The following is a 57,671-nucleotide window of genomic DNA, read 5'->3' as shown; positions in this document are numbered from 1 at the left end:
GAATGGAAAAATATAGAACGGAAAAGTATAATTTATTTTTTAAAATAAACATAAATATGTAATGGCTAAGTATTATTTTAAGCTTTGGGACTTAATTTACAGCAACTTAAACCAAAAAACAATAACTACCTATCTAAAAATAAAAAAAATCAATTAATTTAGAATTATTATATATAAAATACTAAAAGAAACAACGCATTGGAAGCACTAATTGGTGAAGAAATAATACAAATCATCTCCTCCTTTTCCTTTTGGCCTAGCTGAAGAAAAGTAACCCGATTTTAAGTCGTCATTAAGCATAAAGCTATAATCATCATACTTTGAGTTTATAGGTTCTTCTAATAACTGTGCTTCACCAAAAGTACCATCTTCAAGAAATTCACTTTTATAAATATCCATCTTCCCTTTTCCTTCTGGTCTATTCGATGAAAAATATAGCGCATTATCTTTTCCTATAAACGGAAAAAGTTCTTTTTTTCTAGTGTTTACTTTTGAACCTAAATTTTCTGGTTTTCCAAATACATTATTTTCATTAATAGTAACTCTAAAAATATCTGTACCACCAAGAGTACCGCGCATAGTAGACACAAAATACATGTACTTTCCATCGGGACTAACGGCAGGATGACCATAAGAAGATCTTGGATTACAAAAAGATGGTACTTTAAAATTTGTCCACCCAATACCTTCTACATATTCACCTATTTCAATTCGTAATTTAGAAGCTTTTTGGGATAAATTAGCGTTTCTTGTTGTATTATAAACATTGGTAGTAATCGCAATGTATTTTTTATCTGTAGTATAAAAAGCGGACGCTGACATATTAAAAGCAGAACGATTGAACTTACTTGGCAAGGGAACAACATTAATAATTTCTCCTTCCCCATCTATTTCACCTTGATATAAAGTTACTAATGGTGTATCATTAAGGAATTCTTGTTTCCCTCTTTTGTTTAATAGATTAGATGTAAAAACAATTTTGTTATCTTCTAAATAAGAAACTCCAAAGTGATTGTTTTCATCATTAACTTCTAAATTAACAATTTTAATTGTATCGTTTTGTGCAACCCCTTTAATAGTAATGCATGAAAGCACTATAAAACAAACCCAAAATGTATTTCTCATAAATAATTAGTACAATAGTAAATAACTTAATAACTACTTCGCCATTTTTTAGTGTCTTCAAAAACATGCTCTAAAATTGCTTTATCCTCTTCTGTAAAGTCAATATCTCTTCTAGACATAACTACAGAAGCCACTTCAAAAGCTTTTTTAGTTAAGTATGTTGTAAAACCGCTATTTCCTCCCCAGGAAAAACTTGGCACAAAATTTCTTGGAAAACCGCTTCCAAATATATTAGCGCAAACTCCAACAACTGTGCCAGTATTAAACATGGTATTAATACCACATTTACTGTGATCTCCCATCATGAGCCCGCAAAACTGCAAACCAGTTCTTGCAAAACCTTCCGTTTCATAACTCCAGAGTCTAACTTCTGCGTAATTATTTTTTAAATTAGAATTGTTTGTATCTGCTCCTAAATTACACCATTCGCCTAAAACAGAGTTTCCTAAAAAGCCATCATGTCCTTTATTAGAATAGCCAAAAAGCACAGAATTATTAACCTCACCACCAACTTTACTATGTGGTCCTACTGTTGTTGGACCATAAATTTTGGCACCCATTTTAACGGTTGCATGGTTGCATAATGCAAAAGGGCCACGAATAATACTTCCTTCCATAATTTCTGCATCTTCTCCAATATAAATTGGACCAGAACTAGCGTTTAAAGTTGCAAATTCCAGCTTTGCTCCTGCTTCTATAAAAATATTTTCTGCACCAATTATATTATTAGAACTCGGTATTGGTTGTGACTTTCTCCCTTTGGTTAAAAACTCAAAGTCTTCTTGAATTGCTTCTCCGTTTTTAGAGAATATATCCCAAGTATTTTCGATTTTTAATATTTCTTGATTATACTCAATAGCATCGTAAGTACTTAAATCTATATCTTCTTGGGCTTCTTTAATGAAAAAAGCAATCACTTCTTCGTCATTAAAAATGGCTTGATTTTCTTCTAAAGCTTTAATCATTTCCACCAATTCATAATCTGGAAGATAAGAAGCGTTAATCATTACATTTTCTTCCATTTCAACCATTGGATATTTTTCAGATAAATAATCTTCCGTAATTGTAGTGGTTGTTGAACCTAAATGCTTTTCCCATTTTTCTCTAATCGTTAAAATACCTACACGAATATCTGCAACTGGACGCGTATATGTAAATGGAAGTAACTGATTACGAGAAGGACCATCAAAAAGAATGTAATTCATTTTTCTAAAATTTAAGTATAAATCAAAAGTAGTTTAAATATTAAAAACAAAAAAGCCTTTCAATATTTTGAAAGGCTTTAATAAAATATCTATAAGCTAAATTATTTTTTGAACTTAGCGTATTTAGTTTTGAACTTATCAATACGTCCAGCTGTATCTATTAATTTAGATTTACCTGTGTAAAACGGGTGAGATGTTCTTGAAATTTCCATTTTTACTAATGGATATTCAACACCATCAACTTCTAAAGTTTCTGACGTATTTGCAGTAGATTTAGTTAAAAACACATCTTCATTTGACATATCTTTAAACGCTACTAATCTATAATTTTCTGGATGTATACCTTTTCTCATCGCTAAATGCTTTAATTTCTTACTAATTTTGAGGTGCAAATTTAAGAATTTTTTACTAATGCACAATACTTTTTACGAAAATTATTCAATTAAATTATTAAAACCTAAAAAAAAGCCATTTCAAAGGAATAAGATTACGTCTTTCTATTATACAAATATTGCTTAATTTTATTAAGATTCCCACTTTCGTGGGAATAAAATGTAACGTTTTGTTATATTTGTTTACTAACAATTCTATAAACTAAAAAACCAAAAAATAATTATGGAATCACAAAATGTATCAGTTGGCAGTTTTGCTAAGAATTACGGATTAGTATTAGGTCTAATATTAATTCTAATTTCTGTTTTAATGTATGTAACAGGTTTACAACTTAAAGGGGAACAATGGCCAATGTATATCTATTATATAATATTTCCTACGGTAATTATTTATGCCATTAACCAATACAAAAAAAGTAATGCTAATCTTTTGAGTTTAGGATCAGCTATTAAAATAGGTTTATTAATCGCCGTTATTAGCGCAATAGTATTTGCGGTTTACGGATTAATTTTCAATTACATTATAGATCCAGAATTTCAAGGTTTAGCTATGGAAGCAACTAGAGACAAACTTTTAGAGAATCCTAATTTAACGGAAGAACTAGTAGATCAACAAATGGTAATGATTAAAAAATTCTCTAATCCATTATTAGGAAGTGCTTTTTGGATTGCTTTAAGTGCTTTTTTTGGTCTAATATATTCTCTTATTGGCGGATTAGTAATGAAAAAAGAAGCATAATACATGAATATATCAGTAGTCATACCACTACTTAACGAACAAGAGTCTTTAACAGAGTTACATGATTGGATTGCAAAAGTTATGCATTCCAATCATTTTTCTTATGAAATCATTTTTATTGATGATGGTAGTACCGATAGTTCTTGGGAAATTATTTCGCAACTATCCCAAAAAGACACCAATGTAAAAGGCATTAGATTCTTAAAAAACTTTGGAAAAAGCCAAGCATTACATGCTGGTTTTGAAAAAGCTAAAGGAAACGTTGTGATTACAATGGATGCAGATTTACAAGACAATCCCGATGAAATACCAGAACTCTATAACATGATTGTTAAAGACGGTTTCGATTTGGTTTCTGGTTGGAAAAAGAAACGATACGACTCTGTTATTTCTAAAAACCTACCATCCAAATTATTTAATTGGGCGGCTCGTAAAACTTCTGGTGTTTCACTTCATGATTTTAATTGCGGTTTAAAAGCCTATCATAATGATGTGGTAAAAAACATAGATGTAAATGGTGAAATGCATCGTTACATTCCGGTACTTTCTAAAAATGCTGGTTTTACTAAAATTGGTGAAAAAGTAGTACAACATCAAGCAAGAAAATATGGGGAAACAAAATTTGGTATGGACCGATTTATACATGGTTTTCTAGATTTAATTACCATTTGGTTTTTATCTAGATTTGGAAAAAGACCAATGCATCTCTTTGGTGCTTTAGGGTTTATAATGTTTGCTATTGGTTTTGGCTTCGCTATATATTTAGGTGTAGACAAACTCTTTTTAAATCCAACAGGAAGACTAATAACCCAACGTCCGCAATTTTATATCTCTTTAGTTACCATGATTATTGGTACACAATTTTTTGTGGCAGGTTTTTTAGGTGAAATTATTTTAAGAACAAAAGAAGGCAAAAAACGATATTTAGTTAAAGAGGAAATTAATTTGGCTACTATTTAATCTTTACCCTTTTAGTATTTCCGTATTTTTGCATAATAATGATACATATAATATGATACACATTGAACCAGAATTATTGAACAGAGTAAACAAATGGTTAACTCCTGCTTTTGATGGCGAAACCCAAGCATATATAAAAGACCTAATTGCTACCAACCCAAAAGAACTAAAAGAATCTTTTTATAAAGATTTAGAATTTGGTACTGGCGGCATGCGCGGTGTTATGGGAATTGGTACGAACAGAATTAATAAATTTACACTTGGTAGAAATACACAAGGTATAAGCAACTACTTACACCAAGCATTCCCTGGTGAAAAACTAAAAGTTGCCATCGCTTTTGATTGTAGACACAACAGTAAATCCTTAGCAAAAATAGTAGCAAATGTATTTTCTGCAAATGATATAGAAGTATTTTTATTTGAAGACTTACGCCCTACTCCAGAACTTTCTTTTGCTTTAAAACATTTAAACTGTCATAGCGGAATTGTTTTAACCGCATCTCATAATCCGCCAGAATACAATGGCTACAAAGTATATTGGCAAGATGGCGGACAACTAGTTCCGCCACAGGATTCAGAAATTATAAACGAAATTAATAATCTAGACTATGCGGAAATTAAATTTGAAGCAAACGAAGATTTAATACAATATATAGGTAAAGAAGTCGATGACGTTTTTATTGATGCATCGATTAAAAACGGAAGCTTTAATACTTCCGCGAAAGCGAAAGAAGATTTAAACATTGTATTTACATCCTTACACGGAACATCGATTACCATTTTTCCGGAAACACTAGAAAGAGCTGGTTATAAAAATGTACATATTGTTGAAGAACAACGCGTTCCTAATGGCGATTTTCCAACCGTAAAATCTCCAAATCCGGAAGAACCTGAAGCTTTAAAAATGGCTTTAGAATTAGCAGATAAAACAAATGCAGATATTGTAATTGGTACAGATCCCGATGCAGATAGACTTGGTGTTGCGGTTAGAGATTTAGATGGAAAGATGCTTATTCTAAACGGGAATCAAACCATGGTATTGATGACCGATTTTCTATTAAAACAATGGAAAAACAACAATAAATTAAAAGGAAACGAATTTGTTGCAACTACTATTGTTTCTACACCAATGATTGCAGCTTTAGCAAAAAGCTATACTACAGATTGTAAAATTGTATTAACAGGCTTTAAGTGGATTGCTAAATTAATAAAAGACTATGCTAACCTAGATTTTATTGGTGGTGGCGAAGAAAGCTTTGGTTTTATGGTTGGTGATTTTGTAAGAGATAAAGACGCCAATACATCTTCACTATTGGCTATTGAAATAGCTGCACAAGCAAAAGCAAACGGAAGCACTTTATATAAAGAACTAATAAAACTTTATGTAGCGCATGGTTTATATAAAGAACATTTAATTTCTATCACTAAAAAAGGAATAGAAGGCGCGCAAGAAATCAAACAAATGATGATTGATGCCAGAGAAAATCCTTTAAAAGAAGTAAATGGTTCTAAAGTTACCAAGATTGAAGATTATCAATTATCTATAACGAAAGATGTCATTTCTGGAAAAGAAACTGCTATTACTATCCCTAAATCGAATGTGCTTATTTATTACACAGCAGATGGAAGTAAAATAGCTTTAAGACCAAGTGGAACAGAACCTAAAATCAAATTCTATATAAGTGTAAATACGACTCTAGAAAATGCTTCGGATTTTATTTCAAAACAAAATGAATTAGCTTCAAAAATTGATGCTATACTAAAAGACTTGAAGCTTAATTAATGGATTATATAAAAAAAATTGCTCCATTTATAATTCCGTATAAAAAATACGGATACCTAAACATTTTCTTTAATGTGCTTTATGCTTTATTTAGCACATTAGCTATGGTATCCTTAATGCCAATGATAAATGTATTGTTTGGTGAAACTAAAAAACTATACATAAAACCGGTTTATAAAGGCATAAGAGAATTAAAATCTTTTGGAGAAGATTACTTAAATTATTTTGTAACCATAACAAACCAAAACGAAGGTGCTCAACGTACCTTATTATACATGATTATTTTAATCATTAGTTTGTTTTTACTTAAAAATATATTCAATTATCTCGCGCTTTTTTTCATTACATTTCTAAGAAACGGTGTTTTAAAAGATTTAAGAGATTCTATTTATAATAAAGTGCTAACACTGCCTATTTCCTATTATTCTGAAAAGAAAAAAGGGGATATCATTGCGCGTATTTCTGGAGATGTAAACGAAGTTAAAAACTCTTTATTGGCAGTTTTAGAACTCATTATAAAAGAACCATTAACTATTGTTTTTGCTATTGTAACCATGTTTACAATTTCTATGAAACTAACTATTTTTGTTTTCCTATTTATACCAGTTGCAGGATTTATAATATCTAGAATTGGAAAAAGTTTAAAGAAAAAATCAGGAAGAGTACAACAAGAACAAGGCGTCTTTTTATCTACTTTAGAAGAAACATTAAGCGGACTTAAAGTAATAAAAGGCTTTAATGCGGAAGAACGCTTTAATAACAGATTTCAAGAATCCACTAACCGATTTTATCACTTTTCAAATACTTTGCTAAACCGCCAAAATTTAGCTTCACCTACCAGTGAATTCTTAGGTATTGCTACTATTGCAGCTTTATTATGGTACGGAGGAAGCATGGTATTAATCGATAAAAGTCTTTCTGGAGGTGCATTTATCACTTATATGGCTTTGGCCTATCAAATATTAACTCCTGCTAAAGCAATTAGTAAAGCTAGTTATAAAGTAAAAGCAGGTAATGCTGCTGCAGATCGTGTCTTAGAAATTATTGAAACACCTTCTGTTCTTGAAGATAAACCAAATGCAAAAACAATAGAAAATTTTAATTCGGAAATTGTAATTAATAATATTTCATTTAAATACGAAGACGATTTAGTCCTTAAAAACTTTACCGTAAACGTTCCTAAAGGAAAAACAGTAGCGCTTGTTGGTCAATCTGGATCTGGTAAATCTACCATTGCCAATCTTGTTACACGTTTTTATGATGTAAATGAAGGTAGTATTTCTATTGATGGAGAAGATATAAGAAACCTTACTAAAAAATCTTTACGAAGCTTAATAGGTTTAGTAACACAAGATTCTATTCTATTTAATGAAACCGTAAAGAATAACATATTAATAGGAGATCCAAACGCTACAGACGAAGAAGTTATTGATGCTTTAAAAATTGCTAATGCTTGGGAGTTTGTTAAAGACCTACCAAAAGGAATAGAGACCAATATTGGTGATTCTGGAGGGAAGCTTTCTGGCGGACAAAAACAACGTTTAAGTATTGCTCGTGCTGTTTTAAAGAATCCTCCTATTATGATTTTAGATGAAGCAACTTCTGCTTTAGACACAGAAAGCGAACGCTTAGTGCAAGTAGCTCTAGAAAACATGATGAAAAATAGAACCTCTATTGTAATTGCACATAGACTTTCTACTATTCAAAATGCCGATCAAATTCTAGTCATGCAAAAAGGGGAAATTGCAGAACAAGGTACGCACAGAGAGCTTATAGATAAAAACGGTGTATATAGAAAACTAGTAGAAATGCAAAGTTTCGAATAGATTATTAAATCTCAAAAAAAATAAAATAAAAAAGCTAGAAGAAATTCTAGCTTTTTTTTGTTTATGTTAGACTTGGGGCGACTAACATTAAGTAGGTTTGTTGGCGTAAATATATATTAAATAAACATACCAACCAAAAAAAATATGCATTTCGTCATGCGAAAAATGCATTTAATCGTGTTTAATAACAATAAAACACTGATTAACAACTGATTACATCACGATAAAAAATAATCATTTTTATAACTTAAATAAAAACAAGATTCTTTTTTAAACTATTTGTAAATTAATCAGTCTAAAAAGTATAAACCAAATAGATTCTGTGTTAAACGAAACCGTTTTTTTACAACAACTAAAGTCTAAAAACTCTAAAGAGCAAGCTTTTAAAGAGTTGGTAACACAATATAAAGAACGTTTATATTGGCACATTCGTCATATAGTAAAATCGCATGATGACACCGATGATGTACTCCAAAACACATTTATAAAGGTTTTTAAAAACATTGATAATTTTAAAGGAAATAGTAAAATTTACTCTTGGATGTATAGAATAGCAACTAACGAAGCTATTACACATATAAATAAAAATGCAAAACGATTACATATAACGAATCAAGAAACCCAGGATCTAGCCATTAACAATTTACAATCGGATGTCTACTTTGAAGGCAATGAAATTCAATTAAAACTACAAGAAGCTATTGCAACGCTTCCTGAAAAACAACAATTGGTTTTTAATATGAAATATTTTCAAAATATTAAATACAAAGACATGTCAGAAATACTAGAAACTAGTGAAGGAGCGCTAAAAGCATCCTATCATATCGCAACAAAGAAAATTGAAGACTATTTAACTAAAGAATAATTAAATTAAACCTTTTCTAAAAAAAAGAGTCTAAAACTTAAGATGAAAACAAATTTAAACAACATAAAAGATTCAGGATTCCAAGTACCAAAAGATTATTTGGACAACTTTGAAGCGTCTATTACAAGTCATGTAAACTTAAAAGAAAAAGTTTCAGACCCTGGTTTTACTGTCCCTAAAGATTACTTTGAAAATATAGAAAACGATATTTTAACAAAGGTTAGCACAAAAAAATCGGTAAAAGTAATTCCGTTATTTAACAAAAGAAACCTAATTTACATATCAGGTATAGCTGCAGCTATCTTCGTGTTGTTTAATCTACCTACCTTAAACAAAGAAGTAACCTACGCTTCCCTATCTACCGAAACAGTAGAAGATTTTGTTCTTAATGAAGATTATAGCGCTAATGATTTAGCGACTTTATTTAACGACATAGAGCTTTTAGAGGGAGACGGTTTTAATAGTATTAGCTTTACAGAGGAAGCGATGCAAGATTATCTAAACAATAATTTAGAACTAAACGATTTATATACAGAATAAAACAATACCAATGAAAAAATCAATTATAACATTATTTATATTATTTCTTTCTGTTACCGCTTTTTCACAAAATGACAGACAAGAAAAAGAAGATAAAATTAAAGCGCTAAAAGTGGCTTATATTACAGAAAACCTAAATCTATCTACTTCTGAAGCTGAAAAGTTTTGGCCAGTTTATAATGGGTACGAAGCCCAACAACAAAGTGTAAGAAGCGAATATCACGATAAAAAAAGAGATATTAATTTAGAAACCTTAACCGAAACAGAAGCACAAAAACTATTAGATGAATTGGATGCTTTAAACGCAAAACGCAATAACGCATACGAAAACTATAAGTTAGCATTAAAAAAAGTGCTTTCTGCAAAACAAATTTTACTCCTTAAAAACACGGAAGACAACTTTAAACGAAAAATGTTTAATGAGTACAAAAAAAGAAAAGAATCTAAACACTAGGTTGGAAAGCTTAATATAGAAAAACAGCCATTGTCATATACAATGGCTGTTTTTGTTTTAAATCAAACCCTATTACTTTGCTACTTTTTGTAATAAAACTATTTAAAAGTCAATTTACTAATTCTTCCTGCCCCTGCTGCATAAGCGGTACTGTCATTTAAAAAACGGAGTGTATAAAAGCCCTCATCACTCAAATGTTTCCAAGTATTTCCTGCATCGCTACTATAATCAATTCCTTTAAAACCAATGGCTACTAGAGCTTTAGCATCACTATTAGGTACATATTGTACACAGCTTCTATAACCCGGACTTTGGTTTTGCGCAACCAACTGCCAAGTTTTACCGCCATCTTGTGTACGTATTTTATTTGCAGAACTATCGGCAGCTTTGGTATAATCACCACCTATTGCAAATCCATTCTTTTCATCGTAAAAATCTACAGAATACATTCCCGTAGTTTCTAAACCCTGAACTATTGGAGTTTCAAAAACCTCCCAAGTTTTTCCTTTGTCAGGTGAGAATAAAATTCTACTTGCCTTTCCTCCTGTTGCTATCCACGTTTTGTCACCTACAATTGCAATATTAGTATCACTCGCAGCAAAAGCGGCTTCTCCTTCTTGTGCTTTTGGTAAATTAGCGCAAGAGATTTTATTCCAAGTATCTCCTCCATCACGAGTTATTATAATACTCATGCAATCGTCTGTTGGATCACCAATAGCAATACCTTCTTGGTCATTCCAGAAATCTAAAGCATCATAAAATGCTTTTTCGTGATTTTCTCTATATACTATTTTTAAAGAATCTGCATCTATTTTATACAAAAGCGCTGGTGAAGCAATACTTAAAACAAATCCTGCATTATTTGTAACTGCTAGTGATCTAAAATTAGGTGTAATACTATCTTCTTTTAGCTGAAACGTTAATCTAGCTTCTTCATCTGTATCATTCTTAGCGATACCTCCTATTTTTCCGTTAGACGTAGCAAAAGAACCAAAGCCATTAAAATCAATCTCTAAGGCTCGAACATTTAACAGAGAATCTGCTAACAAGGTTTTTATTTCCACTGTTTTATAATCTCTAACTTTAAATGGAACTTCTTTCTTTCCGCAGGAAAACAAAAAACAAAGAACAACTACTAGAGGCATACTATTTTTCATAAATTTTAAATTTCTATAAAAATAGAAAAGCTTTATGACATAATCATAAAGCCTCTCTTGCTATTAATCAAAACTAATCAAATCCTTTAGGGACTAAGATTCTAAATTACTTCTAATTACGTATAATTTTTAAAACGGTACTAGCATTAATATGAACCATATACATTCCTTTTGAAAAATCTGAGAAATCTATTACAATATTATTGGTGTTCGTTTGCTTGTTTTCCAGCAATAACTGTCCTTGAATATTATAAACCTTAATCGTTTCAATTAAATAAGAACTATTAGCTATAGTTACTGTATTACTTGTAGGATTTGGATAATACTTTAAATGATTACTAAAATCTACTTCGTCTATAGATAGAGATTCGTTATTTGCTGCATATGTTGGTAACTGAATTGCAAAATCACCTGTTCCGTTTGGTACTCTTGCGTAGCCCATGTCATCGGTTTGTGCTCCAAAAGTAATGTTCTCTATTAGGATACCATTTGCATAGGATAATATGGCACTTTCCCCACCTGATGAAAACTTTACATCGGCATGCAAACCAGTTTGATCATCATCTTTATCACACCATACAATTAAGTAACTATCTGGTGCTATTGTTAATCCGGAAGGAAATGGCCAAACCAGTAAATCATCTGCATCATCCGATAAATATAAATTATCTAAACTTAATGTTTCATCACTATTATTGTACAATTCTAACCAATCATCATATTCTCCATCTTGATCCATAACTGTTGTTTCATTAGATGCCATAATTTCATTAATCACAAGATCTCCAGGTGTTAATGTTAGATACGTAGCTTCAATAGTATAAAATTCATATTCTGCTCTAGCAGGAGAAAAGGCGCCAATATTATTGTTTTCTGCATAGATATAATATTGCATATAATTGGTATCCACAGTAACATCTATACTATAAGCATCCGCTCCTTCCGTAATCATTAACTCTTTTGTAAACGGAAGCGTTTCATCTGTTCTATATCCAATATATACATCATTAACATCTGTAACATTGGCAGTTATAGATATTACATCTCCAATTAATGGTGTCGTTTCAGATGGAGTCACATTACTAATAACAGGTTGCGAATTAGTAAAGTCTGTTTGCGCTAACAAATATGTACTTCTGGAAGCCATTAAATTTGTTAATCCAGGAGCTGTGTTTCCACCAACCGTATAATCTGTATTTAAATTGCCCGTAAATTGTGCATCCGTGTAAAACTTATTAGTATCTGCTGTTACTGCACTAGATATAATTGCTTGATAATCGTTTGCTAATGTTAAGTAGTTTGAATTACTTATATTTTCTGTTAAAATAGTTTTATAATGTGCTAAATACATTCTTTTATATTTAGGAACCTCCATTAGTTTAGAAAACAAAGGAAAAGCAGTATCGTCATCATGTAATAAATGATCTAACTGTGCTTTCTCTGTAGTAGAATTTAAACTTCCACCTGGTCCGCCTGGTCCACCTGGCCAACTACTACTTTCTCCTGTCATACTAAAAACACCGAAAGACATATTTAAATCCCACATTACAGCATTAAATTGGCTATTATCATCTTTATATAAATAATAATTTTGTTTAAACTGTCCGATATAACTATCTAAATTAACTAAAACATTATCTAGAGCAAGCATCCAAATAGCCATATCTACATCTAAAACATTTTCAATATTAGCGATATCACTATCTAATATATTTGTTAATTCAATAAGCTCATCCCAATCTGCAGCAGCAATCGTTGGGTCTGTATCATCATCCGATTTAATTTCATAAGCATCCTCATAACTAGTAGAATTAGTCCCTAAATATTCTAAACTAGGCAAAGTTGTAGTTTGCGGTCCTGCTCCATCGGGAGGACTACAGCTAAAAAAGGCATTATCCTTAGAGTAAAAATGTTTATTTATAAATGTTTTAGTAATAGCTTCCGTATTGGTATATAAGCCAATTAAAGTTCCATTTACATACACATTTGCATAGTTCGCTTGTGGCGCATCCATGTATTGATTTACAATATTATAAGCAATTGTTTCTCTAACAAAAGAAGGGTCAAACATCACATTTGCCAATTTTATATCTTTATATCCTTGGTAATCTTGATCCACATACGTATCTAATTCTATATGAAATGGATTTTTAGTTTGATTAGCACTATAAGAGCTATTCCCCTTATATTTCACACCTACTTGATTAAAAATAGTCCCATTAATGGTAACAGATGTAGCCTCTGTATAGTTATTATCTCCTGCTTTTTCGGCATCCAATAATGCATCCCAATTGCTTTCTGCAAATTCTATTTCTATGGTTTGAATCGTGTTTATATCGTACAAATCTTGCGAGTACGATGTCATAAAAACGAATAAAAAGATAGTTAGAGTAATTAGTTGTTTCATTTATTTATATTTTAGTTACCCTACTTTAGATGCTTAATCGTTAAAAAACTTGCGCAACATTCTAAAATATTTTCATAAAATTACAATCATAGGGAATCCCACTAAAAATTAACACCTATTAATGATCAAGAAATAATTATAATAATTTCTAAAATCATACCTTTGCACGTTTCAAACTTTTAAAAAGTTCGAACGGAATAAATACTTATTTCCGTTTTTGAACAACGAATACGAATATATGAGATTACACAGAAATTTATGCTTTGCTACTGTTGACGGTTTATTGCAAATCTTTAACGAAGGCATGTATGCAGATAAAGTAGTACAACAATTATTAAAACGAGATAAACGTTGGGGAAGTCGCGACAGAGGTTTTGTTGCAGAAACCACTTACGATATTGTACGTTGGAAACGTTTATATGCTGAAATAGCAGAAGTTAAAGAACCTTTTTCTCGTGATGATGTTTGGCGTTTAGTTGCTGTTTGGGCAACCTTAAAAGGAATAAAGCTTCCAGATTGGAAATATTTTGAAAACACGCCGACAAGAAAAATTAAAGGTCGTTTTGATGAACTTTCCAACATAAGAAAAATTGGTGCTTCTGTACCAGATTGGATGGACGAAATTGCTTCTAAAGAATTAGGAGAAAACGTTTGGACTAAAGAAATATCAGCCTTAAACCTACAAGCTGACGTGATTTTACGTGTCAACACACTAAAAACCACTAAGGAAAAATTACAAGCAGAACTTTTTGACTTAGACATAGAAACCGATACAGTTAACAATCATCCGGATGCTTTAAAACTTAGAGAAAGAGCAAATGTTTTTACAACAGAAGCTTTTCAAAAAGGATTTTTCGAAGTACAAGACGGTTCTTCCCAAAAAGTTGCCGAATTTGTAGATGTACAACCCGGAATGAAAGTTGTTGATACCTGCGCCGGTGCAGGTGGAAAAACACTTCATCTTGCTGCTCTTATGGAAAACAAAGGGCAAATCATTGCAATGGATATTTATGAAAATAAACTAAAAGAACTAAAACGAAGAGCAAAACGTGCAGGTGCACATAATATCGAGTTCCGTGTAATAGATTCTACAAAACCAATTAAAAAATTATACGACAAAGCAGATAGAGTTCTTATTGATGCTCCTTGTTCTGGTTTGGGTGTTTTACGTAGAAATCCAGATGCTAAATGGAAACTACAACCAGAGTTTATTGATAAAATAAAGAAAACACAAGCCGAAATTATAAGGTCCTATTCTAGAATGGTAAAACCAGGCGGAAAATTAGTATACGCTACTTGTTCTATTTTACCTTCTGAGAATCAAGACCAAGTTAAATCGTTTTTAGAATCGGAATCGGGTAAAGACTTTACCTTTGTTAAAGAGAAAAAAATACTAGCACACGAATCTGGTTTCGACGGATTCTACATGGCACTATTAGAAAAGAAAAAATAAATTAGTATGAAACAATTTTACACCGCATTATTACTATTAGTAACCATTACCGTTTCTGCTCAGGCACCTTCTGGTTATTACAACTCAGCAACAGGTTCTGGCTATACATTAAAGACCCAATTAAAACAAATTATTGACAACTCTAATGATGGGTTAAGTCCGGAGTATACTTCTATAAATCTTTCTTACAATGATTTATATGGTACTTTTGAATTGTCTGATATCGATATATATTATGAAAATAATGGTACTCTTTTAGACATGTATTCTGAAAACCCATCTGGTGCAGACTCTTATGAATACACCTATGGATCCGCCCAACAAGATGATGGTTTTTCTGGAACATCAGAAGGGCAACGTTTTAATAGAGAACACATTGTACCTCAAAATATTTTTGATGGAGATGCTCCAATGAGACATGACGCTCATTTTGTTGTTCCTTCAGATAAATATGTTAATGGACAAAGAGGAAACTTACCTTTTGGAGTTGTAAACAATGCTACTTTAACAACAAGTAATGGTACTAAAAAAGGAAACAACTTAAACTCTGGTTACTCTGCAGGATACACCAGTACTGTTTTTGAACCTATTGACGAATTTAAAGGAGATATTGCAAGAATGATATTTTACTTCGTTACTAGATACGAAGATCGTTTAACTGGTTTTGGTTCTTTTGATATGTTTGATCGTTCTGCTAGTAAAGCTTTTGATGATACCTTTTTAAATATTCTTTATACTTGGCATTCACAAGACCCAGTATCTCCTAGAGAGATAGATAGAAATAATGCTATATTTGGTAGACAAAATAATAGAAATCCATACATTGATCATCCAGAATATATTTTTGATATTTGGCAAAATGACCTTTCTGTAGATGAGTTTGAAACGGTAAATGCTATTAAAATGTACCCTAATCCATCAAAAGGAAATACGGTGACTATTGCATCTAAAGAAAATCTTTCGGTAGAAGTTTACGATATTCTAGGTAAAAAGATAAAAATGCAAAACATTACTACTAGTCAAAACAAATTAAATATTTCTGGATTATCTAGAGGTGTTTACTTGGTAAAGTTCACTTCATCTAATGGAAGTACCACTAAAAAATTAATTAAGTCTTAAACATTGGACTACAAGATATAACTAAAGCGACACCAATTGGTGTCGCTTTTTTTTGTCTACATAGATTTTATATCTTTAACCAACCTTAAAAAGGTAATAAACATGAAACAAACTATAACTTCTATTATTTTATTTTTAGTATTCACTACTAGCAACGCACAGTACAATGTAAAGTCCGATAAGTATAAAATAGCTTTTACGTCACCAGAAGTATTAGAACAATACGATACCGAAGCAGAAACGGTATTAGGTTACGAAAACAATAACTTTGCCGTAGATATTGAAATAATCCCTATAGAAGAACAGTCTCCCGCTTTTATAAAACATCAAAAATATGGCGCTTATTTAACCGCTAAACTTTTAGGCTTAAAAGATATTAAAGACGGTGCTTTCTTGCCATATATAGAAAGTGCTTTTTATGTAATTGCTTATGATACATTCGAAGAAACAAATACTCCTGTTTATGTTATTGCTTTTATTAACAAAGAACTAGGCCTTACTTATGAAGCAACGATATATTGTTATAATATAGATTTAGAAGCAGGTAAAAAAATAACAAACAGTTTTAAGTTTCTAGAATAAATTCTTTTTCTATCCAACAAAAATTAAGTATGAATTTTACTGAAAAATTCTAACTAAAAAACCTAAATTTGTTTCTTTAAAAACAACACTCAAACCACTATATAATGATTCATTTCTTCGGAAACCAAAACAGTAAACTATTTGCTGTTCAAGCAACAAAAGAATTATCAACCGAAACCATTTCAAAATTGACATGGTTATTTGGCAACCAGTCCAAAATAGAACAAGCATCTTTAGATGCTTTTTTTGTTGGTCCGCGAGCTGCCATGATAACACCTTGGAGTACTAATGCTGTTGAAATTACCCAAAATATGGGAATTACAGATATTATAAGAATAGAAGAATTTATAGCATCTACAGAAGCATTTGATGCATTCGATCCTATGATTTCTGAAAAATATAAAGGAATCAATCAAGACTCTTTTACCATAAATATTCAGCCAGAAGCTATTCTCAACATTAAAGATATTGCTGCTTATAACAAACAGGAAGGCTTAGCCCTAAATGAGGAAGAAGTTGCTTATTTAGAAGGTGTTTCTAAAAAAATTGGAAGACCACTAACCGATTCGGAAGTATTTGGATTCTCACAAGTCAATTCAGAACACTGTCGTCATAAAATCTTCAACGGAACATTTATCATCGATGGTGAAGAAAAACCAAATTCCCTTTTCAAATTAATTAAAGAAACATCGAAACAATTTCCTAATGATATTGTTTCCGCATATAAAGATAATGTCGCTTTTGTAAAAGGTCCAAGAGTAGAACAATTTGCTCCTAAAACTGCAGATAAACCAGACTTTTATCAAACTACAGATTTCAATTCTGTGATTTCTATTAAAGCAGAAACCCATAATTTCCCAACCACTGTTGAACCTTTTAACGGTGCTGCCACTGGTTCTGGAGGAGAGATTAGAGATCGACTTGCTGGCGGAAAAGGATCGCTTCCATTAGCGGGAACAGCGGTTTACATGACATCCTATTCTCGATTGGAAGAAGCAAGACCTTGGGAACAAAAAATGCAAGAACGTCCTTGGCTATATCAAACGCCAATGGATATTTTAATAAAAGCGAGTAATGGTGCTTCCGATTTTGGAAACAAATTCGGTCAACCACTTATCTGCGGATCTGTTCTAACTTTTGAACATGAAGAAGAAGCACGTAAACTAGGTTTCGATAAAGTCATCATGCAAGCTGGAGGAATTGGATATGGTAAAGCAGAACAAGCTTTAAAAGACATACCAAAAGTTGGAGATAAAATTGTGATTCTTGGTGGTGAAAACTACCGAATAGGAATGGGTGGCGCTGCTGTTTCTAGTGCAGATACTGGAGAATTTGCTTCCGGTATCGAGCTTAACGCAGTACAACGTTCTAATCCAGAAATGCAAAAACGTGCTGCAAACGCCGTTCGTGGCATGGTAGAAAGTGAAGAAAACTTTATTGTTTCTATTCACGATCATGGTGCTGGAGGGCATTTAAATTGTCTTTCAGAACTAGTTGAAGATACTGGTGGAAACATCGATTTAGATAAACTACCTGTTGGAGACCCAACCCTTTCTGCAAAAGAAATTATTGGTAACGAGTCTCAAGAAAGAATGGGATTAGTAATTGCCGAAAAACACCTAGACACACTTCGCCGAATTGCAGAACGCGAGCGCTCGCCAATGTATACCGTTGGAGATGTTACAGGAAATGATAGATTTACTTTTGAATCTAAAACTACTGGTGAAAAACCAATGGATTTAGCTTTAGAGGATATGTTTGGGAGCTCCCCAAAAACAATAATGACAGATAAAACGGTGAATAGAAATTATGATGCTGTTACCTATAATTCAGATAATATATTAAACTATTTAGACCAAGTATTACAGTTAGAAGCTGTTGCTTGTAAAGATTGGCTTACCAACAAAGTCGATCGCTGTGTTGGTGGTAAAGTTGCCAAACAACAATGTGCAGGACCACTACAATTACCACTTAACAATTGTGGTGTGATGGCTTTAGATTATAAAGGAAAAGAAGGAATTGCTACTTCGGTTGGCCATGCTCCTATTTCTGGATTAATTTCTCCAACTGCAGGAAGTAGAAACGCTATTGCAGAATCGCTTACCAACATTGTTTGGGCTCCTTTAAAAGACGGATTACAGAGTATTTCATTATCTGCAAACTGGATGTGGCCTTGTAAAAATGAAGGAGAAGACGCTAGACTTTATGAAGCTGTAGAAGCAATTTCAGAATTTGCTATCGACTTAGGAATCAATGTTCCAACAGGAAAAGACTCCCTTTCTATGAAGCAAAAATATCCTACAGAAGATGTTATTTCTCCGGGAACCGTAATTATTTCGGCAGCTGGAAACTGTAACGATATCACTAAAGTGGTAGAGCCTGTTTTTAAGAAAAACGCTGGAAACATTTATTATATAAATATATCTCAAGACAACTATAAATTAGGAGGAAGTTCTTTTGCGCAAGTTTTAAACAAAGTAGGAAAAGAAACACCTACAATTAAAGATGCAGCACAATTTAAAAAGACATTCAATACTATTCAGCAACTAATTAAAGACGACAAAATTGTTGCAGGACATGATGTTGCTTCTGGTGGATTAATCACTACTTTATTAGAATTATGTTTTGCAGATACGAATCTTGGTGCGGAGTTAGATTTGTCTGATTTAGCGGAAAAAGATTCTATTAAATTACTTTTTTCTGAAAATGCAGGAATTGTTTTTCAATCTACGGATGCTTCTATAGAAAAAGTATTAACTGAAGCTAATATTGCATTTTTCAACATAGGAAAAGTTACAGAAAGCGATACATTAAGTATTATTAATAATGCGGAAGTTTTCACATTAACCATTTCTAGATTAAGAGATGTTTGGTACAAGACCTCTTTCCTACTCGACCAAAAACAAACAGCAAACGGTTTAGCACAGGATCGTTTTGATAATTATAAAAAGCAACCTTTACAATATACATTTCCAAAACACTTTACAGGAAAACTTCCTGTTCTTTCAAACGATGGCGAGAAGCCAAAAGCGGCAATCCTTCGTGAAAAAGGATCTAACTCGGAACGTGAAATGGCAAATGCGATGTATTTAGCTGGTTTTGATGTAAAAGATGTGCACATGACCGATTTAATTTCTGGTCGTGAAACCTTAGAGGATATTCAGTTTATTGGTGCCGTTGGAGGTTTCTCTAATTCCGATGTTTTAGGTTCTGCAAAAGGTTGGGCTGGTGCATTTAAATACAACGAAAAAGCAAATACTGCTTTAAAGAATTTCTTTAAAAGAGAAGATACTTTATCTGTTGGTATTTGTAATGGTGCACAACTTTGGATGGAATTAGAATTAGTAAATCCGGAGCACGAAACCCATGGAAAACTAACGTATAACGATTCTCATAAACACGAGAGTTCTTTTACTTCGGTAGCTATTCAAAAGAATAATTCGGTAATGCTATCTTCTTTAGAAGGAAGTAAATTGGGTGTTTGGATTTCTCATGGCGAAGGAAAATTTAATCTTCCGCTTAACGAAAACCAATACAACATTGTTGCAAAATATGGATATGAAGAATATCCGCATAACCCAAATGGATCCGATTTTAACACGGCAATGCTTTGTGATAAAACAGGAAGACATTTAGTAACGATGCCACATATTGAGCGTTCTACTTTTCAATGGAACTGGGCGAATTATCCAGAAAACAGAAAGGATGAAGTTTCGCCTTGGCTAGAAGCATTTATAAATGCTAAAAATTGGATTGAAAACAAATAAAATTTTATTCTTATTATATAAGCGATTTAGGAAATTTATCTTAAATCGCTTTTTTTGTTTCCGTTATTCAAAAAATAGTTTCTTATTTATCCTTATTTTTCCTTTTCTTTTTGGATCGCATTTGATTTCTAAGTTGTAAAAAACCATTGCTTAACGTTCCCTTTTTCTTCAAAATAGGAATACTTAAAGTTACTAAAAGCGCGATACATGCCGCAGATCCCAATCCGCCACCAAAACCCTGAAAATAAGTACTTGTATTTAAAAAAATAAGAGTGAATACTATTCCTGAAATTCCGATTAAAAAATAATTAGACAATACTTTAGAAGAAACCATACCTATAAAGGAAGCACCGAAACAAACTAATGGTAAATTTTGAGTTAAATAAGGAGATAGTAATTTAGGAAATACTAAAACAAAGATACCAACAAAAACACCAACTAAAGCAGATGCCCTTACAGCACCTTGTTTATAGTTCACTTGTAAAACAAAAGTGAGTATAGAAGAAAAACCTCCTGCCAAAAGCAATATAAAATGTGCTATATCCATTGCGAAATAAAAAATGTAATAAAAAATGCAAGTGTAACACCTCCAAAAGCTAAAGTTCCTAATTTACCACCAACGCCATGAAAGGCATCTTTAGTTCCAACTAAAAGTAGACCAGTAATCGTACTTGCCAACGTAATAAATATATAATCTGGAGCAACACTAACATTTGTCATACCAACAAAAGCACCACAATAAACAGCGGTGGGCATACCTTGAATAAAAGTATTCTTTTTAAAAAAACCTGGTATAAAACTAACGCCGAGACCTACCAAACCTGCCGACAGCACACTACTCAAACCAAAAGAAACAGATAAAATATACGTTATAATAGCTCCAAAAAACACAAACGCAATGGTTAACACATGTTCTAGACTATGGTTTCCTGCGCTTAAAGGTGTCTTTTTGTACGTAACGAGGAGTAATATTAATGCCAAGAGAACAAATGCGGAAATAAAAATATTATTCTGTTTTTCAAATAAAATGGCGGCTAAAAAGCCTAAGTGACATACTATTATTAAAATAAAAGAAAGCTTCTTTACATGCTTTTTAATCATAATCTGTATTTAAAAAACTTCAAAAATACGTAATATTACTGTTTTGGCTTTCTTATTAATTACTTAAAAGTATAATTTAAAAAGGAACTATCACAACTGAAAGTTCTTTTGCTTCCGTTAGAAATCATCATACTAATTCGGTAATGTTATCAAAGCGACAAGGCGCTAATTTAGGCGTTTGGATTTCTCATGCATAGTAAAATGTAATCTTCCGCTTGACGCAAACGAATACTATATAATTACTTACTATAACGTTTAATATTAACATCTTAATAGGATCTATTAAATAGAAAAGAAGCCGTTTTTACAGGATTAAAATACGTGTAAAGAACTAAAAAGTACAGTAATAAAAAATAGCCTATCTTTTATGTAGAAAAAAAACTATAATTTCGATATTTTACAAGGACACCTAATTAAATATAACTAATTTCGCAAAACCAACATTTCCTAACTTGCTTTTTAAGCAAAAAATGTTTTACATACTTACCATAAATATATAACTCTAAAAATCAAAGTTTTCGTTAAAAAAACATTTAATAATTAAGCAGCTTAGAATCCATTAAATGCAACTAACATATTTTGAAAACGAGAAGACTTCTCCTTTGGTTGATCAATATTTTGAACTTCTATTTGGAAAAGATGCAATACCATTTCAATCCACCATTTTACCAAGTGGCAATTCTATCATCACGTATATTTTTACACCTGGGCAAAAAGCCATTGTAAAAAATAAAGAAATACCACTAAATAAATTAACTTTAAGTGGCTTGTTCTATCAATCTTACAAATTAGCGGTTAATGAATTAGGCACATCCTTTGGTATTACTTTACACCCAACCGCATTGCATAAAATTTTGAATATTGATGTTTATCAAATCAAGAATAAACATATTCCACTACATGAAATAAGTGTCGATTTTTCTAAAAAGCTAAATAACATATTTCAAGATTACAAAACACCAAAAAAAGCAGTACATGAAATAGAAGTACTGTTGAACGAATCTCCTTTAACCATCAATCAAAATACCATACTTATAGATAAAGCCATTGATTTAATACGAGATAGTGAAGGCTTAATTCCTATAGATAAAATTTTATTTGAAACGAACATATCCCAAAAAACATTAGAAACGCAATTCAAAAAAATTGTAGGTATTACTCCAGGAAAATATATTCGCTCCTATAGATTTATAAAACTTTTAAAAAAGTATGAAAATAATGAGATTGATTTAAAAGACCTTATTTACATGTATAATTATTATGATTCTTCACATTTTAATAAAGATTTTAAATTATTTATGAATGAATCACCTACTTCCTTTTTTAAAAAGGAGAATGATTTAATAAAAAAAGTTCTTAAAAATTAAAGTTTACGGTTAAATACAACGTATTTAAGTCCATGTTTTCTACATTTATATGGAATATGCGTATCATTCTAATTTTCTATTTTAGTTAGTTATTTAGGGATTCTATAATTTTTTATTACGAATGATAAACAATCGCTATTCTATCAGTCCATTTTTTAAGGAACTATAATTTTTTATAGTTCCTTTTTGATTTAGTTATTTGAAAACAATTATTAATTTCATACTTTGCAATCCTTCTAACTAAATTTTTCTAATGACAAAGATTACTAGACTTTTTGATTTTCCGCATTATCAACTTGAGAAATACAATTTAGATGCTGCATTAGTAACTAAAAAAGATGGCAAGTGGATAGCAACATCTACCAAAGAATATGTAGATAAAGCGAATGCAATTAGTAGGGCTTTGTTAAAAATGGGAATTCAGAAAAATGATAAAATCGCATTAATTTCTACCACAAATAGAACCGAATGGAATATCATGGATATTGGTATTCTGCAAACAGGAGCCCAAAACATTCCTATTTATCCAACTATTTCTGCTGAAGATTATGAATATGTATTAAACCATAGTGAAGCAATCTACTGTTTTGTATCGGATGCCGATGTCTTAGAAAAAGTACGTAAAGTACAAGCAAACACAAAACTAAAAGAAGTGTACTCCTTTGATGATATAGAAGGATGTAAACATTTTTCCGAATTATTAGAACTAGGTGAAGATGAAAGTAATCAAAGCGAAGTACAAGCTAGAAAAGACGCGGTACTATCTTCTGATTTAGCAACCATTATATATACTTCAGGTACCACAGGAAAACCTAAAGGTGTGATGCTTTCACATAATAATATCACGAGTAACGCTTTAGATGCTTCCGATCGATTACCTTTTGCAACTGGTGAAGAAACTAGAATCTTAAGTTTTTTACCTATTTGCCATGTCTTTGAACGCGTACTAATTTACTTGTATCAATATGCAGGGGCTACCATATACTTTGCAGAAGGAATAGATAAAATTGGCGAAAATGCTAAAGAAGTCAAACCTAACCTAATGAGTGTTGTGCCACGATTACTAGAAAAAGTGTACGATAAGATTATTGCTAAAGCCGATGATTTATCGGGTATAAAAAAAGCATTATTCTTTTGGGCAGTTCGTTTGGGTGAAAAATGGGAACCTTATGGCGCAAATGGTGCTTGGTACGAATTTCAATTAAAAATTGCGAACAAACTTATATTTAGTAAGTGGAGAGAAGCACTTGGAAGCGAATTACATACCATGGTTTCTGGTAGTGCAGCTTTACAAACAAGATTAACGAGAGTGTTTTCGGCTGCTGGAATGAAAGTAATGCAAGGTTACGGACTTACAGAAACTTCGCCTGTTGTTTCCGTAGAAATGTATGCCAACCATCATTTTAGAGTAGGTACCGTAGGGAAACCAATTAAAAATGTAGAAGTAAAAATTGCCGAAGATGGCGAAATACTAGTAAAAGGACCTAACGTTATGATGGGGTATTATAAAGACCCAGAAAAAACAAAGGAAGTAATGACTGGAGACTTTTTTCATACTGGAGATAAAGGAGAATTGGATGCGGATGGTTTTCTTAAAATTACAGGTAGAAAGAAAGAAATGTTTAAAACCTCGGGTGGTAAATATGTAATTCCACCACTTGTAGAAAACGAAATGAAACAATCCCTTTTCATAGAACAAATCATGGTTGTTGGTGAAGGCGAAAAAATGCCAGGAGCTATAATTCAACCTAATTTTGATTACATTCGAGATTGGATAGATTATAAAAAATTGAATATCGGTAAATCGGATGCAGACATCGCCACTTCTCAAGAGGTAATTGATCGTATCCAAGAAGAAATAACGAAATACAATCTACATTTTGGAAAATGGGAGCAAATAAAACGCTTTGAGCTTACACCAGAAGTTTGGTCTATCGATTCCGGACACCTTACTCCTACCATGAAAATGAAACGAATTGTAATTAAAAAGATGTATCAAGATCTTTACGATAAAATTTACCGATAAATACCAAAAAGCTCCTATCTTATGGGAGCTTTTTAATTTCTACACAATATTTTTCAAATTTATTATGCACGCATAGTATATTTTTGTATATTTGGGAATCTAAAATTTCTAAATGAAAGATGCAACAATAGATTATGTGTTAAGAACCACATGGTTAGCTGTAACCAAAATGTATAATGAAGAAGCTTCAAAGTTTGACAGCACAATGGCTACAGGTTTTGCTTTATTAAGTATAGATCCAGAACACGGAACACCTTCAACATCTTTAGGTCCAAAAATGGGAATGGAAGCAACAAGCTTATCACGGACCTTAAAAAACATGGAGGAAAGAGGTTTAATAGAACGTAAACCGAATCCCGAAGATGGTCGTGGTGTACTCATTTTCTTAACCGAGTTCGGCAGAAAAAAAAGAAACTACTCTAAAGAAAAAGTACTAACCTTTAATGAAACCATTAAAGCAAACGTAGCTGCAGAAGAATTAGAAAGTTTTCATAAAGTAGCAGAAATCATTAACAACATGATTTCAAACAAAAAAATATACAACAAAAAAGAACATACCTTAAAATAACATGAGCAAACGTAGAATTAAAAAAGTTGCGATTATTGGTTCCGGAATTATGGGATCGGGTATCGCATGTCACTTCGCCAATATTGGTGTAGATGTATTATTATTAGACATTGTTCCTAGAGAACTAAACGACAAAGAAAAAGCTAAAGGGTTAACCTTAGAAGACAAAGTCGTAAGAAACAGATTAGTAAATGATGCTTTAACCGCATCTTTAAAATCGAAACCCTCTCCAATTTATAGTCAAGCTTTTGCTAGTCGAATTACGACAGGTAATTTAGAAGACGATATTGCTAAAGTGGCAGATGTAGATTGGATCATGGAAGTTGTAGTAGAAAGACTAGACATTAAAAAAATAGTTTTTGAAAAACTAGAAAAATATAGAACTCCAGGAACGTTAATAACATCGAACACTTCTGGAATTCCAATAAAATTCATGAATGAAGGAAGAAGTGAAGATTTCCAAAAGCATTTCTGCGGAACACACTTTTTTAATCCAGCGCGTTACTTAAAATTATTCGAAATCATTCCTGGACCAAAAACAGATCCTTCCGTTTTAGAGTTTTTAAATGAATATGGTGAAAAATTCTTAGGAAAAACTTCAGTAGTCGCTAAAGACACGCCTGCTTTCATAGGAAACAGAATTGGTATTTTCAGCATTCAAAGTTTATTTCACGCAGTTAAAGAATTAGATTTAACGGTGGAAGAAGTGGATAAATTATCTGGGCCAGTTATTGGTCGTCCTAAATCGGCAACCTTCCGTACAGTAGATGTTGTAGGTTTAGATACTTTAGTACACGTTGCAAATGGGATTCATGAAAACTGTCCTAATGATGAGCGTTTAGAATTGTTTGAATTACCAGATTTCATCCAGACCATGATGGAAAATAAATGGTTAGGAAGCAAAACCGGACAGGGTTTTTATAAATTAGAAAGACATGCAGATGGTTCTAAAGATATTTTAACTTTAGACTTAAACACTTTAGAATATAGAGCAAACAAACGTGCCAAATTTGCAACTTTAGAATTAACGAAAACGATTGACAAGGTTGTGGATCGTTTTAAAGTATTAGTAAAAGGAAAAGATAAAGCTGGTGAATTTTATAGAAAAAGCTTTACGGCATTATTCGCTTACGTATCTAACAGAATTCCAGAAATTTCAGACGAGCTTTACAAGATTGATGATGCAATGAAAGCTGGTTTTGGTTGGGAACATGGACCTTTTCAAATTTGGGATGCTATTGGTGTAGAAAAAGGAATTGAATTAATGAAAGCGGAAGGTTTAGAACCTGCTGCTTGGGTAAATGAGATGGTTGCTTCTGGTAACACTTCCTTTTATTCCGTAAAGGAAGGTTCTTCATATTTCTATGATATTCCAACAAAATCACAAACTAAAATTCCTGGTCAAGATTCATTTATAATCTTAGATAATATCAGAAAAACAAACGAAGTGTTTAAAAACTCAGGAGTTGTTATTGAAGATATAGGAGACGGAATCCTTAATGTAGAATTCCAATCTAAAATGAACACGATTGGTGGAGACGTTTTAGCAGGATTAAATAAAGCTATTGATTTAGCCGAAAAAGATTTTGCTGGTTTAGTAGTTGGTAACCAAGCGGCAAACTTCTCTGTTGGTGCAAACATTGGAATGATTTTCATGATGGCTGCAGAGCAAGAGTATGACGAGCTTAATATGGCTATCAAATACTTCCAAGATACGATGATGCGTATGCGTTATTCTTCTATCCCAACTATTTCTGCTCCTCACGGAATGGCTTTAGGTGGTGGTTGTGAATTATCGCTACACGCAGATAAAGTAGTTGCGGCAGCAGAAACATACATGGGACTTGTAGAGTTTGGTGTTGGTGTGATTCCTGGTGGTGGAGGTTCTAAAGAAATGGCTTTAAGAGCACAAGACCTTTTCCATAAAGGGGATGTACAATTAAATGTGTTACAAGAGCATTTCTTAACTATTGCTATGGCTAAAGTATCGACTTCGGCTTATGAAGCTTTTGATGCTAATCTTTTACAAAAAGGAAAAGATATTGTTGTAGTTAATAAAGATCGTCAGATAGCAGTAGCAAAACAACACGCTGTATTAATGGCGGATGCTGGTTACACACAACCTGTAAAAAGAAATGATATTTTAGTTCTTGGTAAACAAGCACTAGGTATGTTTTTAGTAGGAACAGATTCTATGGAAGACAGTCGTTACATTTCTGAGCATGATATGAAAATTGCTAATAAATTAGCTTACGTTATGGCTGGTGGAGATTTATCGGAACCAACTAAAGTAACAGAACAATATTTATTGGATTTAGAGCGTGAGGCTTTCTTAAGTTTATGTACAGAACGTAAAACTTTAGAACGTATTCAACACATGTTAACCAAAGGGAAACCGTTACGTAATTAAAAATTACTAAGCGATTAGCCTTTAGCCTTTCGCTATTGGCAATTATAATGTATAATTTATAGACGCTAGAAGCCAAAAGCTAATAGCCAAAAGCACAAAAGATGAAAACAGCATATATAGTAAAAGCATATAGAACCGCAGTTGGTAAAGCTCCAAAAGGCGTGTTCCGTTTTAAAAGAACAGATGAATTAGCAGCAGAAACCATCAAGTATATGATGAAGGAGCTTCCTAATTTAGACCCAAAGCGTATTGACGATGTTATTGTTGGTAACGCAATGCCAGAAGGTTCTCAAGGATTAAATATGGCACGTTTAATCTCTTTAATGGGATTAGATATTGTAGATGTCCCTGGTGTAACTGTCAACCGTTTTTGCTCTTCTGGAGTAGAAACTATTGGTATGGCAACTGCAAAAATACAAGCCGGAATGGCAGATTGTATTATTGCTGGTGGAGCAGAAAGCATGAGTAGCGTTCCAATGACTGGTTTTAAACCAGAATTGAATTACGACATCGTAAAATCTGGTCATGAAGATTATTATTGGGGAATGGGAAATACTGCAGAAGCGGTGGCAAAACAGTTTAAAGTATCTCGTGAAGACCAAGATGAATTTGCATACCATTCGCATATGAAAGCATTAAGAGCGCAAGCTGAAAATCGTTTTCAAGATCAAATTGTACCTATTGAAGTGGAACAAACATATGTCGATGCCAACGGAAAAAAAGCAACAAAATCATATATTGTAACTAAAGATGAAGGACCTCGCGCAGGAACGAGCAAAGAAGCTTTAGCAAAACTAAGAGCAGTATTTGCTGCTGGTGGAAGTGTTACTGCTGGTAACTCATCACAAATGAGTGATGGTGCTGCTTTTGTAATGGTAATGAGTGAAGACATGGTGAAAGAACTAGGTTTAGAACCAATTGCAAGAATGGTAAACTATGCTGCAGCAGGTGTAGAACCTCGTATCATGGGAATCGGACCAGTAAAAGCCATTCCGAAAGCATTAAAACAAGCGGGGTTAAAACAAGATGATTTATCTTTAATTGAGTTAAACGAAGCTTTTGCTTCGCAATCTTTAGCTGTAATTAGAGAATTAGGTCTTAACCCAGATATTATTAACGTAAACGGTGGTGCAATAGCACTTGGTCATCCATTAGGATGTACTGGAGCAAAATTATCGGTACAACTTTTTGATGAAATGCGTAAGCGCGACATGAAAGGGAAATATGGAGCAGTAACTATGTGTGTTGGTACTGGTCAAGGTGCTTGTGGGATATTTGAATTCCTTAATTAATACAAAACGTAATTTCTGTCCGGTCGAACGCAGTCGAGACCTTATTAATCGGATAGTTTCAAAAATAGTTCTCGACTGCGCTCGAACAGACAATTATAAATACAAAAAATGATTTCAAGCTTCAAATCTGGACTTAAGCTGTCTTGATTCTTGGTTCTAGAAATCTTAAAATCTAATAAAAAAATGGCAACAGAAGAAAAAGAATTATTAAGAGGTGGTCAATTCCTTGTAAAGGAAACAAAATGTGAAGATGTGTTTACTCCTGAAGATTTTTCAGAAGAACAAACCATGATGAAAGAATCTGTAATGGAATTTAATGATCGTGAAATCATTCCTCATAAAGCACGTTTTGAAGCTAAAGACTTTGCCTTAACAGAAGAGGTTATGCGTAAAGCTGGTGACATGGGCTTTTTAAGTGTTGCAGTACCTGAAGCTTACGGCGGAATGGGAATGGGATTTGTTTCTACGGTTTTAACCTGTGATTACATTTCTTCTGGAACTGGTTCCTTTAGTACTGCTTTTGGTGCACATACAGGAATTGGTACTATGCCGATTACACTTTATGGTACAGAAGAACAAAAACAAAAATACGTACCTAAATTAGCTTCTGGTGAATGGTTTGGAGCATATTGCTTAACAGAACCTGGCGCTGGATCAGATGCTAATTCTGGTAAAACAACTGCAGAACTTTCTGCAGATGGAAAGTCTTATAAAATTAACGGACAAAAAATGTGGATCTCCAATGCAGGATTCTGTAGTTTGATGATTGTTTTTGCTCGTATTGAAGACGATAAAAATATTACTGGATTCATCGTAGAATATGATGGAAAAAATCCAAACGGAATTACTTTAGGTGAAGAAGAACACAAATTAGGTATTCGTGCTTCTTCTACGCGTCAAGTATTTTTTAATGATACTGTTGTTCCTGTAGAAAATATGCTTGCTGGTCGTGGTGAAGGTTTTAAAATCGCTATGAACGCACTTAATGTTGGACGTATTAAATTAGCTGCTGCTTGCTTAGATTCGCAACGTCGTGTAATATCGATAGCTGTAAATTATGCCAACGAGCGTAAACAATTTAAAACAAGAATTTCCGATTTTGGTGCTATTAAAACCAAAATAGCAGAAATGGCTGCTAGTGCTTATGCTGGTGAATCTGCAACATACAGAGCTGCTAAAAATATTGAAGACAGAATCAATATGCGTGAAGCTGCCGGAAATACACATCAAGAAGCAGAACTTAAAGGTGTTGAAGAATATGCTATTGAATGTTCTATTTTAAAAGTTGCCGTATCTGAAGATGTACAAAATTGTGCGGATGAAGGTATCCAAATTTTTGGAGGAATGGGATTCTCTGAAGAAACGCCTATGGAGTCTGCTTGGAGAGATGCTAGAATTGCTCGTATTTATGAAGGTACTAACGAAATTAACAGAATGTTATCTGTTGGTATGCTTGTTAAAAAAGCAATGAAAGGTCATGTAGATTTATTAGGTCCTGCTTCTAAAGTACAAGAAGAACTAATGGGTATACCTTCTTTTGACACTCCGGATTACTCTGAGTTATTTGCGGAAGAAAAAATAATGATAGCAAAACTTAAGAAGACTTTCTTAATGGTTGCTGGTGGAGCTGTTCAAAAATACGGACAAAACTTAGAAGATCACCAACAGTTATTAATTGCAGCTGCAGATATCTTAATTGAAATCTATATGGCAGAATCTGCAATTTTAAGAACAGAGAAAAATGTAAAACGTACTAGCGAAAAAGAGCAATCTGCTCAAATCGCAATGGCGAAATTATATTTATATCACGCGGTAGATATCGTAGAAGAAAAAGGAAAAGAAAGTATTATTTCTTTTGCTGAAGGAGACGAACAACGTATGATGTTAATGGGTCTTAAACGTTTTACAAAATATGCTAACTATCCAGATATCGTAGATTTACGTATCGAGATTGCTGAAAAAGTAAAAGCAGAAAATAAATACTGCTTCTAACTTTACCTTTAATTAGATTTAAAAAAGCTGTTTCAGAAATGAAACAGCTTTTTTATTTTAGTACTTTAGGTGAAAATTGAAAATGATGCAAAAAATATTCACTTTCCTTGTTACTGCAATTCTATTTGTAAGTTGTATGTCTGCTCAAAAACAAAACGTAAAACCTACTAAAGAACCTACCATTGTACATAAAACGGAAACTGTTATAACCGTAGATGGCAATCCTACCGAGGCTATTTGGAAAACTACTAAATGGCACCCAATAGATCAGAAATGGTTTGGAGATACCTATTCGGAAGACGATTTCAAAGGACAATACAAACTAACTTGGGATACAAATGCACTTTACGTATTGGTAGAAATACAAGACGATATACTTAATGCGCAACATAAAGATCCATTAAAATTATGGTGGGACAACGATTGTGTGGAAGTCTTTATAGATGAAGATAATAGCGGAGGTGAACATCAATACAACCATAATGCATTTGCATATCATGTAGCATTAGATGGTAATGTGGTAGATATGGCTCCAGGTAAAATACCAACACTTTACAACAATCATGTAGCATCTAAGCGTATTACCAATGGCAGCATTTCTATTTGGGAACTTAAAATCAGTCTTTATGATGATAGCTTTGTCGATGGTAAACAAAACATCCCTGTTGCTTTAAAAGCAAATAAAAACATCGGTTTTGCTATTGCATACTGCGATAACGACACAAGCAAAAGACGTGAAAACTTTATAGGTTCTGAAGTTATAGAAGGAGAAGATAAAAACAGAGGATGGATAGATGCTTCCGTTTTCGGAACTTTAATATTAATAGAATAAAAATGAACAGTAGAAAATAAATACTGCTTCTAACGATACCTTTAATTAGATTTCAAAAAGTCGTTTCAGAAATGAAACGGCTTTTTTATTTTCCTTATTTTAGAGCAAAATTAAACGTATGAAAAATCTATTAGTTGTAATCACTTGTTTTCTAGTAACTTCTTGTTTCTCTCAAAAAAAAGAAGGTTTATTTAAAGCCAAAAATAATTTCACAAAACAAGATACTTTAAGAGGAAGCATCACGCCAGAACGTGCATGGTGGGATTTAACATACTATCATTTAGACATAAAAGTAAATCCTGACGAAAAAACTATTGGTGGAAAAAACACCATTCAGTATACTGTTTTAAAAGAAAATAACATCCTGCAAGTAGATTTGCAAACTCCTTTACAAATTACAAAAGTAACACAAAATGAGGAAGAGTTGGAAGTTAAACACGTTGGTAATGCACATTTTGTAACGTTAAAAAAGAAACAAAATATTGGCGATATAAATGCCATTGATGTGTACTACGAAGGAACTCCTAAAGAAGCGGTTCGTGCACCTTGGGATGGTGGTTTTTCTTGGAAAAAAGACAATAATGGAAACCACTTTATAGCAACTTCTTGCCAAGGATTGGGTGCTAGCGTATGGTGGCCAAATAAAGACCATATGTATGACGAGGTAGATAGTATGGATATTAGCGTAACAATCCCGAAAGGTTTAATGAATGTTTCTAACGGAAGACTTAAAAGTATTGTAGATAATAAAGATGAAACCATTACCACCAATTGGCATGTTGCAAACCCAATTAATAATTATGGCGTAAATGTGAACATTGGAGATTATGTGCATTTTTCGGAAGTATATCCTGGAGAAAAAGGAAATCTAGATATGAATTACTATGTACTGCGTGATAATTTAGAAAAGGCTAAAGTTCATTTTAAAGATGCTCCCAAAATGATGGAAGCTTTTGAGCATTGGTTTGGTCCTTATCCTTTTTATGAAGATGGTTACAAATTAGTAGAAGTGCCTTATTTAGGTATGGAACACCAAAGTTCTGTAACCTACGGAAATAAATATAAGAAAGGCTATTTAGGTAAAGATTTATCAGGAACTGGCGAAGGCTTAAAATTCGATTTTATTATCATTCATGAATCTGGCCACGAGTGGTTTGCTAATAATATTACAGACAAAGACATTGCAGATATGTGGATTCACGAAAGCTTTACTAATTATTCTGAAAATCTATTTTTAGATTATTACTATGGAAAAGAATCTTCCGCAAAATATGTCATAGGAACACGTAAAGGGATTAGAAATAAGAACCCAATAATTGGTGTGTACAATGTAAACCATGAAGGTTCTGGTGATATGTACAACAAAGGTGGAAATATGCTACATACCCTGCGTCAACTTATTGAAGACGATGAAAAATGGCGACAAATTCTACGTGGATTAAACAAAACATTCTACCACCAAACGGTTACTACATCACAAATTGAAAATTATATTAGTGAACAATCCGGAATAGATTTAACCGCATTTTTCAATCAATATTTAAGAGATATACGAATTCCTACATTAGAATATAAAATTAAAAATAATCAGCTAAAATATAGATGGACGAATATTGTTGCAGACTTTGATATGCCAATTCAAGTAACGATAGATGGTAAAGAACAATGGATTTTCCCGAATAGCGCATGGAAAGAAATGGCTATTAAAAATAAAGATATTCAAGTAGATGAAGATTTCTATATAGAATCCGTTAAACTTTAATGGCTATGGAATTAGCTGAATTGTATTTTAAATCGGATAATGAATGGCGAGAATGGCTGCACATTAATCATGATAGTGATAACGGCATCTACCTCATTTTTTACAAAGTAGATCACAAAAACGAAAGTATGCGTTGGGAAGAAGCCGTGCGAGTTGCGCTTTGTTATGGTTGGATAGATTCTACAGTAAAAAGTTTAGGAGATGGAAAACGCAGACAATACTTCTGTAAAAGAAACCCGAAAAGTATATGGAGCGCATTAAACAAAAGGCATATTAAAGCGTTAATTGCTGAAGAATTAATGCATCCAAAAGGTTTAGAAGTTATAAATATTGGGAAGAAAAACGGAAGTTGGACCGCTTTAGATGCTGTTGAAAAAGGAATCATTCCCGAAGCATTACAACTTGCCTTCAACAAAAAACCAAAAGCTTTTGAAAATTATAACAACTTCGCTCCTTCTTATAAAAAACATTATTTGTATTGGTTACACAGTGCCAAACGGGAAGCTACAAAACAAAAAAGAATCGCAGAGATTATAAAACTCTGCGATGCTAATATTAAATCTCGGGATACTTGGTAAGCTTACAAACCACTTATAAAATTACCATAAGGATCTTTAAACTGAATCCCTTCTGTAAAGCGATGTTTACTTAATTGTTTATATTCGACCAAGGCCCAAAGCACAAATTCTTTTATAAAATAACTTTCTTCTTTAGAAATTTTTGGTTGGTATTCTCCTAATAAATCATCCAAAGGAGAAACGGCATCTAATAGATCATAGTATTCTTTATCACGTAAATTGTCTAATAATTCAAATCCTTCGGAAGTATTGAAAAACCAAGATACAATAGCATCATACGGACTTTCATCTCCTTCTTTTCTAAGTTTTTCAATCTCTGGAAAAAATTCTGGGAATAAGCTTTTTACTGCTTCTCCTATTAAATTATAAGCTACTTGTGCTGCGCCTTCCTGCTCTCCTTCATACACCAATTCTACTTTTCCAGTAATTGCGGGAATGATTCCTAAAAAGTCGGATAAACGAATGGTTGTTTTTTCATCTCCTGATTTTAATGCACGTAATTCTGCTGTACTTAATAAGTTTTCAAAAGCAGTAATACTTAAGCGTGCACTAACGCCACTTTTTTCGTCTATAAAATTACTTTCACGTGCTTCAAATACGATTTGCTCTAACAAGTCTTTGGCTAATTCTGGTACGTAAATACTTTCCTTTTGTCTTGCATCCGATTTAGCTTCTTGCTCTGTAATTTTTTTCGCTGTTTCAATATCTGTTGGATAATGTGTTAATATTTGCGAACCAATTCTATCTTTTAAAGGCGTTACAATACTTCCTCTATTGGTATAATCTTCTGGGTTTGCAGTAAATATAAATTGCATATCTAATGGTAAACGTAATTTGAATCCACGAATCTGAATATCGCCTTCTTGCAAAATATTAAATAAAGCCACTTGAATTCTTGCTTGTAAATCTGGTAACTCATTAATAACAAAAATACAACGGTTTGCTCTTGGAATCATGCCGTAGTGAATCACGCGATCATCGGCATAACTCAACTTTAAATTCGCTGCTTTTATTGGGTCTACATCACCAATAAGATCTGCAACCGTTACATCTGGAGTTGCTAACTTCTCTGCGAAACGTTCGCTTCTATGCATCCAAGTAATTGGTGTATTATCTCCTTTCTCCTTGATCAATTCTATAGCATAACGAGAAATTGGTTGCAACGGATCATCATTTATTTCCGAACCTTCCACAACCGGAATATACTCGTCTAATAAATTCAGCATTAAACGTGCTAAACGTGTTTTCGCTTGTCCGCGTAATCCTAAAAAATTAATATTATGGCGGGATAAAATAGCACGTTCTAATTCTGGAATCACGGTATTTTCATACCCATGAACACCTTCAAAAACGGTGGTTTTATTCTTTATTTTTTCAATTAAATTATCTCTTAATTCGTCTTTAATCGATCTGCTTTTATATCCAGCGTTTTTTAATGCACCTAAAGTATGTATGGTTTCTATTTTCATATAAAGTTTGCTTTTGGCTATTAGCTTTTGGCCTTTAGCGCTTACTCTTTTGTTTTTCATTAACAGCTAACAGCCAATAGCTAATAGCTTTTTTAGTTATCCTTTAATTCGTTTCTTCCTATTCGTTTCATAATCTTCAAAAATCATTTCCCCTAAACCTTTCAGACCTGTGTAAAATGCCTTTCCTTGATTGGCATGCGTAAATTCTTCCACAAATTGCATTAAATAAGGATCTTGAGCAATCATAAAAGTGGTAATAGGAATATGCAATTTTCGGGCTTGTTGCGCTTGGGCATAACATTTATTGGTGATATACGGGTTTAATCCGTTACTATCCTTGTAATACGTACCGTCCGGCATACGTAAACAGCTTGGCTTTCCATCGGTTATCATAAAAATCTGCTTGTTGGTATTTCGTTTTCTTCGTAATAAATCCATTGCTAATTTTAATCCTGCAACGGTATTTGTATGATACGGACCAACATTTAAGTAGGGCAAATCTTTAATTTTAATTGGCCAAGCATCGTTTCCAAAAACTAAAATATCTAAAGTATCTTTTGGATATCGCGTAGTAATTAATTCGGCTAAAGCCATAGCAACTTTTTTGGCCGGTGTAATTCTATCCTCACCATACAAAATCATAGAGTGACTAATATCTATCATTAACACGGTACTCATTTGCGATTTATGTGTGGTTTCTTCTACCACCAAATCATCTTCGGTTAAATTAAAATCGCCAATTCCATGATTAATTTGTGCATTGCGTAAACTTTCGGTCATAGACACTTTGTCTAAGCTATCCCCAAACTGGTAATTTCTAAAATCGCCAGTATGCTCATCTCCTATTCCGGCGCCTTTACTTTTATGGTTTCCAGCACCGCTTCGTTTAATGTTTCCAAAAATCTGATCTAATGCAGATTGCCTAATAGCACGTTCTGTTTTTGCAGTAATTGCATTACCTTTCTTTCCGTCGGGTTTAATCTCTTCACGTATATAACCTTTGTCTTTAAGATCTTCAATAAAATCGTCAATGGTATATTCAGCAGTCGTTAACTCATATTCTTTGTCTAATTCACGAAGCCAACTTATAGCTTCGTCAAAATCTCCAGAAGTATGCGTAATTAACTCTTTAAATACATCAAAAAGTTTTTCGAAAGGCGTTTGTGAAGGTGCTTCGTAGGTTTTAAATACAAAGCCTTTTTTGTGAATACTTTCTTTTTTCATAGCAGTATAAAAATACAACTATTTCAATATAATTTTATCTATTTTCGATAAAACTATTCTACTTTTTTTAAAGCTTCTAGATTTTCAATTTTTATTTGTTTCCCAGATGTAGAAATTAATCCTTCTTTTTTAAATTGTGATAAAATACGGATTGCAGATTCTGTAGCAGTACCAACAATACTCGCATAATCTTCTCGAGAAAGTAAAACATTTAAATAGCCGGCATCATCGCTTCCAAAAGTATTTTCTACATAAATTAAAGATTGCGCAAGACGTTGTTTTACAGTCTTTTGCGCCATATTAATTAAATCCTCTTCTGCCCCTTTTAAATCTTTAGCAAGACGCTGTAAAACATCAAAAGAAAATTTATGGTTTTCGTGAAGACTAGATACTATTTGATCTTTAGGTACATAGCATAATTCTATATCATTTAATGCTATTGCACTCAAATTAGTGCGTTCGTCACTGATTATAGAACGTTGCCCTAAAAGCTCTCCCTTCCCTAATAACTTCACAGTATGATCCTTACCGTTAGCACTTAATTTTGTCAATTTACACACGCCATCTCTTACACAATAAACACCATGTAAGGTTTCTCCTTCATCAAAAATAACATCACCTTTTTTATAAAACCTAGTTGTTTTACAGGCAGACACTTTTTTTAATTCTTCTTTAGTTAAAGAATTCATAGAATTTAATTGTCGTGCAATACAGCTTTCACATCTACTCATACCTAAAATTTATTGTTTTGTAAAGTTACTTAAAACATGACAAATATCATATTTTAAAAGCACATGTTTTGTAACCTTTGTTACAGGTATAAATGAGCAAATATTATGGACAAGACTTCTTGTTTTCATTGCGGAGATGATTGCAATTCTTCCATTATAAAATTCGACGAAAAGTCGTTTTGTTGTAATGGATGCAAAACGGTATATGAGATTTTCTCGGAAAATGATTTAACCTGTTACTACGATATGCAAGCTTCTCCAGGAGCAGTCCCGAAGGAGATTCAAGGTAAATATGATTTCCTTTCTCAAGAAAACATCATTGAAAAACTAACAGAGTTTAGGGATGGAAACACCCAAATTGTTACGCTTTATATTCCGCATATTCATTGTAGTTCTTGTATTTGGATTTTAGAAAATGGTAACAAATTAAATCCAGGAATCTCATCATCACAAGTTAATTTTGGTAAAAAGACGGTTCGTGTTACTTACAATTCCGATAAAACTTCCCTTAAAGAAATTGTAATCCTTTTAAGTAGTATTGGTTATGAACCTTATATTTCTTTAGACGATTTTAAAACAGGAAAAGAACATATCAACAGAAGCCTTATTTATAAGTTAGGAATTGCAGGCTTTGCCTTTGGTAACGTCATGTTTCTATCGTTTCCAGAGTATTTTGAAGTTGGCGAATTTTGGTTAGAACAATACAAACATTTGTTTCGTTGGCTAATGTTTGCTTTTTCACTTCCTGTGGTTTTTTATGCCGCACAAGATTATTTTGTTTCGGCTTACAAAGGGTTACGCGCAAATATTTTAAATATAGATGTACCAATTGCTCTGGGAATTGCAGTGCTTTTTATTAGAAGTACTGCCGAAATTATTTTCGATTTAGGTTCCGGATTTTTCGATAGTTTAACCGGTTTGGTATTCTTTTTATTACTTGGAAAATTCTTTCAGCAAAAAACATATGCATTCCTTTCGTTTGAGCGAGATTACAAATCGTATTTTCCAATTGCAGTAACTAAAATTTCTTCGGAAGCTGGTGAAACTCCAATTCAAGTGTATGAAATTAAAAAAGGAGATAGACTCCTTATTAGAAATGAAGAATTAATTCCTGTAGACGGTATCCTTATTAACGGAAAAGCAAGAATAGACTACAGTTTTGTGACTGGTGAATCAGAAAACATTCGTAAAAATTCTGGCGACAAACTTTTTGCTGGAGGAAAACAGACTTCAGGAGTTATAGAAATGGAAGCCTTAAAATCTGTGGAACAAAGTTACCTCACACAATTATGGAGTAACGATGTATTCAGTAAAAACAAAGAAGATGGCTTTACCACATTAACCAACAAAATAAGTAAACAATTTACCATTGCTGTTTTAAGTATTGCCATAATAGCGACCACTTTTTGGCTATTTGTAGATGCTACCAAAGCCATGAATGTATTCACCGCAGTACTAATTATTGCTTGTCCGTGTGCCATTGCGCTCTCTGCTCCTTTTACCTTCGGAAATTTGCTTCGTATCTTTGGAAAACAGAAATTCTATGTGAAAAATGCTTCTGTTATTGAACAATTAGCAGCAATAGATACTATTATTTTTGACAAAACAGGAACGATTACTTCTAACAAACAAAGTACTGCAACGTATGAAGGGGAAATACTTTCTACTTCCGAAGAAACACTACTAAAAAACACCCTGCGAGGTTCTAATCATCCATTAAGTAGAACACTTTATGATATTTTAGATGAAAATAATATCATCACATTAAACCATTTTGAAGAACATTTAGGAAAAGGTATTGAAGCTTCGCATAATAAAGAGAATATAAAAATTGGTTCTGCTAGTTTTGTAGGTTCTGCGGAAGCTTCCGTTTTAAATACAGCAGTTCATATTAGTACAAATAATAAATATAAAGGAAAATACACTTTTTATAATAGCTATAGAAAAGGACTTTCAAAACTATTTAACAAACTAAAAAAACAATACGATTTGGTAATTCTTTCTGGGGATAATGAAGGCGAATTTGAAAATCTAAAAAAATTACTTCCAACCAAAACGAAGTTGATTTTTAACCAGAAACCAGAAGATAAGTTAGAATATATAAAATACCATCAAAGCGAAGGAGCAAAAGTACTTATGATTGGTGATGGTTTAAATGATGCAGGAGCTCTAGCACAAAGTAATGTTGGTATTGCACTCTCAGAAAACGTGAATGTATTTTCTCCTGCTTGCGATGCTATTTTGGACGCTTCCAAATTCAATCAATTATACAAATACATTAAAACCTCAAAAAGTGCTATAAAAATTATTAAATGGAGTTTTGCACTTTCATTTGTTTATAACGTAATTGGTTTGTACTTTGCAGTAACCGGACAATTAGCACCAGTTGTTGCAGCAATTTTAATGCCTTTAAGTTCTATTAGCATTGTAGTTTTTACCACAATAGCAACAAACCTTTTAGGTAGAAAATTGAACTAAAAACTATTTCGCGGAGATACTCAAAGTTTACCCATAGATTCTCAGAAAAAATAAAAAAAAGATGCTTGTATCCATCGAAAAAAACTTAAATAATTATCACGCCTGAGTGAGATAATTAAATGGAAATTATTTCCCAAATATGATAAAAATCATGTTTTAAGAAAGGCAACCAACGTAATTTTGAACCATAACTTCAAATAGGTATGAGTGTTATTTATATTTTATTGACTATCAGCATTATAGTTGCAATCGGTTTTTTTGCGGCTTTTATCTATGCTGTAAAAAGTGGTCAATTTGACGATAGTTATACGCCATCTGTTAGAATGCTTTTTGAAGACGAACTGGTTAAAGAGAAACCAAAACCAACTATAAAAACTAAAAAGACTAATTAATTATTATGGAAAAAGAACAATTCTACTACGATAACAAGATCGTTAAAAATTTCCTTTACGCTACTATTCTCTGGGGAGTTGTAGGAATGACTGTCGGCTTAATGCTTGCTTTCCTTTTCATTTTCCCAAATTACACAGAAGGCATTTCTTGGTTAAGCTTTGGTCGTTTAAGACCATTACATACCAACGCAGTAATCTTTGCCTTTGTTGGTAATGCTATTTTTGCCGGTGTTTATTATTCTACACAACGTCTTCTTAAAGCGAGAATGTTTAGTGATTTACTAAGTAAAATTAATTTTTGGGGTTGGCAATTAATGATTGTTGGCGCTGCAATAACACTTCCTTTAGGATACACCACATCTAAAGAATATGCAGAATTAGAGTGGCCTTTTGATATTCTAATTGCTGTAATTTGGGTGGTATTTGGAATCAATTTAATTGGTACCATGATTAAAAGAAGACAACGTCATTTATACGTTGCTATTTGGTTTTACATCGCGACTTTTGTAACGGTTGCTGTATTGCACATTTTTAATAGTTTAGAACTTCCAGTTAGTGCTATGAAAAGTTATTCTGTGTATGCAGGAGTTCAAGATGCATTAGTACAATGGTGGTACGGCCATAATGCCGTAGCATTCTTTTTAACAACACCTTTCTTAGGATTGATGTATTATTTTGTACCTAAAGCTGCAAACAGACCTGTGTATTCCTATAGACTTTCTATCATTCACTTCTGGTCTTTAATATTTATTTATATTTGGGCTGGACCGCACCATTTACTATATACCGCTTTACCAGAATGGGCACAAAATCTTGGTGTAGCATTTTCTGTTATGTTATTAATGCCTTCTTGGGGAGGAATGATAAACGGACTACTAACACTTCGTGGTGCTTGGGATAAAGTACGTACTGATCCTGTTTTAAAATTTATGGTGGTTGCGCTTACCGGTTATGGTATGGCAACTTTTGAAGGACCTTTACTTTCGCTTAAAAATGTAAATGCAATTGGTCACTTTACCGATTGGATTATTGCGCACGTGCACGTTGGTGCTTTAGCTTGGAATGGTTTCTTAGCCTTTGGTATGATCTATTATTTAGTGCCTAGATTATTTAAAACGAAGTTATATTCTATCGGACTTGCTAACTTGCATTTCTGGATTGGTACTTTAGGAATTATATTTTACGCGTTACCTCTTTACGTTGCTGGATTTACACAAGCAAGTATGTGGAAACAGTTTAATCCAGACGGGACTTTAATGTATGGTAACTTCTTAGAAACCGTTACCGAAATTATGCCAATGTACTACATGCGTGCTGTTGGTGGAACGCTATATATTGCAGGAATGTTAATTCTTGTGTATAACGTTTATATTACAATAAGACAAGGAAGTAAAGTAGAAGACGAATTAGCGGAAGCTCCTGCATTACAACATGTTTCTAAAAAACGTACTGCTGGCGAAGGATGGCATACGTGGTTAGAACGTAAGCCTATTAAATTAACTATTGGTGCAACTATTGCTATTTTAATTGGAGGTATTGTACAAATAGTACCAACTATCATGGTAAAATCTAATATACCAACTATTGCAAGTGTTAAACCGTACACGCCTTTAGAATTAGAAGGTCGTGATATTTACATTCGTGAAGGTTGTGTTGGATGTCACTCACAAATGATTCGTCCGTTTAGAAGTGAAGTAGAACGTTATGGAGAATATTCTAAAGCAGGAGAATATGTTTATGATCATCCATTCCTTTGGGGATCGAAACGTACTGGTCCAGATTTACATCGTATTGGAGGGAAATATTCAGACAACTGGCACTTAAACCACATGTATGATCCACAAAGTACGTCATCTGGTTCTATTATGCCATCGTATAAATGGATTGTTAGAGATGAACTAGACAAATCACTTACAGAGAAGAAAATGAAAGCAATGGTTTCTTTAGGTGTTCCTTATACAGAAGAAGAAATTACTAATGCACAGCAAGCCATGTTAGAGCAAGGTACGCGAATTGAAAAAAATCTATATGCAGATCCTGATTTTGCGGAAACTTACGAAGCAGATAAAGCCGCTGGAGGTGCAGAATTTATAGAAATGCGTAATCGTGAAATTGTAGCTGTTATCGCTTATTTACAACGTTTAGGTACCGATATAAAAGTGAAAGATTTAGAAACCACTCAAAACTAGAATTATGCTAAAGTTTGCAAAAAATTATATGGACAGTATTTCTGGAATAGAAATATACCCAATCATATCCTTACTTATATTCTTCAGTTTTTTTGTAGTCCTATTTTTATGGGTATTTACAGCAAAAAAAGAATATATAGAAAGTGTAAGCAATTTACCATTAGATAACCAAAACCAATCCGAACTATGAGAAATTTATTTCCGTCATGGCTAAAAATACCAGTCCTATTTTTTATCATTGTAGGCATTGTAGAATACTTTGTCGATTCTGGTACTAAACCAGCTTTTATTGAGAAGCCAATCATCATGGTATTCTTACTACTTGTATTACTTATATTAATTGCTACAGAAGCTATTGTAGGTTCTATGGACAATATTCTGTATCAAAGTTTAGATGCAGAAGGGAAAGCGAGATATGATGCATCACAAGTAAAAACATCCAAACTAGTTACTTGGGTAAATAAAACCTATACCAAATTACTAGGTGCTAAACCAATTCAAGAAGAACATGAAATTATTCTAGACCATAATTATGATGGTATTAAAGAACTAGATAATGATCTTCCGCCATGGTGGATTTACAGTTTCTATGCTTCCATAATATTTGCGGTTGTATACTTTGCTAGATTCGAAATTTTTAATGGTGATAACCAGTATATGGAATTAGAAGCGGAATATGCACAGGCAAAAATTGATATTGAAGAATACAAAAAAACAGCAAAAGATTTAGTCGATTTTAATACTGTTGAATTGTTAACGGATGCTTCCGATTTAAGTAATGGTAAAAAAATATTTTCCGAAAACTGTGTTGCTTGTCATAAAGCAGATGGTGGCGGTGGAATTGGACCAAACCTTACAGACAAACACTGGATTTTAGGTGGTGGAATTAAAAATGTATTTCGAACGGTTACAGAAGGTGGACGTGATGGTAAAGGAATGATTGCTTGGAAACAAAGTTTAAAACCTGCCGAAATTGCGCAAGTAGCAAGTTATGTATTACAATTTCAAGGAACAACACCTGCCGAACCAAAACCTGCTGAAGGGGATATTTGGGAAGAAACTACAAAAGAATAAAATACTTGGATCAAAACCTGTCCGACTTTAAAAATCAGACAGGTTTAAATAAAATAGATTTTGGAAACACCAGAAAACGAATCTTTTAGAGACACCATTGGAACCATTAATGAAGAAGGTGGTCGTGCTTGGGTATACCCAAAAAAACCTAGCGGTAAATATTATAACAAACGAAAAATAGTTAGCTACGGTTTACTTATTTTTCTTATTGCTGCTCCTTTTATCAAAATTAATGGCAACCAGTTTTTACTGTTTAATATTTTAGAACGTCGCTTCAATATTTTTGGTTTACCATTTTGGCCACAAGACTTTTACTTATTTGTAATGTCTATGCTAATAGGTATTGTGTTTATCGCTTTATTTACAGTGAGTTTCGGACGTGTTTTTTGTGGTTGGATTTGCCCACAAACCATTTTTATGGAAATGGTTTTTAGACGTATTGAATATTGGATTGATGGCGATAGAAACAAACAACGTAAACTTGATAAACAAGAATGGAATGCCGAAAAAATCAGAAAACGCCTTCTAAAATGGTTTGTATTTTTAGTAATCTCCTTTATTATCGCCAATGTCTTTTTAGCCTATTTAATAGGAAGTGATAAGCTTATAAAATATATAACGGGAAATCCATTAGACCATTTAGGTACTCTTTTTCCGCTTATTATTTTTACTGCTGTCTTCTATTTTGTTTTCGCTTGGTTTAGAGAACAAGTATGTATTATTGCTTGTCCGTATGGTAGATTACAAAGTGTGTTATTAGATAACAAATCTATAGTAGTTGCTTATGATCATAAACGTGGTGAAGGAGAAAATGGTCGTAAAAAATTCAGAAAAAACGAAGATAGAGAAGCTTTAGGACATGGAGATTGTATTGATTGTATGCAGTGTGTTAATGTTTGTCCGACAGGTATTGACATTAGAAATGGTACGCAATTAGAATGTGTAAACTGTACTGCTTGTATTGATGAATGTGATCATATTATGGAAAGCATCGACCTTCCAAAAGGATTAATTCGATTTGCTTCTGAAGATGAAATAGAAAAGAAAGAAAAATTCAAAATTACTGCAAGAATGAAAGGATACATTGCTGTTCTTACTATTCTTACTGGTATGTTATGCGGAATGCTGCTTTTAAGAAATGACGTAGAAGCTACTGTTTTAAGACTTCCAGGGCAATTATTTGAGCATAAAGGAGAAAATATAATAAGTAACGTTTTCACCTTTAAACTTGTAAATAAAACAACGAAGGATATTGAAAACATAAAATTCAAACTTAGAAAACAAGAAGGGGAAATAAAAATGGTTTCCACTGCTGCTAATTTTGAAGTTCCTGCACAAGGTTTAGCAGAAGGAACCTTATTTATTGAAATTGACAAAAGTAAGTTGAAAGGAGACAAAAGTAAACTTATGATTGAGGTGTATAGTGGTGATGAAATGATTGAAACCACTACTGTAAACTTTTTAGGGCCAAGAAGTTATAAGTAAAAAAAGTTTTTTTGGTTCCTGAAGCGCATTAAGGATTGAGCAATCTGTTTGAGCTCCTTGAAAAGAGCGAGTTGTGAAAGCCTGACCTGAAGTAAAACGGAAGGTAATGCCCAAAAACAAAATAACGTTTAATTAATAAAAGGAGATTCCTGCCTTCGTGGGAAGTTGAGATATGAAAATAAATTGGGGAACAGGAATCGTAATCGCATTTGTAGCGTTTATTAGCTTTATCATGTATTTCATTATCACTATGATGACAGATAGTACATACGACCATGATTTAGTTGTTGAAGATTACTACCAGCAAGAACTACAATTTCAAAACGAGATCAATAAAGAAACAAACGCTCAAAACTTAACAGAAAATATCTCTTATAAAAAAACAGCCGAAGGTGTTATTATTCTATTCCCAGAAAACCTTCCTATAGAAAATATTACAGGTAAAGTGTTCCTATATAGACCATCTAATAAACAATTTGATTTTGAAATTCCAATTTCATTATCAAACCACAATTTGCTCATACCTGACAAACGTTTGTTAGATGGTCGTTGGAACATTAAAGTAGATTGGCAATATAACGGAAAAAACTATCTCTACAAAAAAGAGATCCTTTACTAAAACAATAAATATGCTTTGGTCTGCACTCATTTTTGGATTACTAGGAAGCTTCCATTGTGTTGGAATGTGCGGTCCTATTGCATTTATGCTTCCTGTAGACCGCAGCAATTCCATAAAAAAAATAGCACAAATATTTACGTATCATATTGGTAGATTGTTAGCGTATTCGCTAATTGGTTTATTTTTTGGTTTGGTTGGAAAAAGTCTTTACATCTTTGGACTTCAGCAACAACTATCCATCTTCATTGGTATATTAATGATTGTTGTGGTTCTCATTCCTGTACAAACTTTCAATAAATACAATTTCTCAAAACCTATTTATAAAATAATATCTAAAGTAAAATCTTCTTTAGGTAAAGCATTAAAAAAGAAAACCGTAGACACCTTTTTAACCATTGGTTTTTTAAACGGTTTTTTACCTTGCGGATTAGTATACATGGCCGTTTTCGCTTCATTGGCAATGCCAAATGCATGGCAAGGAAGTTTGTATATGGCGCTGTTTGGTTTAGGTACCATCCCATTAATGACTTCCGCTATTTACTTAGGTAAATTTTTAAATACCCAAATGAAGCAACGTATTCAAAAAGGGATTCCTATTTTTGTAGTAATTATAGGATTATTATTTATTCTTCGTGGTTTAGGTTTAGGTATTCCTTACCTCTCTCCTGCTCCAATTGTAGATGTTGCATCTAGTGCAATAGATTGTCACTAAAGTAGTGGCTTTTAATAAAGCGTATTTCCTATTCCTATAAAAAACACAAAAATGCCCTTAATGGACAATTCGCATAAACTGCAATTAAGTAAAGAAGAAATGAAGCAATATGGTTATCAAGTAATTGACACCATTGTAGCACATTTTGATACAGAAAACACTAAGAAACCAGTAGCGTCTGCTTCTAGAGAAGAAATGGATTTGCTTTTTAAAACGGAAGCACCAGAAGAACCTACAAACTATAAAGAAGTCTTAGATTTTGTCACCGAAAAAGTATTGCCAAATAGTAATATTGTTACCCATCCAAAATCGTATTCTTTTGTTCCTGGACCAAGTAATTTTGTGAGTGTTATGGCAGATACTTTAGCTACAGGATTCAACATTTTTTCTGGTGGTTGGGCTGCTTCTCCCGCTGCTGCGGAATTAGAAATAGTTACCATGAGCTGGTTATTAAAACTGTTTAAATTTCCGACTAAAAAAGGTGGTGGAATTTTTACAAGTGGTGGCTCCATGGCAAATCTTACAGCACTAGTAACTGCAAGAAGACAACGATGTGGCGATGATTTTTCGAAAGCTATTATTTATCTTTCCGATCAAGCGCATTCTTCAAATATAAAAGCAATTCGTGTTTTAGGCTTTAAAAAAGAGCAAATACGAATTATCCCTACCGATATAGAATTTAAAATGGCTATTAATAAACTTAAAAATGCCATTGCAAAAGATAGACTAGAAGGTTTACAACCGTTTTGTATTATTGCTTCCGCTGGAACAACAAATACAGGAACTGTCGATCCTTTAAATGAAATCGCTAAAATATGTAAGACTGAAAAACTTTGGTTTCATATTGATGGTGCTTATGGTGCCGCTGCAATTTTATCCAAAAAAGGAAGTCAAGTATTAAAAGGAATTGAAAAAGCAGATTCCTTAGCAATAGATCCGCATAAGTGGTTATACCAACCTTATGAAATGGGATGTTTATTAGTGAAAAATCATAAATGGCTAAGTGAAACTTTTACTGAAAAGCCAGAATACCTAAGAGATATTGAAGGCAATACTTCCGAAATTAATTTTTACGATCATGGTATTCAACTGACACGCCGTTTTAGAGCTTTAAAGTTTTATATGTCTATGAAAACCTTCGGACTTTCCGCATTTAAAAAAGCGGTTTCCTATTCTATAGATTTAGCCGAAGAAGTAGAAGCAGATTTACGAAAAAGCGCCAATTGGGAAGTAGTATCTCCCGCTACATTGGCGGTTATCAACTTTAGATATAATCCGATTGGAAAATCTTTCAGTGAAAAAAAACTAGACGCTATCAATCAAGAGATTTCAAAAAGAGTTGTAGACTCCAGAGAAGCTTTACTAGTGACTACCGTTTTACAAAATCAAGTGGTTTTACGCATGTGTTTAATTAATCCTAGAACTACCATTGACGATGTAAAAGACACCTTAAAAATGTGTGAAGCATTTGCTAAAGAAATTATTTAATTTTGTTTTAAAATAAGTAGCTAAGCTGACTTTTATCATATTTATTTTTCACGTTTTAAACTATCTTTAATATAGAATTTAAAACCATAAGAAGATGAAAAAAAGAACGCCAGTTTCAGAAATAATGACAACAGATGTTATCACGCTTAATCACACAGATGATCTAGAGATAGCAGAAAAATTATTCAAAAAAAATAATATCCGACATATTCCGGTAGTCAGTGGAAACAAAATAATTGGGCTGCTAAGTTATACCGATTTGTTACGTATTAGTTTTGCAGATGCTATTGATGAAGACGAACAAAATGTAGACACCGTAGTATATAATATGTTTACTATTGAGCAAGTAATGGCAAAAAATTTGGTAAGTGTTTCTTCTAACACAACCATTTTAGAAGTTGCTAAAATACTAGCAAAAAAAGAATTTCACGCCTTACCTGTTGTAGATCAGGATACATTAGTTGGTATTGTTACCACTACAGATTTAATAGACTATTTGATAGAGCAATTTTAATATCTATATTTAACAAAAAAAGGAAATCGCTTGGTTAAAATGCCAAGCGATTTTTTAACATATATTTAATTAGGATAAACTTGTCTTAATTAAAATAATGTTTTACCTTTATAGAAGAAATAAAAGAACTATATGTTTTCGAAAGCTTGCGAATATGGAATAAGAGCATCAATTTTCATTGCGAAAAATTCGCAGGAAGGCAAACTTGTTTCTCCAAAAGAAATTTCTGAAGAAATAAATTCTCCTAAAGCTTTTACTGCAAAAATTTTACAAGCTTTAGTCAGAAATGACATTATAAACTCTGTAAAAGGTGCTTATGGAGGTTTTGTGATAGATAAAGATGTCATTGCATCTATAAAGCTTTCGCAAATAGTAGAAGCCATTGATGGCGATAATATATACAACGGTTGTGGTTTAGGTTTAGATACCTGCGATGAAAATCATCCTTGTCCTGTACATGATAAATTCAAGGTGATACGTGATGAATTAAAACACATGTTAGAAACGACCAATTTAGAAGAGCTTGCTTTAGGCATAAAGTCTGGAGCTTCCTTTTTAAAGATCTAAAAAAAATTTGAATATAAATAGGATAAATTTATCCGAGATAAAAATAGCCCGATCGCTCCTAATTAAATAAAAGGATAAAAGGCAAACACTTTTTTACCAATATTAAAATAGATACATTATGGAAACATTACAAAAAAATACGCAGAAACAAATAGGTGAGTTTGTAGCAGACGATTTTAGAACTGCAGCAGTTTTTTCAAAATATAAAATAGATTTCTGCTGTAATGGAAACAGAACTATTGAAGAAGCTTGCGAAAAAAAAGGTATTGATAGCAATACGTTAGCACAAGAATTAGAAGCTGTTTTAAATTCTAAAACGGACCAATCTATAGATTACAAATCTTGGCCTTTAGATTTACTAGCCGAATATATTGAAAAAAAACACCATAGATATGTGGAAGAGAAAATCCCTGTATTACGTCAGTTTTTAGATAAACTTTGTCGTGTGCATGGTGAGCGTCACCCAGAATTATTTAAAATAAATGAATTGTTCACTGCTTCTGCTAACGAATTAACAGCACACATGAAAAAAGAAGAACTGATGCTCTTTCCTTTTGTAAAAAGAATGGTAAAATCGAAATTAGAGCATGTGGACATACAATCGCCACAATTTGGAACCGTTGAAAACCCGATTGCAATGATGATGCAAGAACACGATACCGAAGGCGCGCGTTTTAGAGAAATAGCAGAACTTACCGATAATTATACACCTCCTGCAGACGCTTGTAACACCTACAAAGTAACTTTTGCAATGCTGGATGAATTTGAAAAAGACTTACACTTACATATACATTTAGAAAATAATATTCTATTCCCTGAAGCAATAAAACTAGAGCAACAATTTAATTAACAGCATTTTATAATTTGTAACTTTAGTACTTAGAAAATCCTGGAACATTTCCCTAAACATGTTCTAGGATTTTTATTAAAACAGATACCTTTACGTAAGGACTATTTTTTATTAAAATGCAAAAAAAATTCATTCTTGTTTGTTTAATTAACTTCTTGGTTGCTGCTTTAATGGGTTTGGCACTGCGATTTTCGGTTATAGAATCTATTGGTTTAAACTATCGCTTTTTAACACATGCTCATTCTCATGTTGCCATGTTAGGCTGGGTTTACCTTATGTTGTTTGCGCTAATTACACATTATTTTGTTCCAGATAAAACACAGGTTTATAATCGTTTATTTTGGATCACAGAAATTGCAGTTATTGGTATGATGTTAAGCTTTCCTTTTCAAGGTTATGCAGCAATTTCCATTTCCTTTTCTACATTACATATATTTTGCAGTTATTACTTTGCCTATCTAATTTTTAAACATCATAAAACCAAATCTATTGTTACTAGTAAGTTACTGAAGGCTTCGCTCCTATTTATGGTGCTTTCTACATTTGGTGTTTGGTGTTTAGGACCAGCGGTTTCTATGCTAGGACAAGCATCTGCCTTTTATCAAATAGCCATTCAGTTCTTTTTGCATTTTCAATTTAATGGTTGGTTTTTAATTGCTGTTATCGCTGTGTTTTTCCATGTACTTAAGATAGAAGATTCCAAATTATTCCGGTTGTTCTTCAAACTATTAATTGCCGCTACTATTTTAACTTTTGCATTACCAATTCAGTGGTTTGCACCTCATAAAGCACTACTATTTATTAATGCTTTTGGGATCCTTTTACAACTTGCAAGCCTATATTTATTTTTAAAACTTATTAAGCCTAACTTGTTGGAGCACACAAAAACACAACCTAAAATAGTACTTTATCTTTATTTCTTTAGCGTTGTATGTTTTGTGTTGAAAACATTTGTACAAGCATTTACACTTTTTCCTGAATTTTCATTAGTAGTATTCGAACATCGTAACTTTATAATAGGTTTTATTCATTTAATGATGCTTGGTATTATTAGTGGTTTTCTTTTTTCTTTTATATTAAACACACGTTTAGTCCGATTTACAAAATCGCTATATATTGGAGTTTACAGTTTTCTTTTAGGTTTTATATTAACCGAAATGTTATTACTTATTCAAGGTTGTAAATTTTATTTCGGAGAAGGAATGCTAACCAATTATTATCTTTTATTATTCCTATTTAGTATATTATTACCATTAGGAATCCTTTTTATTTTATTACATATTATTAAAACAAAACACGATGCAAAACAAACCACAAAAACGTCATAAAGCGATACAACCATTAAGTCGAGAACATCATCACGGACTATTATTATCTTGGAAAATTAGATCTGGATTTAGCAAGAATATTGCGCCAGAACGGATAAGAATGTATGCTAATTGGTTTTTTGAAACACACTTAATTCCGCATTTTGAAATGGAAGAAACATATATTTTTACTATTCTAGAAGAAGATAATGAACTTGTAAAAAAAGCTTTAGCAGATCATAAACAGATAAAGGCTTTATTTGCGGAAACCGGAGACGACGCCATAACATTAGGTAAAATTGAAGAAGTATTAGAACAACACATCCGATTTGAAGAACGCATTTTGTTTCCTGAAATACAGAAAATAGCTACGGAAGAACAAATGCTTCAAATAGAAAAAATCCATCAACCAGAAGACTTTAAGGATAATATAGAAGATGCATTTTGGAAGTGATTAAAAACAGAGAGCTGTTAGATTATAGAAATCTAACAGCTCTTGAAGTTGCAGTTTGGTGATAAATCCAAAACCTTATTTTACTCTTTTTTAAACGTTGTTTTAAACAAACTAGGCTTAACTGTTATCATTAACCAAGCCCAATTATTTGCATTATCGCTATTTCCTCCTTTTAAAACTTCCATAGTTTCTGTTGCAAACATTTGTGAATATCCTGCTTGAAATTGAACATCTTTAGTCCATTTATAACCTAAAACCACATCGAGCTCTGTACCTAAAACAGCACTCATTTCTTTTCCAGAAGTATCCACAACAGTTGCTGCCGAGGAAAAAACATGTGGAATTAATTTTGCTGAAAATTTATTTTTTTGATACGCTATAGTTGCATTAACATCTAATAATCCTACAGAATTTATATGATTTCCAACATAAAAATAATCCATCAAACCATTAAATTTATGATTGGTACCAAACAAAGGGTTGAAAGATTTTATTTTGTTTTCTGTACTGTTACTATCGGTACCAGAAAGGTATTCTACTCCTAGACCAGTTTTAAATGCTTCACTAATGGTATAAAATACATTTCCAGCAACGTTATATGCATGCAAACTTGTGTTTGCAATTTTTCCGGTTTGAAAATACATAGAAGCATCTGCCTGTAACTTATTTTTAGTGTAGGTAAGATGGGTACCTATAGTTTGGTTATACGCTACTTTTTGTTCGTTATCTGCATCATAAGCTAAGCCGTTATTGAGAATTAAAAAGCTTAATCCAACCGCATCCCATTTCGTATGATACCAAGCATATTGAAACGCTTTGTAATTATCTACAGTATAATTCTCTTCAAACAAAGTTTCTGCATTTTCATTAAAAGCCAATCCAATATCCAATTGATTATTTTTATTTAGTTTATAGGTCGCAATAAATGCATCATGACTTCTTGCTTGTTGTGCCCAACCAACGTTTCCAAAGATTCTATGGTCATCATAAACAATTTCTTGACGACCAAATTTTAAAGAAAATTTAGGATCTAAATGTAGTATTGCCCAAGCTTCATGAATTGCAGTTCCATTGGTATCGGAAGTAGATAATGTAGAGACATCACCCCAAATTCTAACATTTTGTAACGCTAAATACATCTGTAATTTTTCGCTTTTATAACCAAAATTTAATCGTGTACGTTGCGATATAAATGTTGCTGCCTCTGCGTCATCTGCTGTTAAAGTTTTGTAGCCATGTCTATATTCAAAACGTGGTCTTAATACTGTTGAAATCTCAAATTCTTGCGCGTAAGAAGTCATTACAACTCCTAAACATAGGATTGTTAATATACTTTTCATTTTTAGTTCTGTTTTATTCCGGTAAGGTTTTTAAAATCTTGAAGGATATTTTATTGTGTAAGTTCTAGAATGGTAGCTACGGTATCTTTATTATCTACCCCTAAACCTTCTTGCTGGTGTATTAATTCGCCTTTGGTATTAAAGACGCTAATGATATTGGAGTGTGAAAAATCTATAGGTGAAATCTGCTTGTATTTCATAGCAAGTACATTAGCAAATTCGCGAACACCACTTTCGGTTCCCTGCAAAAAAGTCCATTGTTCATCATCCATAAGATTTTCAATAGCAAATGCTTTTAAACGTTCTGGTGTATCGGTTTCTGGGTCGATACTTATTAGTACAAAATTTAAATCTTTTAGGTTTTCTTTTGGGATTTCCGCTTCTATATTTCGCATATCTGCCACTAAACGAGGACAAGCAGCTTTACAAGAAGTATAAATCATGACCATCACTAAAGTTTTTCCTTTTAGATCTTTAAGCTGAATCTCCTTACCTTCTTCGGTATGCCATTTAGAAGTTAAATTGAAAATGGATGCTTCTGAAATTTCATTCGTTTCCAATACTTTTGAAGCTTTCTCTACGAGTTTCAAATCCATGTTACAAATAGGACAACTGCTAGCTTCACTATACGTTTTTTCGCCTTCGCATTGCATAGGACATTGGTAAACGGCTAATTCTTCCGAATTATTTTTAGAAGTTTTAGAATTGCAAGCCGTAAAAGCAATTACAATTACCAAAACAGAAAGAAATATTTTTAAGTGTTTCATTTTTTATTGATTTTTTAATACCAAATAAACTTCAAAATGATGAGTTAAATTCGTTTCTATTTCCTTTACATATCCATATAAAATAGAACCTTAACTAATGCTATGCTTATATTTTCTATCTCATCTAAAGAAAATACTATTCAAATTTACCATCCATAATTTTAAAATTCATTTGGTATATCTTTAACACATCTAAACCCTAAATTCTTCATAGAGTATTTGGCTTTTAAGCTTCCGCGAATAGCATAGCGCATAAAAGCAGCATAGTTCATTAAGTCTGTAGCATTGACTGCAGCACTTCCGCAGAACAAATTATTGTCTTTATCCACGTCTTTTCTAGATTCTCCAGAAATTAAAACCGAATTAAAATCGAGCGTCCATTCCCAAACCAAACCATGTAAATCATGAACTCCCCAAAAGTTTTCAGGATGGAGTCCTATAGTATTTTCATTAGTTCTTGGAGCTTCATACCAAGCAAGAATTTCGGCATTATATTCGGGTTTAACCCTTGCATCTTTTGTGGTTTTATCTGCCATTGCAACATATTCCCATTCATCTATCGTTGGTAAGCGTTTTCCTTGGCATTCGCAATAATCTTTAGCTGCAAACCAAGACACATAAGTAACTGGACTGTTCGGTTTTTCGGTGTTTTTAAGGGCTAAATCCGATTTCCAATTTACTAAATATCCTTTATCTGCGAATAAACTAATGACTTTCGATTTTTGCCATTTCGGATTTTTTTTCACAAAATCTACATATTGGGAATTGGTTACTGGATACACATCTATTTCAAAATCTTTAACAGCAACTACAGTAGAATCTCTTCCGTATAGCGGTAAATACCGACTACCTTTAATAGAAACCATGCCTTCAGACTGTGCATAAAGCATCGTTTGAAACACTAACAAAACAAACAAAATTCTAAAGGCTTGGCTTTTTATCATTTTAAAAATTATTTACTTTTTTTAACTTTTTCTACCATTTCTTTAGTGACCACTTTTTTAGAATTTCCCCAACTGTTATACACGTATGTCATCACATTTGCAATTTCATCTGTAGATAACATTTGTCTAGTCATTACACTGTTATATTTTTCACCGTTCACTGTAATTTCGCCAGTTTTTCCACGTAAAACAATTCCGATAGCACGATTTACGTCCGCATTTAAATAATCGGAATTTGCTAAAGGAGGAAATGCATTTGGAATACCTTGTCCTTCTGCCTGGTGACAAGCAAAACAAGTTTGCATGTATGCATTTTTACCAAATTCCATTTGCTCTTCAAAAGATTTAGCTGGAATTTCTGATGCTACAACTTCGTCTGTAGTTGGCATACTTTGAATTCCAGGACCTTCTGGTAAATAAATATCATCTCTAATTTCACCAGAATATATTTTCTTATTTTCTTCACCTTCCACTTTAAGCATTCCTAAAGCACCTTTATTAAATGCTCTAAATATAGAGTGATCGACTAAAATAAAAGTTCCAGGTACATCGACACGAAATTCTACCATTGCAGCACCACCAGCAGGAATCATAGTCGTTTGTACATTTTTATTAATTAAATCACCACCTTCCACATGTACTCTGTCGAAAATTTCACCAATAACATGAAAAGAAGATACTAGACCTGGTCCTCCATTACCAACAAATAACCTTACTGTTTCTCCTACTTTTGCAGTAAGCGCATTATCTCCTGTAAGCGCACCAACTTTACCATTAAACACTACATAGTCGGCTTTTTCATCTACCGCTTTTTGCATATCAAAAGGTTGTAATCCACGTTCTCCATTTGCACCTTTAGTATAGAAATCTCCTTGCATAATGTAGTATTCTTTATCTACTGGAGGCAAACCACCTTCTGGCTCTACTAAAATTAATCCATACATTCCGTTAGCAATATGCATTCCTACTGGAGCAGTTGCACAATGATAAACGTACAATCCTGGATTTAAGGTTTTAAAAGAAAATACTTTTTCATGTCCGGGAGCTACAAAAGAAGATTCTGCGCCACCACCAGGACCAGTAACTGCATGCATATCAATATTATGTGGCAATTTGTTATCTGGGTGATTTTGTAAGTGGAATTCTACCTCATCTCCTACTCTGGTTCTTATAAAGCTTCCTGGTACCGTTCCGCCAAAAGTCCAATACATATATTCTACGCCATCTGTCATTTCACCTACTTTTTCAAGGATTTCCATTTTAACGATAAGCTTTTTTGCTTTACGTCTTCCAACTGGAGTTGGCACATTAGGTGGCGAAGTTAATTCTGCCAGCATTTCTCGGTTTACAGGAATATCTTCTGCGTTTGCATATTCTGTTTCTTTCTTATTAAAGCAACTAAACATGGTTAGTGCTAGAAGAAGTGTTATTAATTTCAGTGTAGTTTTCATATTAGTTAGTTATTAATTATTTCACGAAATTAAAGCTAAGAATAATTTAAAAACATGACAAATATCACAATTCTAATAAATAAGATAAAATTGTCTTATTTAATTTTTATTACTTACATTCACAATAAAATTTGCAAGGTTTATGTGACAAAGCTGATTTAAATCATATTTCTTTTTATACTTTTAAAATACCTTTAAGAAATAATCTAAACATTATGAAAAACATATTATTACTTTCCGATTTTTCTACTAATTCAGAAAATGCAATACAGTATGCGATGCAATTTTTTAAAAATGAAAAATGCACTTTTCATGTTATGCATATACATAAAATAGGAAGTTTTACATCGGATGATTTGATGAACTCTCCAAAAGAAAGTATTTATGAGTCTATTACAAAAGAACCTAAAGAAAAACTAACCGCTCTTGTTGAAGAATTGAAAAATACATATACCCATGTAAATTACAGTTTTGAAACACATTTAGATTTTGATGTTTTTGCAGATGCAATTAAACAGTTAGTTAAAATTAAAAACATAGATTATATTGTTATGGGAACCAATGGAGCTTCAGGAGCTAAAGAGTTTCTATTTGGTAGCAATACCGAAAATGTAATTAGAAAAATAAATTGCAAAACGCTAATTATTCCTGAAGATTATTCTTTTACACCAATTAAAGAATTATTATTACCATTAGATCCTCAAGATACTATAGATGGAAAACAGTTTTCTAACGTATTGGATTTTATAGAAACTTACCAATTACACCTTCATGTTTTAAGAGTGAATCCAAATAAAGAAAATCCTGAAATAGAACAAGAAGATATATCTAATTTAGCGCTTTTGGATTGCACGTATCATGCGGTAAATGATGTACCTATGGATTTTGCTTTATCTAGTTATATGCAAACAAACACGATAGATTTTTTATGTTTATTTGTTAAAAACGAAGGGTTTTTAGAGCATTTCTTTTCTAAAGCGAACACGAAAGTTAATATCTCAGAAATAAGTAAGCCAATACTTGTTCTACATCCTTAGTCGGAGTTCATTACAATTTAAAATAAGCAAAGTACTCTTTAATTAAATCTTCTAATTTCGTTAAATAAGCTTCTCCTTCTGTGTTGTTTTTAGCATCTTTTAAGTTAGAAATCTCATCTAACATAGGAACTAAAACCACATGCAATTGATCATGAGGTTCACCAACCATATTACAATTTTTAATAATATAACTGGTTTGCTTGGCAAGCTTTTTCCCTAAAGCATTGTAGTCTTTACTATTCTCCTCTTTAAATGTTTTGATAATGGCGTTCATTTT

Annotated in this window: 51 protein-coding genes (2 of these 51 cut by a window edge); 35 read left to right on the top strand and 16 right to left on the bottom strand. The window is 32.7% G+C overall.

The window, feature by feature from the left end; genetic code table 11:
• The 4 genes from ACVCXO_RS09765 to ACVCXO_RS09750 all read right to left on the bottom strand — a co-directional run.
• Positions 1-52 carry the 5' portion of a lysoplasmalogenase gene (locus ACVCXO_RS09765; RefSeq protein ID WP_452229409.1) on the bottom strand. The gene continues 668 nt to the left of window position 1, outside the view, so 52 of the gene's 720 nt are visible here — the first part of the coding sequence; the start codon lies at positions 50-52; the stop codon falls past the left edge of the window.
• Positions 53-207: 155 nt separating this feature from the next.
• The gene (locus tag ACVCXO_RS09760) at positions 208-1,125 is read right to left on the bottom strand and encodes a hypothetical protein (protein ID WP_452229408.1); all 918 of its coding nucleotides are present in this window, start codon (positions 1,123-1,125) and stop codon (positions 208-210) included.
• 26 nt (positions 1,126-1,151) lie between these two features.
• Positions 1,152-2,330 carry a GlmU family protein gene (locus ACVCXO_RS09755; RefSeq protein WP_452229407.1) on the bottom strand — a complete coding sequence of 393 codons (1,179 nt, stop codon included), beginning with the start codon at positions 2,328-2,330 and terminating at the stop codon, positions 1,152-1,154.
• A gap of 101 nt (positions 2,331-2,431) precedes the next feature.
• Positions 2,432-2,683, bottom strand: coding sequence for a type B 50S ribosomal protein L31 (locus ACVCXO_RS09750; protein ID WP_055442355.1), 252 nt, complete (start codon positions 2,681-2,683; stop codon positions 2,432-2,434).
• 262 nt (positions 2,684-2,945) lie between these two features.
• Here ACVCXO_RS09750 and ACVCXO_RS09745 point away from each other — a divergent pair, with 262 nt between their 5' ends.
• The 7 genes from ACVCXO_RS09745 to ACVCXO_RS09715 all read left to right on the top strand — a co-directional run bounded on the left by ACVCXO_RS09745 (position 2,946) and on the right by ACVCXO_RS09715 (position 9,889).
• The gene (locus ACVCXO_RS09745; protein ID WP_452229406.1) at positions 2,946-3,461 is read left to right on the top strand and encodes a DUF4199 domain-containing protein; all 516 of its coding nucleotides are present in this window, start codon (positions 2,946-2,948) and stop codon (positions 3,459-3,461) included.
• 3 nt (positions 3,462-3,464) lie between these two features.
• Positions 3,465-4,421, top strand: a complete 957-nt coding sequence (locus ACVCXO_RS09740; protein WP_452229405.1) for a glycosyltransferase family 2 protein — start codon at positions 3,465-3,467, stop codon at positions 4,419-4,421.
• 52 nt (positions 4,422-4,473) lie between these two features.
• On the top strand, positions 4,474-6,204 hold the full coding sequence (locus ACVCXO_RS09735; RefSeq protein ID WP_452229404.1) for a phospho-sugar mutase: 1,731 nt from the start codon (positions 4,474-4,476) through the stop codon (positions 6,202-6,204).
• Complete coding sequence (locus tag ACVCXO_RS09730; protein ID WP_452229403.1) at positions 6,204-8,030, top strand: ABC transporter ATP-binding protein; 1,827 nt, start codon at positions 6,204-6,206, stop codon at positions 8,028-8,030. The genes ACVCXO_RS09735 and ACVCXO_RS09730 overlap by 1 nt, the downstream gene beginning before the upstream one ends.
• 322 nt (positions 8,031-8,352) lie before the next feature.
• The gene (locus ACVCXO_RS09725) at positions 8,353-8,895 is read left to right on the top strand and encodes an RNA polymerase sigma factor (RefSeq protein ID WP_452229402.1); all 543 of its coding nucleotides are present in this window, start codon (positions 8,353-8,355) and stop codon (positions 8,893-8,895) included.
• Positions 8,896-8,937: 42 nt separating this feature from the next.
• Complete coding sequence (locus tag ACVCXO_RS09720) at positions 8,938-9,435, top strand: hypothetical protein (protein WP_452229401.1); 498 nt, start codon at positions 8,938-8,940, stop codon at positions 9,433-9,435.
• Positions 9,436-9,445: 10 nt separating this feature from the next.
• Positions 9,446-9,889: a sensor of ECF-type sigma factor gene (locus ACVCXO_RS09715; protein ID WP_452229400.1), complete on the top strand. Its 444-nt coding sequence runs from the start codon at positions 9,446-9,448 to the stop codon at positions 9,887-9,889.
• A gap of 98 nt (positions 9,890-9,987) precedes the next feature.
• On the opposite strand, the gene ACVCXO_RS09710 is transcribed toward ACVCXO_RS09715, so the two are convergent.
• Entirely contained in the window at positions 9,988-11,046 is a 1,059-nt protein-coding gene (locus ACVCXO_RS09710; protein WP_452229399.1) for an oxidoreductase, read from the bottom strand.
• 112 nt (positions 11,047-11,158) lie between these two features.
• Positions 11,159-13,453: a CotH kinase family protein gene (locus tag ACVCXO_RS09705; RefSeq protein WP_452229398.1), complete on the bottom strand. Its 2,295-nt coding sequence runs from the start codon at positions 13,451-13,453 to the stop codon at positions 11,159-11,161.
• 238 nt (positions 13,454-13,691) lie between these two features.
• Between ACVCXO_RS09705 and ACVCXO_RS09700 the strand changes: the two genes are divergently transcribed.
• The 4 genes from ACVCXO_RS09700 to purL all read left to right on the top strand — a co-directional run bounded on the left by ACVCXO_RS09700 (position 13,692) and on the right by purL (position 20,374).
• On the top strand, positions 13,692-14,906 hold the full coding sequence (locus ACVCXO_RS09700; protein ID WP_452229397.1) for an RsmB/NOP family class I SAM-dependent RNA methyltransferase: 1,215 nt from the start codon (positions 13,692-13,694) through the stop codon (positions 14,904-14,906).
• 6 nt (positions 14,907-14,912) lie between these two features.
• A complete protein-coding gene (locus ACVCXO_RS09695; RefSeq protein WP_452229396.1) occupies positions 14,913-16,025 on the top strand; it encodes an endonuclease in 1,113 nt (370 codons plus the stop codon).
• Positions 16,026-16,127: 102 nt separating this feature from the next.
• Entirely contained in the window at positions 16,128-16,607 is a 480-nt protein-coding gene (locus tag ACVCXO_RS09690) for a hypothetical protein (RefSeq protein WP_452229395.1), read from the top strand.
• A 104-nt stretch (positions 16,608-16,711) separates the two neighbouring features.
• Positions 16,712-20,374, top strand: coding sequence for a phosphoribosylformylglycinamidine synthase (purL, locus tag ACVCXO_RS09685; protein ID WP_452229394.1), 3,663 nt, complete (start codon positions 16,712-16,714; stop codon positions 20,372-20,374).
• An 82-nt stretch (positions 20,375-20,456) separates the two neighbouring features.
• Here purL and ACVCXO_RS09680 read toward each other — a convergent pair whose 3' ends face one another.
• On the bottom strand, positions 20,457-20,921 hold the full coding sequence (locus ACVCXO_RS09680) for a hypothetical protein (RefSeq protein WP_452229393.1): 465 nt from the start codon (positions 20,919-20,921) through the stop codon (positions 20,457-20,459).
• Positions 20,912-21,475, bottom strand: a complete 564-nt coding sequence (locus ACVCXO_RS09675; RefSeq protein ID WP_452229392.1) for a hypothetical protein — start codon at positions 21,473-21,475, stop codon at positions 20,912-20,914. Before ACVCXO_RS09675 ends, ACVCXO_RS09680 begins: the two co-directional genes overlap by 10 nt.
• A gap of 563 nt (positions 21,476-22,038) precedes the next feature.
• On the opposite strand from ACVCXO_RS09675, the gene ACVCXO_RS09670 reads away from it, so the two are divergent.
• The 9 genes from ACVCXO_RS09670 (at position 22,039) to ACVCXO_RS09630 (ending at position 34,302) form a co-directional block, all read left to right on the top strand.
• Entirely contained in the window at positions 22,039-22,842 is an 804-nt protein-coding gene (locus tag ACVCXO_RS09670) for a helix-turn-helix domain-containing protein (protein WP_452229391.1), read from the top strand.
• A gap of 253 nt (positions 22,843-23,095) precedes the next feature.
• Complete coding sequence (locus ACVCXO_RS09665; protein ID WP_452229390.1) at positions 23,096-24,868, top strand: AMP-dependent synthetase/ligase; 1,773 nt, start codon at positions 23,096-23,098, stop codon at positions 24,866-24,868.
• Between the two features lie 112 nt (positions 24,869-24,980).
• Positions 24,981-25,436: a MarR family winged helix-turn-helix transcriptional regulator gene (locus tag ACVCXO_RS09660; protein ID WP_452229389.1), complete on the top strand. Its 456-nt coding sequence runs from the start codon at positions 24,981-24,983 to the stop codon at positions 25,434-25,436.
• A 1-nt stretch (position 25,437) separates the two neighbouring features.
• Positions 25,438-27,846 (top strand): 3-hydroxyacyl-CoA dehydrogenase NAD-binding domain-containing protein, encoded by a 2,409-nt coding sequence (locus ACVCXO_RS09655; RefSeq protein ID WP_452229388.1) that lies wholly within the window; start codon positions 25,438-25,440, stop codon positions 27,844-27,846.
• A gap of 101 nt (positions 27,847-27,947) precedes the next feature.
• Positions 27,948-29,138 carry an acetyl-CoA C-acyltransferase gene (locus tag ACVCXO_RS09650; protein WP_452229387.1) on the top strand — a complete coding sequence of 397 codons (1,191 nt, stop codon included), beginning with the start codon at positions 27,948-27,950 and terminating at the stop codon, positions 29,136-29,138.
• A gap of 183 nt (positions 29,139-29,321) precedes the next feature.
• Positions 29,322-31,130, top strand: coding sequence for an acyl-CoA dehydrogenase family protein (locus ACVCXO_RS09645; RefSeq protein WP_452229386.1), 1,809 nt, complete (start codon positions 29,322-29,324; stop codon positions 31,128-31,130).
• An 82-nt stretch (positions 31,131-31,212) separates the two neighbouring features.
• A complete protein-coding gene (locus tag ACVCXO_RS09640; RefSeq protein WP_452229385.1) occupies positions 31,213-31,962 on the top strand; it encodes a sugar-binding protein in 750 nt (249 codons plus the stop codon).
• A gap of 118 nt (positions 31,963-32,080) precedes the next feature.
• Positions 32,081-33,724 carry a M1 family metallopeptidase gene (locus tag ACVCXO_RS09635; RefSeq protein ID WP_452229384.1) on the top strand — a complete coding sequence of 548 codons (1,644 nt, stop codon included), beginning with the start codon at positions 32,081-32,083 and terminating at the stop codon, positions 33,722-33,724.
• 5 nt (positions 33,725-33,729) lie between these two features.
• Positions 33,730-34,302, top strand: a complete 573-nt coding sequence (locus ACVCXO_RS09630; protein WP_452229383.1) for a YdeI/OmpD-associated family protein — start codon at positions 33,730-33,732, stop codon at positions 34,300-34,302.
• A gap of 2 nt (positions 34,303-34,304) precedes the next feature.
• Here ACVCXO_RS09630 and ACVCXO_RS09625 read toward each other — a convergent pair whose 3' ends face one another.
• From ACVCXO_RS09625 to ACVCXO_RS09615, 3 genes are all read right to left on the bottom strand, one after another.
• Entirely contained in the window at positions 34,305-35,771 is a 1,467-nt protein-coding gene (locus tag ACVCXO_RS09625; protein WP_452229382.1) for a magnesium chelatase, read from the bottom strand.
• Positions 35,772-35,867: 96 nt separating this feature from the next.
• Positions 35,868-36,995: a vWA domain-containing protein gene (locus tag ACVCXO_RS09620; RefSeq protein ID WP_452229381.1), complete on the bottom strand. Its 1,128-nt coding sequence runs from the start codon at positions 36,993-36,995 to the stop codon at positions 35,868-35,870.
• A 53-nt stretch (positions 36,996-37,048) separates the two neighbouring features.
• Positions 37,049-37,726 carry a Crp/Fnr family transcriptional regulator gene (locus tag ACVCXO_RS09615; RefSeq protein WP_452229380.1) on the bottom strand — a complete coding sequence of 226 codons (678 nt, stop codon included), beginning with the start codon at positions 37,724-37,726 and terminating at the stop codon, positions 37,049-37,051.
• Between the two features lie 105 nt (positions 37,727-37,831).
• Here ACVCXO_RS09615 and ACVCXO_RS09610 point away from each other — a divergent pair, with 105 nt between their 5' ends.
• From ACVCXO_RS09610 to ACVCXO_RS09545, 14 genes are all read left to right on the top strand, one after another.
• A complete protein-coding gene (locus tag ACVCXO_RS09610) occupies positions 37,832-40,204 on the top strand; it encodes a heavy metal translocating P-type ATPase (protein WP_452229379.1) in 2,373 nt (790 codons plus the stop codon).
• A 203-nt stretch (positions 40,205-40,407) separates the two neighbouring features.
• A complete protein-coding gene (ccoS, locus tag ACVCXO_RS09605; RefSeq protein WP_055442379.1) occupies positions 40,408-40,596 on the top strand; it encodes a cbb3-type cytochrome oxidase assembly protein CcoS in 189 nt (62 codons plus the stop codon).
• Positions 40,597-40,601: 5 nt separating this feature from the next.
• On the top strand, positions 40,602-42,785 hold the full coding sequence (ccoN, locus tag ACVCXO_RS09600; protein ID WP_452229378.1) for a cytochrome-c oxidase, cbb3-type subunit I: 2,184 nt from the start codon (positions 40,602-40,604) through the stop codon (positions 42,783-42,785).
• 4 nt (positions 42,786-42,789) lie between these two features.
• Positions 42,790-42,975: a CcoQ/FixQ family Cbb3-type cytochrome c oxidase assembly chaperone gene (locus ACVCXO_RS09595; RefSeq protein WP_452229377.1), complete on the top strand. Its 186-nt coding sequence runs from the start codon at positions 42,790-42,792 to the stop codon at positions 42,973-42,975.
• Positions 42,972-43,859: a cbb3-type cytochrome c oxidase N-terminal domain-containing protein gene (locus ACVCXO_RS09590; protein WP_452229376.1), complete on the top strand. Its 888-nt coding sequence runs from the start codon at positions 42,972-42,974 to the stop codon at positions 43,857-43,859. Before ACVCXO_RS09595 ends, ACVCXO_RS09590 begins: the two co-directional genes overlap by 4 nt.
• Positions 43,860-43,919: 60 nt before the next feature.
• Complete coding sequence (gene ccoG, locus ACVCXO_RS09585; protein WP_452229375.1) at positions 43,920-45,344, top strand: cytochrome c oxidase accessory protein CcoG; 1,425 nt, start codon at positions 43,920-43,922, stop codon at positions 45,342-45,344.
• Between the two features lie 172 nt (positions 45,345-45,516).
• Positions 45,517-45,963: a FixH family protein gene (locus ACVCXO_RS09580; protein WP_452229374.1), complete on the top strand. Its 447-nt coding sequence runs from the start codon at positions 45,517-45,519 to the stop codon at positions 45,961-45,963.
• A gap of 10 nt (positions 45,964-45,973) precedes the next feature.
• Positions 45,974-46,675 (top strand): sulfite exporter TauE/SafE family protein, encoded by a 702-nt coding sequence (locus ACVCXO_RS09575; protein ID WP_452229373.1) that lies wholly within the window; start codon positions 45,974-45,976, stop codon positions 46,673-46,675.
• Positions 46,676-46,735: 60 nt separating this feature from the next.
• Positions 46,736-48,163 carry a pyridoxal phosphate-dependent decarboxylase family protein gene (locus tag ACVCXO_RS09570; RefSeq protein WP_452229372.1) on the top strand — a complete coding sequence of 476 codons (1,428 nt, stop codon included), beginning with the start codon at positions 46,736-46,738 and terminating at the stop codon, positions 48,161-48,163.
• Between the two features lie 94 nt (positions 48,164-48,257).
• Positions 48,258-48,677 (top strand): CBS domain-containing protein, encoded by a 420-nt coding sequence (locus ACVCXO_RS09565; RefSeq protein ID WP_452229371.1) that lies wholly within the window; start codon positions 48,258-48,260, stop codon positions 48,675-48,677.
• 132 nt (positions 48,678-48,809) lie between these two features.
• Positions 48,810-49,244 (top strand): RrF2 family transcriptional regulator, encoded by a 435-nt coding sequence (locus ACVCXO_RS09560; RefSeq protein ID WP_452229370.1) that lies wholly within the window; start codon positions 48,810-48,812, stop codon positions 49,242-49,244.
• 118 nt (positions 49,245-49,362) lie between these two features.
• A complete protein-coding gene (ric, locus tag ACVCXO_RS09555) occupies positions 49,363-50,094 on the top strand; it encodes an iron-sulfur cluster repair di-iron protein (RefSeq protein ID WP_452229369.1) in 732 nt (243 codons plus the stop codon).
• A gap of 116 nt (positions 50,095-50,210) precedes the next feature.
• Entirely contained in the window at positions 50,211-51,422 is a 1,212-nt protein-coding gene (locus ACVCXO_RS09550) for a hypothetical protein (RefSeq protein WP_452229368.1), read from the top strand.
• On the top strand, positions 51,394-51,855 hold the full coding sequence (locus ACVCXO_RS09545) for a hemerythrin domain-containing protein (RefSeq protein ID WP_452229367.1): 462 nt from the start codon (positions 51,394-51,396) through the stop codon (positions 51,853-51,855). The genes ACVCXO_RS09550 and ACVCXO_RS09545 overlap by 29 nt, the downstream gene beginning before the upstream one ends.
• 80 nt (positions 51,856-51,935) lie before the next feature.
• Here ACVCXO_RS09545 and ACVCXO_RS09540 read toward each other — a convergent pair whose 3' ends face one another.
• The 4 genes from ACVCXO_RS09540 to nirK all read right to left on the bottom strand — a co-directional run bounded on the left by ACVCXO_RS09540 (position 51,936) and on the right by nirK (position 56,357).
• Positions 51,936-53,195 carry an alginate export family protein gene (locus tag ACVCXO_RS09540; protein WP_452229366.1) on the bottom strand — a complete coding sequence of 420 codons (1,260 nt, stop codon included), beginning with the start codon at positions 53,193-53,195 and terminating at the stop codon, positions 51,936-51,938.
• Positions 53,196-53,245: 50 nt separating this feature from the next.
• Positions 53,246-53,962 (bottom strand): SCO family protein, encoded by a 717-nt coding sequence (locus ACVCXO_RS09535; RefSeq protein WP_452229365.1) that lies wholly within the window; start codon positions 53,960-53,962, stop codon positions 53,246-53,248.
• Positions 53,963-54,123: 161 nt separating this feature from the next.
• Complete coding sequence (locus ACVCXO_RS09530) at positions 54,124-54,906, bottom strand: formylglycine-generating enzyme family protein (protein ID WP_452229364.1); 783 nt, start codon at positions 54,904-54,906, stop codon at positions 54,124-54,126.
• An 8-nt stretch (positions 54,907-54,914) separates the two neighbouring features.
• Positions 54,915-56,357: a copper-containing nitrite reductase gene (gene nirK, locus ACVCXO_RS09525; protein WP_452229363.1), complete on the bottom strand. Its 1,443-nt coding sequence runs from the start codon at positions 56,355-56,357 to the stop codon at positions 54,915-54,917.
• 215 nt (positions 56,358-56,572) lie between these two features.
• On the opposite strand from nirK, the gene ACVCXO_RS09520 reads away from it, so the two are divergent.
• Positions 56,573-57,394: a universal stress protein gene (locus ACVCXO_RS09520; RefSeq protein ID WP_452229362.1), complete on the top strand. Its 822-nt coding sequence runs from the start codon at positions 56,573-56,575 to the stop codon at positions 57,392-57,394.
• A gap of 10 nt (positions 57,395-57,404) precedes the next feature.
• Here ACVCXO_RS09520 and ACVCXO_RS09515 read toward each other — a convergent pair whose 3' ends face one another.
• On the bottom strand, positions 57,405-57,671 hold the 3' portion of the coding sequence (locus tag ACVCXO_RS09515; protein WP_452229361.1) for a hypothetical protein. 186 nt of this gene lie beyond the right edge of the window; the window shows 267 of its 453 coding nt (coding positions 187-453); the start codon falls outside the window, past its right edge — the gene reads right to left on this strand; it ends in the stop codon at positions 57,405-57,407.

The sequence above is a fragment of the Lacinutrix sp. MEBiC02404 genome, assembly GCF_053601575.1.
This window is presented reverse-complemented; position numbering and strand designations above follow the sequence as displayed.

Coding starts and splice junctions, on each gene's coding strand:
- ACVCXO_RS09760 (WP_452229408.1), bottom strand. CDS start 1,125: ATGAGAAATACATTTTGGGTTTGTTTTATAGTGCTTTCATGCATTACT.
- ACVCXO_RS09755 (WP_452229407.1), bottom strand. CDS start 2,330: ATGAATTACATTCTTTTTGATGGTCCTTCTCGTAATCAGTTACTTCCA.
- ACVCXO_RS09750 (WP_055442355.1), bottom strand. CDS start 2,683: ATGAGAAAAGGTATACATCCAGAAAATTATAGATTAGTAGCGTTTAAA.
- ACVCXO_RS09745 (WP_452229406.1), top strand. CDS start 2,946: ATGGAATCACAAAATGTATCAGTTGGCAGTTTTGCTAAGAATTACGGA.
- ACVCXO_RS09740 (WP_452229405.1), top strand. CDS start 3,465: ATGAATATATCAGTAGTCATACCACTACTTAACGAACAAGAGTCTTTA.
- ACVCXO_RS09735 (WP_452229404.1), top strand. CDS start 4,474: ATGATACACATTGAACCAGAATTATTGAACAGAGTAAACAAATGGTTA.
- ACVCXO_RS09730 (WP_452229403.1), top strand. CDS start 6,204: ATGGATTATATAAAAAAAATTGCTCCATTTATAATTCCGTATAAAAAA.
- ACVCXO_RS09720 (WP_452229401.1), top strand. CDS start 8,938: ATGAAAACAAATTTAAACAACATAAAAGATTCAGGATTCCAAGTACCA.
- ACVCXO_RS09715 (WP_452229400.1), top strand. CDS start 9,446: ATGAAAAAATCAATTATAACATTATTTATATTATTTCTTTCTGTTACC.
- ACVCXO_RS09710 (WP_452229399.1), bottom strand. CDS start 11,046: ATGAAAAATAGTATGCCTCTAGTAGTTGTTCTTTGTTTTTTGTTTTCC.
- ACVCXO_RS09705 (WP_452229398.1), bottom strand. CDS start 13,453: ATGAAACAACTAATTACTCTAACTATCTTTTTATTCGTTTTTATGACA.
- ACVCXO_RS09700 (WP_452229397.1), top strand. CDS start 13,692: ATGAGATTACACAGAAATTTATGCTTTGCTACTGTTGACGGTTTATTG.
- ACVCXO_RS09695 (WP_452229396.1), top strand. CDS start 14,913: ATGAAACAATTTTACACCGCATTATTACTATTAGTAACCATTACCGTT.
- ACVCXO_RS09690 (WP_452229395.1), top strand. CDS start 16,128: ATGAAACAAACTATAACTTCTATTATTTTATTTTTAGTATTCACTACT.
- purL (WP_452229394.1), top strand. CDS start 16,712: ATGATTCATTTCTTCGGAAACCAAAACAGTAAACTATTTGCTGTTCAA.
- ACVCXO_RS09680 (WP_452229393.1), bottom strand. CDS start 20,921: ATGGATATAGCACATTTTATATTGCTTTTGGCAGGAGGTTTTTCTTCT.
- ACVCXO_RS09675 (WP_452229392.1), bottom strand. CDS start 21,475: ATGATTAAAAAGCATGTAAAGAAGCTTTCTTTTATTTTAATAATAGTA.
- ACVCXO_RS09670 (WP_452229391.1), top strand. CDS start 22,039: ATGCAACTAACATATTTTGAAAACGAGAAGACTTCTCCTTTGGTTGAT.
- ACVCXO_RS09665 (WP_452229390.1), top strand. CDS start 23,096: ATGACAAAGATTACTAGACTTTTTGATTTTCCGCATTATCAACTTGAG.
- ACVCXO_RS09660 (WP_452229389.1), top strand. CDS start 24,981: ATGAAAGATGCAACAATAGATTATGTGTTAAGAACCACATGGTTAGCT.
- ACVCXO_RS09655 (WP_452229388.1), top strand. CDS start 25,438: ATGAGCAAACGTAGAATTAAAAAAGTTGCGATTATTGGTTCCGGAATT.
- ACVCXO_RS09650 (WP_452229387.1), top strand. CDS start 27,948: ATGAAAACAGCATATATAGTAAAAGCATATAGAACCGCAGTTGGTAAA.
- ACVCXO_RS09645 (WP_452229386.1), top strand. CDS start 29,322: ATGGCAACAGAAGAAAAAGAATTATTAAGAGGTGGTCAATTCCTTGTA.
- ACVCXO_RS09640 (WP_452229385.1), top strand. CDS start 31,213: ATGATGCAAAAAATATTCACTTTCCTTGTTACTGCAATTCTATTTGTA.
- ACVCXO_RS09635 (WP_452229384.1), top strand. CDS start 32,081: ATGAAAAATCTATTAGTTGTAATCACTTGTTTTCTAGTAACTTCTTGT.
- ACVCXO_RS09630 (WP_452229383.1), top strand. CDS start 33,730: ATGGAATTAGCTGAATTGTATTTTAAATCGGATAATGAATGGCGAGAA.
- ACVCXO_RS09625 (WP_452229382.1), bottom strand. CDS start 35,771: ATGAAAATAGAAACCATACATACTTTAGGTGCATTAAAAAACGCTGGA.
- ACVCXO_RS09620 (WP_452229381.1), bottom strand. CDS start 36,995: ATGAAAAAAGAAAGTATTCACAAAAAAGGCTTTGTATTTAAAACCTAC.
- ACVCXO_RS09615 (WP_452229380.1), bottom strand. CDS start 37,726: ATGAGTAGATGTGAAAGCTGTATTGCACGACAATTAAATTCTATGAAT.
- ACVCXO_RS09610 (WP_452229379.1), top strand. CDS start 37,832: ATGGACAAGACTTCTTGTTTTCATTGCGGAGATGATTGCAATTCTTCC.
- ccoS (WP_055442379.1), top strand. CDS start 40,408: ATGAGTGTTATTTATATTTTATTGACTATCAGCATTATAGTTGCAATC.
- ccoN (WP_452229378.1), top strand. CDS start 40,602: ATGGAAAAAGAACAATTCTACTACGATAACAAGATCGTTAAAAATTTC.
- ACVCXO_RS09595 (WP_452229377.1), top strand. CDS start 42,790: ATGCTAAAGTTTGCAAAAAATTATATGGACAGTATTTCTGGAATAGAA.
- ACVCXO_RS09590 (WP_452229376.1), top strand. CDS start 42,972: ATGAGAAATTTATTTCCGTCATGGCTAAAAATACCAGTCCTATTTTTT.
- ACVCXO_RS09580 (WP_452229374.1), top strand. CDS start 45,517: ATGAAAATAAATTGGGGAACAGGAATCGTAATCGCATTTGTAGCGTTT.
- ACVCXO_RS09575 (WP_452229373.1), top strand. CDS start 45,974: ATGCTTTGGTCTGCACTCATTTTTGGATTACTAGGAAGCTTCCATTGT.
- ACVCXO_RS09570 (WP_452229372.1), top strand. CDS start 46,736: ATGGACAATTCGCATAAACTGCAATTAAGTAAAGAAGAAATGAAGCAA.
- ACVCXO_RS09565 (WP_452229371.1), top strand. CDS start 48,258: ATGAAAAAAAGAACGCCAGTTTCAGAAATAATGACAACAGATGTTATC.
- ACVCXO_RS09560 (WP_452229370.1), top strand. CDS start 48,810: ATGTTTTCGAAAGCTTGCGAATATGGAATAAGAGCATCAATTTTCATT.
- ric (WP_452229369.1), top strand. CDS start 49,363: ATGGAAACATTACAAAAAAATACGCAGAAACAAATAGGTGAGTTTGTA.
- ACVCXO_RS09550 (WP_452229368.1), top strand. CDS start 50,211: ATGCAAAAAAAATTCATTCTTGTTTGTTTAATTAACTTCTTGGTTGCT.
- ACVCXO_RS09545 (WP_452229367.1), top strand. CDS start 51,394: ATGCAAAACAAACCACAAAAACGTCATAAAGCGATACAACCATTAAGT.
- ACVCXO_RS09540 (WP_452229366.1), bottom strand. CDS start 53,195: ATGAAAAGTATATTAACAATCCTATGTTTAGGAGTTGTAATGACTTCT.
- ACVCXO_RS09535 (WP_452229365.1), bottom strand. CDS start 53,962: ATGAAACACTTAAAAATATTTCTTTCTGTTTTGGTAATTGTAATTGCT.
- ACVCXO_RS09530 (WP_452229364.1), bottom strand. CDS start 54,906: ATGATAAAAAGCCAAGCCTTTAGAATTTTGTTTGTTTTGTTAGTGTTT.
- nirK (WP_452229363.1), bottom strand. CDS start 56,357: ATGAAAACTACACTGAAATTAATAACACTTCTTCTAGCACTAACCATG.
- ACVCXO_RS09520 (WP_452229362.1), top strand. CDS start 56,573: ATGAAAAACATATTATTACTTTCCGATTTTTCTACTAATTCAGAAAAT.